Origin of the sequence: Massilia norwichensis (assembly GCF_024753245.1) — a bacterium.
Classification (GTDB): domain Bacteria; phylum Pseudomonadota; class Gammaproteobacteria; order Burkholderiales; family Burkholderiaceae_D; genus Telluria; species Telluria norwichensis.
This window is the reverse complement of the sequence record NZ_JANUGX010000034.1, coordinates 1-55,651: the sequence shown is the minus strand read 5'-3', so window position 1 is coordinate 55,651 and position 55,651 is coordinate 1. Positions and strand designations below refer to the sequence as shown.

Below are 55,651 nucleotides of genomic sequence, written 5' to 3'. Positions count from 1 at the left end.
CGACGATCCTGATCTGGACGGCAGGCCCCTGTCTCGGCCTGCTCGCCGGCGTCTGGCTCGCGCGGCTCAGCGCTTCGGCGGTGGCGTCGGATTGAGCTCCTGCGACCAGATGACGGACGCGATCTTCCAGCCGGCGTCAAGGCGCACCAGCTGCCAGCTTTCCTTGCCCCAGTTGGCGCGGTAGCTCCCTTCCATGAAGATATAGTCGAACCAGACCTGGGCGATATCGCCATCGGTCTCGATGCGCACGTTGGAGAAGACCTCCTCCTGGGGCGTGGGATCCTTGGCGACCGCGTCGATGAACCCGCGCAAGGTGCCGGGGAAGAGCTTCGGCGGACGCTTCATCTCCGGCCTGGGCCGGCTGGCGTAGAGCATCTCGACGGACGCATCGGTCGTCACCCCGATCCAGGTGATATCTTCCTTCGTGAACAAGCGCAGGAACGCCTCTTTATCCTTTTTGATGAGGGTCGCGCGGAAGGCTTCGACCACGGCCTCGATCTCTTTCCTGCCGTGCGCGGCATCGTCGGCGCGCGCCATGTGCGGTGCAGTCAGGAGGAGGCCGACGGCCAGGAACAACGCTGAACATGCTGCTTTCATCACATCTCCTTGGTGGTAACAGATTGGCAAGCCCACGATAGGCATGCGTCCTGCATTTGTCCAAGGAAATGCGCCGAGCCGTGCGCCGATCGCGGCCAGGCGGTTGGATCGTCGGTATTACGCGGTCGCCTCCTGCCGGCTTTCCGCCCGTGCCTCCTTATGGTTGCGGAAAATCGCACGCACGTTCATCGCCGTCAGGCCAAGCTGCAGCGTGATCAGGGCCCAGGCCTCGTCGTGCAGGCCCCAGACGATCCAGAGCACGTTCGAGAGAATGAAGGTGTAAAAGCCGAACACGCGGCGCCGGGCATGCCGTGCGCCTACCAGGAAGGCGGCGGCCAGTGTGACCGCCATCGCGGGCCATTGCAGGAAGTCGATGAAGGTGTCCAGATCCACTCAGGCCGCCTTCCTGCGCCGCGCCGGCGCCTTCTCGGCGGCGCTCGACTTGGCGACGGCCTTCTTTGCAGCCGGCTTGGCGGCCGGCTTCTTCGCCGCCGTCTTGGCCACGGCCTTCTTCGCCGCCGGCTTCTTGGCCGCCGTGGCGCGCGCATGCACCGGGCTGTGCGACGTGCTCTTGCGCGCGCGCGGCGGCGGCGCATCGCCGGCATCGTCGTCTTCGTCGTCGGACGGTTTGCGCGACTTGCGCGGCGGCGGATCGTCGTCGTCGTCATCGTCGTCCGTGCTGGCGCGCGCCGGCTTCTTGCCCAGGCTGGCCTGCAGCAGCGAGACCAGGTCGATGACGTTGGATTTTTTCGGTTTGTCCTCTTCCTCCGGATCCGGCATCGTGATGGTCTTGGTCTGCTTGGCTGCGATCTTCTTCTTCACCATCGCCATCACGTCTTCGCGGTAGGTGTCGTGGTACTGGTTCGGCTTCCAGCGCTCGCTCATGCCTTCGACCAGCGCCCTGGCCATCTGCAGTTCCTTGGGCGTGACCTGGGCCGCCTTCGAATTCTCGTCGGGGATCTTCAGCTCGTCGGTCGGACGGATCTCGTCCGGGTAGCGCAGGGTGATCAGGACGATGGTGTCGCCCACGCACACCAGCGCCGCCAGGTGCTGCTTGACGCGGATGACGACGTTGGCGATCCCGATCTTGCCGACGTCGCGCAGGGTCTCGCGCAGCAGCGCGTAGACCTTGTCGCCGCCCTTGCCGGGCGCCAGGTAGTAGGGCTGCTCGTAGTAGATCAGCGGTACCTGGCCGGCGTCGACGAAGGCCAGGATGTCGATGGTCTGGGTGGCTTCCGGATTCGCGCGCCGCAGGTCTTCGTCGGACAGCACGACGTATTCATCGGTCGCGTATTCGTAGCCCTTGATGATGTCGTCCCAGGAGACTTCCTTGCCGGTGTTCTTGTTGTAGCGCTTGAAACCGATCGGTGCGAAATCGCGACGGTCGAGCATGTGCAGGTCCAGGCTGTGGTCGCTGGTTGCGGGGTAGAGTTCGACCGGGATGTGGACCAGTCCGAAACTGATCGCGCCCTTCCACATGCTTCGAGCCATCGCTAACTCCTTAATGGTGATTATTCGCCGACCGAACCCGTGATCGGCAGGACGACGCCGGTCACATAACCCGAGCACACGCTCGAAGCCAGATACACATACGCCGGCGACAGCTCTTCCGGCTGGGCCGGGCGGCCGTAGGTGGTGGCCTGGCCGAACTTGGCGATGTCTTCCGGCGACTGGTCGGCCGGGTTCAGCGGGGTCCACACCGGTCCCGGGGCGACGCAGTTGACGCGGATGCCCTTGTCCAGCAGGTTGGCCGCCAGCGACATCGTGAAGGCGTGGATCGCGCCCTTGGTGGTCGAGTAGTCGAGCAGCTTCTTCGAGCCCTTCAGGCCGGTCACGGAACCGGTGTTCACGATCGCCGCACCGCGCTTCATGTAGGGCAGGCAGGCCTTGGCCATGTGGAAGTAGCCGTAGATGTTGGTGCGCATGGTCTCGTCGAAGCGGTCTTCGGTCAGGTCGAGCAGCGACTCGGCGTGCTCCTGGAAGGCGGCGTTGTTGACCAGGACGTCCAGTCGGCCGAACTTGGCGACGATCTGGTCGACGGCCTGCTGGCAGAACTCCATGTCCTTGACGTCGCCGGCCACGGTCACGCAGCGCTGGCCTTCGGCCTCGATGTAGCGCTGGGTCTCGGCGGCATCCTCGTGTTCGTTCAGGTAGAGGATGGCGACGTCGGCGCCTTCGCGCGCGAACAGGATCGCGACCGCGCGGCCGATGCCGGAGTCGCCGCCGGTGACGATCGCCACCTGGCCGGCCAGCTTGCCGCTGCCCTTGTAGCCCTCGGCCATGAACTTCGGCTTCAGTTCCATCTGGGCTTCCAGCCCCGGCTTGGCCAGGTGCTGGGCCGGGAAGTCGCCGGACGGCTGCTGCACGCCGGTCTGGGCGGCCTGGTCGCCGCCGCTGCTGCTGCCCTGGTCGCCTTTCTGCATGCTGCCGTCGAGCTGGTCCTGGCGGTTCTGGATTGCCTTCTGCTTGTTTGCCACGTCGTCCTGGTTGGCCATGCCGTTCTCCTTAAGCGTTCGGTGATACTGATCCCCCAAGTATTCCCGCCGGGCGGTCTTCGCTACCGTGCGCTTCCACACACAGCGCCGCATTTGCTGGCCGCACCCGGTGCTTTATGGCAAACTTCGACCTGTAGCATGTCATTCCAGGAGCGCAGGATGCAGCAGCAGGACCAGCAGGACGCCGCAAGGACGGGGATTTACGTCAGCCCGATGGCCCAGCGCCGCGCCGACTTCTTCGATGCCTGCGGCCCGCTGTTCGCGCGGCTGGATCTGGCCGACAGCCCGGATACCGCGGCAAGCCTGCTGGCCGCGGCCCCCACCGATCTGCTGGTGATCGACCTCGAACGCTTCGAGCCGGGCATCGACCTGGACGCGCTGGGCGGCCTGCTGGCGCGCCGCGCCGGCGCCCCGGCCCTGCTGCTGTGTCCCTTCGCGAACGCGCGCTGGCTGCCGCTGCTGCAGGCGGCCGGTCCGGCGGCGTATGCGATCACGCCGATCGAACCGGCGCGCCTGCAGGCCGTGGTGCGGCGCGCGCTGGCAGCAGGCGGCCGCGCACCGGTCGCCGGGGTGGACGCCTTGCGCGCACTGCTGGCGCTGCGTGCACGGGTGCAGTCGGCGCTGGACGCGCCGGATGACGAACAGAATCTGGCCGAACGCCTGTGCCAGGCGCTGCTGGCCTGGCCGGGTGTGCTGCACGCCGCCATGTTCCGCCTGCGGCCGGACGGCGACCTGCAGCTCGAAGCGGAACAGGGCAAGGGCGCGGCGGCCGGACTGCGGCTGGCGACGGTCCTGCAGCGCGGCGAGCGCCTGCTGCAGGCGCCGCTGCGCCACGCCTTCCCGGGTCTGCTGGCCGCCGCCACCGGCGAGCTGGTGCTGCTCGACACGCTGGCGCAGGCCGGCGAGCCGGCGCTGGCGGACAGCCTGCGCGCGCACGGCGTGGTGCAGGCGCTCGGGATGCCGGTGCCGGCCGACGGCCCGGGCCAGCCGCGCGGCGCGCTGTCGCTGCTGCTCGACCATGATGCGCCGCTGGCGCCGGAAGCCTTCGATGCGCTGCGCGATTGCGCCGCCATGGCTGCGCTGGGCCTGCGCCTGCTCGACATGAACATCGAGAGCGAACAGCTGCTGGCGCGCCTGACCTATGTCTCGACCACCGATGCGCTGACCGCCGTCGCCAACCGCCGCCACGGCGAGGAACTGCTCGAGCGCGAGGTCAAGCGCGCACGCCGCTACCGCACGCCGCTGGCCCTGCTGTCCTTCGACATCGACCGCTTCAAGGCGATCAACGACACCTACGGCCACCCGGTCGGCGACGTGGCGCTGCGCACCGTGGCCGACTGCGTGCGCGCGCTGCTGCGTTCGAGCGACGTGCTGGTGCGTTCCGGCGGCGAGGAATTCCACGTGATCGCGCCGCACACCAGCGCGATCGATGGCCTCAAGATGGCCGAGAAGATCCGCCACGCGGTCGAGCAGGCCGCGATTCCCGGCTGCGACCATGTCACGGTCAGCCTCGGCGTGGCCCAGCTGGGCGAACAGGAAAGCGCCGATTCGCTGGTGCAGCGGGTCGAAGCCGCGATGGCGCGCGCCAAGCGGGCAGGGCGCAACTGCGTCGAACTGGCGATGCAGTAGAAAGAAAGGCTCGGGAAAGGGATTCATGCTTGTCTGGTTGAAGGGGTACCGCCGCAGTTGGCTGGCGGGTGACCTTGCTGCGGGCGCGGTTGTCGCCATGATGATGGTGCCGCAGGGGATGGCGTATGCGCTGGTGGCGGGACTGCCGCCGGTGGCCGGGATCTACGCCAGCATTTTGCCGCTGCTGCTGTACGCGCTGTTCGGCACCAGCAGCAGCCAGTCGGTGGGGCCGATGGCGATCATCTCGCTGATGACGGCATCGGCGCTGGCGCCGCTGGCCGCACCCGGCAGCAGCCTCTATCTCACGCTGGCCGGGCAACTGGCCCTGATGTCCGGCGCGGTGCTGCTGGCCTGCGGCCTGCTGCGGCTGGGCTTTCTCGCCAATTTCTTCTCAAAGCCGGTCATGAACGGCTTCACGCTCGGTTCCTCGATCCTGATCGCCTGGGACCAGCTGGGCACCCTGCTGGGGGCAGAGCTGCCGCACTGGCACGGTCCGAGTGCCGCGCTCGGCCTGGGCGCACTGGCGCTGCTGGTGCTGGCGCGCCGGCATGGCGCGGCGCTGCTGCGGCGCTGTGGCCTGGCAGCGGGCGCCGCCGACATCGGTGCGCGCCTGGCGCCGATGCTGCTGGTGATCGGTGCCATCGTCGTGGTGTGGGCGCTCGATCTGGACCGGATCGGCGTACGGGTGATCGGCCAGGTGCCGGCCGGCCTGCCGCACCTGAACCTGGCCGTTTCGAACGCGCACTGGCAGCAGCTGCTCAAGCCGGCGCTCCTGATCGGCTTCATGTGCTTCCTGCTGTCGATGTCCGGCGCCCAGGCGCTGGCCGCCAAGAAGGGCGAGAAGCTGCTGACCAATGCCGAGCTGGTGGGCCTGGGAGCGGCAAATATCGGCAGTTTCCTGAGCGGCGCCTTTCCGGTCACCGCCAGCCTGTCGCGCTCGGCCGTGAATTTCTCGGCCGGCGCAAATTCCCAGCTGGCCGGGATCGTGACCGCGCTGCTGCTGGGCGCGGCCCTGGTGCTGCCGACCGGCTGGCTGGCGCCGCTGCCGCTGCCGGTGCTGGCCGCCACCATCATCGTCGCCGTGCTCGGCATGCTGGAGACGGCGACCCTGCGCACCGCCTGGCGCTACGACCGCGCCGATGCGCTGGCACTGCTGGCCACCGCTGGCGGCGTGCTGCTGCTGGGCGTCGAGGCCGGGGTCGTGGCCGGTTTGCTGCTGTCGCTGGGGACCATGATCTGGCGCGAGAGCCGGCCGCACATCGCGGTGCTGGGCCGCATCGCCGGCACCGAACATTTCCGCAACGTCGAGCGCTACGAGACCGAAACCCGCAGCGGCGTCTTGCTGCTGCGCGTCGATGCCGGCCTGTTCTTCGGCAACGTGGAAGCGGTGAATGCCAGCGTCGAGGAAGCGCTGGCGCTGCATCCCGGAACGCGCGATCTGGTGCTGGTGTTGTCTGCGGTGAACGCGATCGACACCTCGGCGCTGTTCGGCCTGCTGGACTTGAACGCGGAGCTGGCCCGGCGCGGCCTGCGCCTGCACCTGGCCGAGGTGAAGGGGCCGGTGATGGACCGGCTCAAGCAATCGGCCCTGCCGGACAAGCTCAGCGGCAAAATCTTCCTCAGCACGGCGAATGCCTGGACGGCATTATCCTATCAGGATGAATAATTGTCTGTTCGAGATCAATGTGGCAATATGATTTCGAACAAATCCTCATGGGGGGAGCATGCTGATTCGAACCGGTGTCGAAGGCATTTTTCTCAAGCGCAGGCGCTGCGGCCTGCATGCCGCCGTCCGGGACGGCTGCCCTTCCTGCTGAGCGGCCATGCGGTCCAGGACATTGCCCGCGCCCGCCGTGCATGCCGGTGTGCTGGGCCTGGTCTTGCTTGCCGCCTTTCCGGTACGGGCTGAGGACGGACTGACGCTGTCCGGCCGCATCGCCTTTGGCGGCGTCATGCGGCTGCAAGCCCCCGACCCCATGCTCCTGACCGCCTCGAACGCGGCGGCGCTGGGCCTGACCGGCTACGGCAACGGCGCGAATGCCGACGACGGCAACCTGAATTATGCGCGCCACGACTGGGTATCGCGTGCCGTGCTGGCCAATTTCGACCTGCGTTACCAGGGCGCCGGCTTCAATGCGCTGGCCCGCGCCAGAGCCTGGTATGACGACGGCCAGCGCCATGACGCCCGGCCCTGGGGCAACTCGATCAACCGCTACGCCGCCGGGCAGCCGCTCGGCGATGCCGGGGCCGAGCGGCTGTCGCGCTTTTCCGGGGTCGCGCTCGGCGAAGCCTGGCTCGAGCGCGAATTCGCACTCGGCGGCAGCGGCGCCAAGCTGCTGGCGCGCGCCGGCCGCCAGACGACGCCGTGGAGCGAACGCGGCGCGGCGCTCGAAGCGATGGGTGCGCGCGACATGCCGGCCGGCCGCCGCGCCGGCTACCTGCCGCAGGAAACCCGCGTCGCCGCACCCATGCTGTTCACCCGCCTGGCGCTGCGGCCGGGGCTGGCGCTGGAAGGCTTCGTGCAGTCCTTCCGGCCCAGTGCGCTCGACGTCTGCGGTACGTTCTGGGCGCTCAACGATTACCAGGCGCCGGGTTGTAACTGGGTCATGTCCGGTCCGCCGCTGGGCCTGAACGACCGCGCGCGGATGGCCAGCGGCGCCGTGATGGGGCGCCTGCCGACGCGCACGCCGGATTCGCCGAACCGCGGCCTGGCCTTGCTGTGGCAGGCCACGGACAGCACCGAACTGGGCTTCTTCCACGCACGCTACGGCTGGCGCCTGCCGATGCCGAACGTACGCCGTTCGACGCGCGTGGGGCCGCCGCAGGTGCCGGGCAATCCCGATGGCCTCGACATGGCTTTTTTCACCAGCCACCCCGGCAATCTCGGCCTGAGCGCGATGACGCTGAACTGGCGCGCCTCGAGCGCCACCACCGTGGGCGCCGAGCTGTCCTGGCGCGACGGCATTCCCTTCATGCTGTCGCCGGCGGACGTGCTGCCGGCCTTTTTCAGTCCGACCGTGCCGTCGCTGCTGCGCGCCGAGGTCGACGCCGTGCCGCCCGGCGGCGAACTGCATGGCTACGACCAGTACGGGATGGCCCAGCTGCAGCTCAATGCGCAGCGCCGCTGGGACGCCTTCGGCATCCCGCTGACCGGCATGGCGGAAGTGCAGCTCAAGCACACGCCGGGCTTGCCCGACCAGACGGTGCGGCGCTACGGCCGCAACGACATCTACGGTGCCGGACCGGTCAACGGCGTCTGCATGGTCAACACCGGCGACGCCGCGCGCCAGTGCAGCCTGCGCGGCTACCAGACCGCGCATGCCTGGAGCTACCGGCTGCGCATGGAAGCGCGCCTGCCCGAGCCGATGCCTGGCCTGGTGCCCAAGCTGAGCGTCAACTTCAGCCACGATGTGAAAGGCTGGTCCGGCGACTTCGCCATCAACGAAGGGCGCAGGATGCTGCAGCTCGGCTGCCAGCTCGAATACAGCAAGCGCTACTTCGTCGAGCTGGCCTATCTGGGCATCTGGGGCGGCGACTACAACCCGACGATCGACCGCGATATGCTCGGGCTGTCGGCCGGCGTGCGCTTTTAAGGCCAGCCGCCCGCACCGCCCTGGTGCAGATGCCCGTTCGGGTGCGCCTGCGAACGCACCCGGCCCCTCGTTTTCGCATGGCACGCATCCTGCTAATCAAGAGGCATGCGCGACTTTCTCCAACCTGCTTCCAGCCTGGCCCCGCCGGCGCCGCCATGGCACGCCAGCCTGCAGCTGCGCTTCGCGGCCGACGCCGACGGCGCCACGACCCGCCTGACCGGCCGCGCGCATGCCGGGCCGCTGCGGGTGCAGAAGGCCCTGTATCCGGAAGGGGCGCGCACCTGCCACGTGATCGTCGTGCACCCGCCCGGCGGCGTGGTGGGCGGCGACCAGCTCGAGATCGGCATGCGGCTCGGCGCCGGCAGCCGGGTGTTCGCCACCACGCCCGGCGCCGCCAAGTGGTACCGCGCCCAGGCCGGCGCCGCGCGCCAGGAAGTGCGCCTGCAGGCCGGAGAGGGCGCCGCGCTCGAATGGCTGCCGCAGGAAAGCATCTTCTACGACGGCGCCCGCGTCGAACTCGGGCACGAGGTCGAACTCGGCGCGCAGGCCTGCTACATCGGCAGCGAGATCCTGTGCTTCGGCCGGCGCGCCATGGGCGAAGCGTTTACGCGCGGGCATGTCGTCCAGCGCACCCGGATCCGCCAGGCCGGACGCCTGGTCTGGCACGAGCAGGGCCGCCTGGACGCCGACGCCATCGCCAGTCCGCTCGGCATGGGCGGACGCAGCGTCTGCGCGACCCTGCTCGCGGTCGGCCGGCCGCTGCCGGCGCCGGCGCTGGCGGCACTGCGCGCGGAGGTCCCCGGACTGGCCCTGAGCCAGGTGAAGTCGGTGCTGGTGGCGCGCCACCTGGGCGACGACAGCGAACGCGCGCGCGGCGCCATGCTGCGCGTGTGGCAGGCGGTGCGTCCCCATCTGCTGGGCGTCGAAGCGCGCCCGCCACGCATCTGGAATACCTAGGAGCCGCCATGGACCTGACACCCCGCGAGAAAGACAAGCTCTTGATCTTCACCGCCGCGCTGCTGGCCGAACGGCGCCGCGCGCGCGGCCTAAAGCTGAACTACCCGGAAGCCGTGGCCCTGATCAGCGCCGCCATCATGGAAGGCGCGCGCGACGGCCGCAGCGTGGCCGAGCTGATGGCCGAGGGCGGCACGATCCTGGCCCGCGCCGATGTGATGGAGGGCGTGCCGGAGATGATCCCCGAGATCCAGGTCGAAGCCACTTTCCCGGACGGCAGCAAGCTGGTCACCGTCCACCAACCCATCGTTTGAACGAGCGAACGGAGAGCGCATGATCCCCGGCGAGTACATTCTGGAACCAGGCGAGATCGTCCTCAACGCCGGCCGCCGCACGCAGACCGTGACGGTGGCGAACGCCGGCGACCGGCCGATCCAGGTCGGCTCGCACTACCACTTCCACGAGGTGAATGCGGCCCTGCAGTTCGACCGCGCGGCGGCACTCGGCATGCGCCTGAACATCGCGGCCGGCACCGCGGTCCGTTTCGAGCCCGGCCAGTGCCGCACGGTGGAACTGGTCGAGCTGGCCGGCGCGCGCGTGGCGGTCGGTTTCCGCGGGCTGGTCGATGGCCCCATTCCGGCGCCGCCGGCGGCCGGGGAGGGCGCGGCATGACCACGATTTCGCGCCAGGCTTATGCCGACATGCTCGGCCCGACCCTCGGCGACCGCATCCGCCTGGCCGATACCGGGCTCGTGATCGAGATCGAGCACGACTACGCCATCTACGGCGAAGAGGTCAAGTTCGGCGGCGGCAAGGTGATCCGCGACGGCATGGGCCAGTCGCAGCTGCCGCACGCGGCGGTGATGGACACCGTGATCACGAATGCCGTGATCGTCGACCACTGGGGCATCGTGAAGGCCGACATCGGCATCAAGGACGGCCTGATCGCCGGCCTCGGCAAGGCCGGCAACCCCGACATCCAGCCCGGCGTCACGCTGCCGATCGGCGGCGCCACCGAGATCATCGCCGGCGAAGGCATGATCGTCACCGCCGGCGGCGTCGACACCCACATCCACTTCATCTGCCCGCAGCAGATCGAGGAAGCGCTGGCGTCCGGCATCACCACCATGCTGGGCGGCGGCACCGGGCCGGCAGTGGGCACCGCGGCCACCACCTGCACGCCCGGTTCCTGGCACATCGCATCGATGCTGGCGGCGGCCGACGCCTTCCCGATGAACCTGGGCTTTTTCGGCAAGGGCAACGTCAGCCGTCCGGGGCCGCTGGAAGAGCAGATCGCGGCCGGCGCGGTCGGCCTGAAACTGCATGAGGACTGGGGCAGCACGCCGGCGGCGATCGACAACTGCCTGGCGGTGGCCGAACGGATGGACGTGCAGGTCGCCCTCCATTCCGACACCCTGAACGAGGCCGGCTTCCTGGAATCGACGCTGGCCGCCTTCAAGGACCGCACGATCCACACCTTCCACACCGAAGGCGCGGGCGGCGGCCACGCACCCGACATCATCGCCGCGGTCGGGCATGCCAACGTGCTGCCCTCGTCGACCAATCCGACCCGCCCCTACACCGTCAACACGCTCGACGAGCACCTCGACATGCTGATGGTCTGCCACCACCTGGACCCGGCCATCGCCGAAGACGTCGCCTTCGCCGAATCGCGCATCCGGCGCGAGACCATCGCCGCCGAGGACATCCTGCACGACCTCGGCGCGATCTCGATGATGTCCTCGGATTCGCAGGCCATGGGCCGGGTCGGCGAGACCATCCTGCGCACCTGGCAGACCGCGCACAAGATGAAGATGCAGCGCGGCCCGCTCGAGGGCGATACGGAGCGCAACGACAACACGCGCGTGAAGCGCTACGTCGCCAAGTACACGATCAATCCCGCCATCACGCACGGCATCGCGCACGCGGTCGGTTCGGTCGAAGCCGGCAAGATCGCCGACCTGGTGCTGTGGCGTCCGGCCTTCTTCGGCGCCAAGCCGTCGATGGTGGTGAAGGGCGGGATGATCGCGGCCAGCCTGATGGGCGACCCGAACGCCTCGATCCCGACGCCGCAGCCGGTGCACTGGCGGCCGATGTTCGGGTCGTTTGCCGGTGGGCTGAAGAAGTCCTTCACCTTCGTCTCGCAGGCGGCCTTCGGCGCCGGCATCGGCGCCCGCCTGGGCCTGGCGAAGACCGTGATCCCGGTGCGCGGCACGCGCGGCCTGCGCAAGCGCGACATGATCCACAACGGCGCCACCCCGCACATGGAGGTGGACCCGGAAACCTATGAAGTGCGGGCGGACGGCCGCCTGCTGGTGTGCGAGCCGGCGGCGGTGCTGCCGCTGGCGCAGCGCTATTTTCTGTTCTGAACAAGGAGCACGCATGTTATCCCTGCATACCAAGGTGGCCCGCGCCGATGCCGTCCCGGGCATGGCCGTCAACGAACTGATGGTGCTGACCTGGGACCAGCGCGAGCGCTGCCGCCAGCGCGCTCGCCTGGCGTCCGGCGAGGAAGTCGCGCTGTTCCTGGCGCGCGGCACCGTCCTGCGCGACGGCGACCTGCTGCGCGGCGAAGGCGGTCGCGTGGTGCGCGTGGTGGCGGCGCCCGAGCCGACCTACCTGGTGCGCTGCGTCGATGCGTCGATGCTGGCGCGCTGCGCCTACCATCTCGGCAACCGCCATACCCAGGCCCAGGTCGGCCCGGGCTGGATCCGCATCCGCGTCGACCCGGTGCTGAAGGAGATGGTGCTGGGGCTGGGCGCGCAAGTGGACGAGGAGCTGGCCAAGTTCGAGCCGGAACCGGGCGCCTACGCGGGCGGCCATGGCCACGCGCATGCGCATGCGGGCGCCGGTCCGCTGGCGCCGGTGCCGGTGCGGCAGAAGATCCACCGTCCCGAGGTGTTGGCGGCGGCTGATGCCCCCGTGCGCGCATGAACGCCGCCGGCCTGCTGCACCTTCTGCAGTTTGCCAGCCCGGCACTGCCGATCGGCGGCTACAGCTATTCGCAGGGACTCGAAGCGGCGCTCGAAGAAGGGGTGGTGCACGACGCGGTCAGCAGCCGCGCCTGGATCGTGCGCTGCCTGCACGAGGTGATGGCGCAGTGGGATGCGCCGCTGTTCTGGCGCCTGCTGAAAGCCTGGGCCGCGCGCGACGATGCCGCCGTGCGCCGCTGGAGCGAATGCTTCCTGGCCTCGCGCGACACCGCCGAGCTGCGCGCGGAGACGATCCAGATGGGCTATTCGCTGGGTCACCTGATCGCCGAGTTGGGCGTGCCGGGCGCCGCCAGGCTGGGCGAGGACGTCTCGCTGCCGGCTGCCTTTGCCTGCGCCGTCGACGGTCTCGGCATCCCGCACGACGAGGCGCTGCTGGCGCTGCTGTTCACCTGGGCCGAGAACCAGGTGCTGGTCTGCGTGAAGTCGGTCCCGCTGGGCCAGGTGGCGGGACAGCGCCTGCTGCTGTCGCTGCGGCCCGAGATCGAAGCGGCGGCAAGCTGGGCGCGCGAACTCGAGGACGGCGCGATGTCGAACTGGGCGCCGGGCCTGTCCATGCTGTCGATGCGGCACGAGGTGCAGCATGGGCGGCTGTACCGTTCATGAAAGAGAGGAAGCTGTGACAACGATGGTATCGAATCCCCTGCGCGTCGGCATCGGCGGGCCGGTCGGCTCCGGCAAGACCGCGCTGTGCGAGATGCTGTGCCGGCATCTGCGCGGCCATTACGACATGGCCGTGATCACCAACGACATCTACACGCGCGAAGACATGGACATCCTGCTGCGCGCCGAAGCGCTGCCGCCCGAGCGCCTGATGGGCGTCGAAACCGGCGGCTGCCCGCATACCGCGATCCGCGAGGATGCGTCCATCAACCTGGAGGCGATCGCGCGCCTGCAGGCCGAGTTCCCGGCGCTGGAACTGGTGCTGGTGGAGTCGGGCGGCGACAACCTGGCCGCCACCTTCAGTCCCGAGCTGTCGGACCTGACCCTGTACGTCATCGACGTCGCCGGCGGCGAGAAGATTCCGCGCAAGGGCGGTCCGGGCATCACCCGCTCGGACCTCCTGATCATCAACAAGACCGACCTCGCGCCGCATGTGGGCGCGAACCTGGGCGTCATGGCGCGCGACGCGCGGCAGCAGCGCGGCAACCGCCCCTTCGTATTCACCAATCTGCGTACCGGCGAAGGCGTCGACGCCGTGGTGCATTTCGTCCGCGAGCAGGGACTGCTCGACAGACAGGAGAGCGCGTAATGAAGAATCTGAAGAAGGCGATGCGCTTTGTGGCGCTGGCCGCGGTGCTCGGCCTGGTGGCGTTGCCGGCGCTGGCCCATCCGGGGCATGGCGGGGACAGCGGCTTCGCTGCCGGCCTGCTGCACCCGCTGACTGGCCTGGACCACCTGTTGGCGCTGCTGGCGGTCGGGCTGTGGGCGCGCGGGCAGCGCCATGGCGCGGTGATGCCGCCGGTGTTCCTGGTGCTGATGGCGCTGGGCGCTTCGTCGGCGGGCCTGCTGCAGGACGGCCAGCTGCCGGCGCTGGAGATCTCGATTGCCGCCACCGTGCTGCTGCTGGGCGCTTTGGCGGCGGCTGCGCTGCGCATGCCGCCGCAACTGGCGGTGGCGCTGGTGGGGGTGTGCGGCTTCCTGCACGGGATCGCGCACGGGCGCGAGCTGGCGGGCATGGCCAGCGGCGCCGGCTTCCTGGCGGCCAGCGCGCTGGTGATGGGATTGGGGATGATCGTGCAGCCCGACCCGCAGCGCCGCCGGATGGCGGGCGCCGCGATCGGCGCCGCCGGTTTATGCCTGCTTGCGGGCCTGGTCTGAACCCGGTTCGGCGAGGCGGATCGGCGCCGCGTCCTTCGGGTATTTCGCCTGCACGCCTTCATAGACTGCGGCGATCGCGGCCATGTCGGCGGCTTCGTCGCCGGTCGGCAGCATGCTGCGGGTGACGTCGATGACTTTGGTGCGGTAGTCGAAGGACACCAGCAGCAGCGGCACCCTGGCCGTCATCGCGATGCGGTAGAAGCCGCTCTTCCAGTAGGGGCGGTAGCCGCGCGTGCCTTCCGGCGTCACCGCCAGCCAGAACCACTTTTCGGCCAGCATGTCTTCGGCCAGACGCGGGATCGCGCCCTGCGGCGCGCTGCGGTCGACGGCCACGCCGCCCCAATAGCGCATGACCACCCCCATCGGGCCGCGGAACAGCGAATCCTTGGCCAGCCAGCGGAACTTCAGGTCGAGCGCCCACTTCGCCAGCAGGCCGACGAAGAAATCGATGTTCGAGGTATGCGGATACACCACCGCAACGCCATGCGGCCCCGGCAGTGGCTTATACAGCACGTTCCAGCCGATCATGTTCAGCAGGCGCAGTGCGGTGCGCTGGCGCCAGCTTGGCAGCGCTGCCGGGCGCAACAGGTGTTCTTGCATTATCAGTCTCTCGGGCGGACGTCTTCATTGCGTCCTGGAAAATAAACCGGGGATTCTATAGCGGGGAAAAATGCGCGACAAGTAAAAAGACTGGAAGCGTTGTAGCGCCGTCGGTATCATCCCTTGCTTGACCGGCAAGACTGCTTTTTGTTCTACAGGGGATTTAACGATGGACATCAAAATTTTTCACAATCCGCGCTGCGGCACCTCGCGCACCACGCTGGGCCTGCTGCGCGATGCCGGCCACGAGCCCGAGGTGATCGACTACCTCGCCAATCCACCCGAACGCGAACAGCTGAAGAAGATGATCGCGGATGCCGGTTTGACGGTGCGCGGGGCGGTGCGCAGCAAGGAGGCGCTGTTCAAGGAACTCGGGCTGGACGCGCCCGACGTCAGCGACGATGCGCTGCTGGATGCCATGCTGGCGCATCCGATCCTGATCAACCGGCCTTTCGTGATCACGCCGAAGGGCGTGCGGCTGTGCCGGCCTTCCGAGCTGGTCAACGAGATCTTATAGCGCGTTCAACAGGGCGCGCTCAGTGTTGGCAGGCGCCGATGTCGACCGCATCGGCCTGCCCGCGCGACTTGCCATAGAAGTCGGGGCCGTCGGCGCCGTGCTCGAGGCCCTTGCCGATCGCCGGTGAATCCGCCGCCAGGCGGAAGTCCGGCGTGCCGCTGCGCGAATAGCTGAGGAAACCCGGCGCGGCGGCAACGGTGCCGACGTGGCGCATGCCCTCGGCCAGCCGCCAGTCCGCCTCCTTGTTGCCGAACACCAGGTTGTTGCGGTAGCTGTTGTGCTTGCCCGTGGCGCCCTGTTCGGAGATCCCGTAGCGGTTGTCGTACACGATGTTATTCAACACGTGGGTATGGTCGTTCGGCCCCTTGGTGTGATAAAAGTCGCCGCCGCCGACCAGGATGCCGGTGTTCGAGGCCGTGATTGTGTTGTTGACGACGATGACCTTGTGCGCGTCGTGCCACAGGTGGATGCCGGCCTCGGCCACCCGGTAGACGATGTTGTTGCGCACCGTGCCGGGCGTGTTCACGTAGATGCCCTGCACGTAGCGGCAGCCGGGCGGACCGATGTCGTGCACGCTGTTGCCGACCACCTCCGAGTACATGCCCTTGTAGTAGCTGTCGACGCCGATTCCGGACCCGCCCTTGCTGGTGCAGGGCAGGGTGGTGGCGATGTGGTGCACGTGGTTGGAGGCGATGCGGTTGTAGGAGCCGCCGCTGTAGATGCCGGTGGTCCAGGGCTGGCCTTCCGAGCGCGCCGCGCCGTCGACTTCGAAGCCCTGGATGTCGACATAGCTGGCGCGGTTGTCCCAGGCCATTTCGCTGTTGGAGACCGGCGGCGGCACCAGCCGCGCCTGCCAGCGCTCCGTCGAGCGGAACACGATGCGGGCATTCGCCAGGCCATTGATGCTGGTGCGGAAGCCGCCCTGGTAGGTGCCGGGCAGGACGTTGACCGTGGTACCGGGCGTCACCAGTTGGGCCGCCCGCGCCAGCGAGCGCAGCGGCGCGGCGCGGGTGCCGGGATTGCTGTCGAGGCCGTCCTGCGCCACCCATAGCTCGGTGGGCACGACCTGGGGCGTGACCGCCACCGGGTGGTTGTCCTTGACGGTACAGCCGGCCGCGGCGAGCAGCAGGGCATTCGAAACGAGGCGTGTCAGTGTCATGGTCGCGAAACATGGGGCAGCTAACCGGGCCAGTGTGCGCCTTGCATGGCCGTGCAAGTCTCTTTGCCTCAATCTCGCTTTTGCGCGCGCGCAAACGGTGTATCGTCGGCTTTTACGCAAAGGAGAGCGCATGACAGATTATTTGTTGCCATCCGGAAGCCGAATCCCCATGCTCGGCCAGGGCACCTGGAACATGGGCGAAGATCCTGCCGCCCGCGCCGCAGAAGTCGCCGCGCTGCGCCTGGGCCTCGATCTCGGCGTGACCCTGATCGACAGCGCCGAGATGTACGGCGAGGGCGGCGCCGAGGAAGTCGTCGGCGAGGCGATCGCGGGGCGTCGCGACGAGGTCTTCCTGGTCAGCAAGGTCTACCCGCACAACGCCGACCGGCGCGGCGTGCAGGCGGCCTGCGAGCGCAGTCTGCGGCGGATGCGGGTCGATTGCATCGACCTCTACCTGCTGCACTGGCGCGGCAATGTGCCGTTGGCGGAAACGCTGGAGGCCTTCGTGCGCCTGCGCGAGCAGGGCAAGATCCGCGACTTCGGGGTCAGCAATTTCGACCTCGACGACATGCTGGAAGCGAGCAAGCTGCCCGGCGGCGAACTGGTGGCCACCGACCAGGTGCTGTACAACCTGGCCCAGCGTGGCATCGAATGGGACTTGCTGCCGTGGTGCCGCGAACGCCGCATTCCGGTGATGGCCTATTCGCCGCTGGAGTCGGACCCGGCATCGCAGGCCGGCCTGCTCGGCAAGCCGCAACTGAAGGCCGTGGCGCGCCGCCATGGCGTGACGCCGGCCCAGGTGGCGCTGGCCTGGCTGCTGCGCCAGGACGGGGTGGTGGTGATTCCGAAGGCGGTGCGGCCGCAGCACGTGCGCGAGAACCGCGCCGCGCTGGACCTGGCGCCGGCCTTGACCGCCGAGGACCTGGCCCAGCTCGACGCAGGCTTCCCGACGCCGCGCCGGAGACAGCCGCTGGCGATGCGCTAGCCTAGGCCGCGATTTGCATCGAGGTGCGCAACCAGTCCAGCAAAGCCGGCGATGTCAGCGGCCGGCTGAACAGGTAGCCCTGGCCCTTGGCACACTGCTGCTCGCGCACGGCAGCCGCCTGCGCTTCGGTCTCGATGCCCTCGGCCACCGTGTTCATGCCCAGGCTCTGGGCGACCTTCACGGTGGCCTCGATCAGCACGCGGTGGTGCTGGCTGGTATCGGCCTGGCAGACGAAGGAGCGGTCGATCTTGACCGTGTCTACCGGCAGTTGGTGCAGGCTGGAGAGCGAGGAATAGCCGGTGCCGAAATCGTCCAGCGCCAGCGTGATGCCGATCGCCTTCAGCTCGTGCAGACGGTCCTGGACTTGCTGGTCCTGGGCCGCCAGGCTTTCCGTCACTTCCAGCTGCAGCTGGGACGGACGCATGCCTTCCGCGGCGAGGATGGCGCGCACCGTCGCCGGCCAGTCGGGCTGGCCCAGCTGGGCGCGCGACAGGTTCACTGCCATCAGGCGCGGCGCCTGATCGCCCAGCTCGCGCTGCCAGGCCATGAAGTCGCGGCAGGCGCGGCGCAGCACGAAGTCGCCGAGCGCGCCGATCAGGCCCGATTCCTCGGCCACCTGGATGAATTCGAAAGGCGGCACCACGCCGCGCACCGGATGCTGCCAGCGCACCAGGGCCTCGACGCCGGCCGAGAGGTCGGTGCCGCCATCCTCGCGCAGGCCGACCACCGGCTGGTAGACCACGAACAGCTGGTCCTCGACCAGGGCCTGGCGCAGATCCGATTCAATGTCCGCCCGGCGCGCCGCGCGCTCGCGCATGGCCGGCTCGAACATGGTGCAGACATTGCCGCCGGCGCGCTTGGCCTCGACCATCGCGATGCTGGCGTCGCGCAGCATCTCGCCGGCCAGGTCGCTCGCATCGGCGGCCCAGACCAGGCCCATCGACAGCTTGCAGGCGAGCTCCTGGCCGCCCGCCAGTTGATACGGGCGCGCCAGCGCTTCGAGCAGACGCGCGGCGATCTTCTCGGCGTCGTCACGGCTGCGCAGGCCGTCCAGCAGCACCGCGAATTCGTCGGCGCCGACACGGGCCGCGAGCTGGCCGCTGCCGGCGTTCGGGGCGATGCGGTCGCTGGGCGGGCGCAGCGTGGCACGGATGCGCTCGCCGATCTGCACCAGCAGGCGGTCGCCGGCGGCCTGGCCGTGGGCGTCGTTGATCTGGCGGAAGCGGTCGCAATTCATGAACAGCAGCGCGAAGCCGTTGCGGCCGCCATTGCCGCCCGTGGTGCGTCCCAGCATCTGCTGCGCCTGTTCCAGCAGCGCCTCGCGGTTCGGCATGCGGGTCAGGGCGTCGGTGCGGGCCGCCGTCTTCAGGCGCCGCGCCAGCCTTTCCTGCTCGCGCTGCACTTCGTGGGTGGCGTCGGTCACCACCGCCATCAGGCGCGTCGGGTCGAGCTTCAGCACCGACAGCGACAGCCATTGCGGCCCATGGCCGGCGGCCTCGCCCAGCTGCAGGCGCAGGCCCTCGCAGACCGCGCCGGAGGGCGCGCTGAAGTTCTCGGTCAGCTCGCGCAGTTGCGGCGCGACGCCGGCCAGCACGGTGAACAGGTTGTCCATGCTGCCGTCGCGCACCAGCGGCATCAGCAGGCTGGAGGACATCGGGTTGAGCATGTCGACGGTGCCGTCCAGGCTGGCCTGCACCAGGCCGATCGGGGCGCGGTACAGGAACTGGATCAGGGCTTCATAGGCGTCGGGCGTGCCCGTCTGGATTTCAGGCTGCATCGTGGTCTCCGCTCCAGCATTCGACGCGATTGCGTCCGTTCGCCTTGGCGGCGTACAGCGCCCGATCGGCGCGCTTGATCAGGGTGTCGAGGTCGAGGTGCTCGCCGGCGTCGACGGCGGCGATGCCGGCGCTGATCGTGACCGATACCGGTACGCCATCGCACATCACCGGCTCGGCCGCGACCAGCTCGCGCAGGCGCTCGGCAACGGTCCGGGCGCCGGCCAGGGTCGAAGAAGGCAGTAGCACGGCGAATTCCTCGCCGCCCACGCGCGCTACCACGTCGACCTGGCGGAAGGTGTTCGAGAGCGCCTTGCCGAGCTGGCACAGCACCTGGTCGCCGGCCGGGTGGCCGTGACGGTCGTTGATCTGCTTGAAGTGGTCGGCGTCGAACAGGATCAGCGCGGTCGGCCGCGGCGTGCGGCGGTTGCGCGTCAGTTCCAGTTCGGCGGCCTCGAAGAAGGCGCGGCGGTTGGCGACGCCGGTCAGATGGTCGGAGAACGCCGATTTGCGGCGCGTGTCGATCAGCTCACGCTGCTCGCTGACGTCGCGCAGCACCAGGCAATAAGCGGTTTCGCCCTCGGCGATGCTGTCCGGATCCAGGTCCGGGATCGGCGAGATCATGGTGCTGCCCAGGAACCGGCTGCCGTCGGCGCGCAGGCGCGGGCCTTCGTCCAGGCTCCAGCCATTGGCGTCGGCTTCGCGCAGGCGGTCCTGCACCTGTTCAAGCGTGGTGGCATCGCCGGGGTAGAACACGGAATACGGCTGGCCGACCACCGCGGGCGTGAAACCGGTGACGCGGCCGATGGTCGCATTCCAGTCGCTGACCCGGCCCTGGCGGTCGAGGCCGACCAGCGCATAGTCGGTGATGCTGGTGAGCAGGGCGTTCAGCCAGGCGTCGCTCTGGCGCAGCTGGCGCTCGCGGCGCACCTGTTCGCTGACGTCCGACAGCACCGCCATCAGGCGCGCGCCGTCCAGCTTCATCAGGCTCAGCGACAGCACATGCGGTGCGCGCGTGCGGGCAGCCGGTGCGCCGCTGTTCAGGTGGATGTGCAGGCCGTCGCAGATCATGCCGTTCGGCCGCGTAAAGTGCGCGCACAGGTGACGCAGCTCGGGGGCCACGTCTTCCAGCGCGGTGAACAGATTGGTGAGGCAGCCGTCGCGCGACAGCGGCATCAGGAGCTGGGCCGAGATCGGATTGATCATCACGATCTCGCCGTCGATACCGGTCTGTACCAGGCCCACCGGGGCCAGGTACAGGAACTGGATCAGCGCTTCGTGCTCGGCCGCCAGCTGGGCGTGGGCGTCGCTGCTCACAGCTTGCGCTGCACCAGCACGTAGCGTTCGCCGGTGCCCGGCGCGGCCAGCAGGCGCAGTTTGACTTTCACCGGACGCATGCGCAAGGTCAGCACGTAGTCGATGGTGTCGTCGAGCGCCGCGCTGTCGTCCTGCGCGTCTTCGAAGCGCTGGGCCACCATGAAGTTGTTCAGGCAGGGCGCGACGTTGGTGAACAGCGGCTGGCCCAGCACGCGCGGCGCGGTCAGGCCGGCGGCATCGGACTCGGTCTGGTTGTATTTGCAGACGTTCGTCTCGCCATCGAAACCGATCACGCCGAAATCGAGGCGGTCGAGTTGCTCCTGGCTCAGTTGCGCGAGTTGGCCGTGCAGGTTGGGCGTGGCGAAGGACAGGTCGGTGGCGGCATTCATGGCGGCGCTCTCTTGTTGATGAGAAGGGAAGTTTGTTGCAGTCAAGAAATGGATGGTGACATGTCAGTTTCCGCATGTCAAATTCAATCGTGTGCGGTGTGACATTGGCCCAAGCCTAGTACGGATTTGACATGCATGCGGCCACGCTGCACCATTTGCGGCGTTTTGAACACACACTTATATAGACAAGTTCCGGATATGAGCGACCTTTTCCCTCCCGTGAGCGGCAATGTCGACTGGTGGCAGAGCCTGCCGGCGGTGCAGCGTGTCGTGAGCGACCTGCTGGCGGCCGAGCTGGCGCAGGCCCGGCCCGGACGCGCGGCGCCGGCGCTGCCGTGGCCGGGCGGGCTCGAGTTCGTCCGCGACCTGGGCGCCGATTCGCTGGAGCTGCTCGGCATGGGCACGGCGCTGGCCGAGGCGCTGCACCTGGACCGGGCCGAGATCGACGCCCGGCTGCTGGCGCGGCCCTGCCTGGACGACTGGGTGGCGGCGGCGCGCGCAGGCCTGTGCGGCGGCGGCATGCCGCTCACTTTCCGCACGTCGGGAAGTTCGGGCAGTCCGAAGCGCTGCACGCACGCGCTGGCGCTGCTGTGGCAGGAAACCGTGGCGCTGGCGGGGCTGCTGCCGGGAAGGCGGCGCATCCTGAGCCTGGTGCCCAGCCACCACATCTACGGGTTCCTGTTCACGGTGCTGGTGCCGCGCGCGCTGGGGATCGAAGACGTGCTGGACCTGCGCAGCGCCACGCCCGCCACCGTCCTGCGCGAGGCGCGCCCCGGCGACCTGATCGTCGCCCACCCGGGCTGGTGGGAACAGGCCGCGCGCCTGGCGCCGCGCTTTGCCGGCGACGTGACCGGCACCAGCTCGACGGCGCCATGTCCGGCGCCGCTGGCGCGCGAACTCGCCGATGCCGGCCTGCGCCTGCTGCAGGTCTACGGCAGTTCGGAGACGGCCGGGGTGGGCTGGCGCTTCGCCGCCGACGATGCCTTCGGCCTGCTGCCTTACTGGTCGCGCACGGACAGCGAGGGCGAGTTGGCGCGCTCGCTGCCGGACGGCGGCACGGTCCGCTATCCGCTGCAGGACAAGCTGGCATGGGAGGATCTGCGCCGCTTCCGTCCGCTCGGGCGCATCGACGGGGCGGTGCAGGTGGGCGGCGTCAACGTGTTCCCGGCGTATGTGGCCGAGGTGCTGTGCATGCACCCGGGCGTGGCGCAAGCTTCGGTGCGCCTGATGCGGCCCGACGAGGGACGGCGCCTGAAGGCTTTCGTGGTCCCGGCGGACGGGAGCGGTGAGGCACAGCATGAAGCGCTGCATGCGGCGCTGCTGGCCTGGTGCGCCGAACGCCTGAGCACGCCCGAACGGCCGGCCGCGATCAGCTTCGGCGAACGCCTGCCGCGGCAAGCCAGCGGTAAACCCGCGGACTGGATCATCGACACATAAAGCGATCTACTTGGTGGCAACGATGGCCGGCATGTAGGCATCGAGAAAAGCCTGCGGCATGCGACGCGGCTTGCCCGCCGCGATGTCGATGCAGACCAGGTCCCAACGGCCGCGCAGCACGGTGGCGCCGTCGCTGTCGCGCACCAGCTGGAAGCGGCGTTCCATCGACAGCTTGCCGTCGCCGCCCACCAGCCAGGTGGCCAGCGTGAGTTTTTCTCCTGCAAAGGTGGGCAGGATGTAATCGTATTCGCCGCGCCGGATCGCCATCGCGCGGTCCAGGCGCCGGTAATCCTCCAGGCTCAGTCCCAGCTGTTCGGAATGTGCCCAGCCGATCTGTTCGCACCAGCGCACGTAGACGGCATTGTTGGTGTGGTTCAGTCCGTCGATGTCGGCGGCCTCGGGCGTGCGCGGCAGCGTGAAGGGGTTCGGATAATCCCAGTTCAAAATGCTTCCTTCCTGGCGGTGGCGATGGTGCTCCAAGCCGGCCATTCTACAGCTCGGCCATGCGACACGCCAGGAAACGGTTTGCGGGAACGGCAAGCTGTCAGTCGAGCTCGAGCAGCAGCGGCTGGTGGTCGGAACCGCAGGCCAGTTGTCCGATGCGCAGTCCACGTACGCGCTGGGCCAGGTTGTTGCTGACGAAGGCGTAGTCGAAGGTGAAGGGCGCGCCGTTCGGATCGTGCAGGCCGACCGTCGGCGCATGCTGCCGGCCTGGGTGGACGAGCTGCCAGGCGTCGCGCCAGGGTGGGGTGGCGTCGCCGAAGGGTTCCAGCAGGGCCCGGTGGGAACGCGAGCCGGGCAGCATGTTGAAGTCGCCCAGCAGCAGCGCCGCGGCAGGCCGCGGGACGAAGGCGAAGGGCGAGTCGGGATCGCCACCCGGACCGGCATCGGCGGGCGGACTGCAGGCATGCGTCCAGGCTTCGCTCTGCAGCCGGCGCAGGGCATCAAGCTGGGCCAGACGCTGGGTCTCGGAAAAGTATTCGAGGTGGACGTTCAGCAGGCGCAGCGGGCCGGACGGCGTGTCCAGCGTCGTCTCGAGCGCGATGCGCGGCATGCTCGGCACCGGCGGTAGGGAGAGGTCGGCCGGCCAGGGCAGCGAGTGGCGCAGCACCTGCAGAATGGGGTGGCGCGAGCACACCATATTGCCGAGCCGGCGCCGGCCGCCGTCGGGGGCCAGGGTGTCGACCGCATAGGCGCTCGCGCAATGCCAGCCGGGCAGGCGCCGCGCCAGGCCGGCGAACTGGTCGCCGCCTGGACTGCCATCGCGGGCCGGAAAGCCGCAGGCGACTTCCTGCAGGCACAGCACGTCGGCGCCGGGCGCAAAGCGTTCGAGGCCGGCGAGCACGGCGTCGAGGTCGGCGCCGCCGGCGGGCGCACGGGCGGACTGGATGTTCCAGCTGAGGATGCTGAGCATGGCGCTTCTCTCAAGACTGTCGAAGCATCCAGACTAAACGCGGACCGGCATGCGGGACTGATCCGGCTCAGGCGTGCGCCGGGGAACATCCCGGCGTATCCGTGGTCGGGTATCAGTCCCTGGTCCAGGCCACGCCGCTCGGGCAGCGGACCTTGTCCGCCGATTCGCCGCCCATCTCCATGCCTTTCATGCCCAGCGGCCCGATGTTGCCGCTGCGCCGGCAGATCACGCTGTTGCCGATCCGCTTGCGGTAATAGATGGTGCCGTCGGGCGAGGTATAGGTATCGAAGTGCACGCTCATCGAACGGTCGACGTGGGCCGCTTCCAGCCCGCGCCGGAAGCGCGCCATCGGCGTGTCGGGCTCGTCCGGCACGCCCGACTTGCCGCCGCGCAGTTCACGGTCGATGCGGCCGGCCTGGCGCCTGGACAGGCTGGCGCCGAAGCCGCCTTCGGCTTCCTTCTGTTCGCGAATGGCGTCCTGGACGTTCATCGGTGCGCGCGCGTTTTCCAGCGGGCTGGCAGACGGCGGCGAGGGGGCGGCAACCGGCGCGGCAGGCGCAACAGCCGGCTCGGACGCTTCGGACGCATCAGGCGCCTCCGGCTTCAAGGGCGCAGGCGGCCCCCTGAAGAAATCCATCGCAGGCGGCAGCGCGCTGCGTCGCGGAAGCGGATAACCGGGCTCGACCGGCGCGGCCGGCTCCGGCCTGGTTTGCGGCAGGGATGGCTGCAACAGGATGGTCACCACCTGCGGCAGGTCCGGCACGCTTGGCAGGGGAGCAGGGCGCTGCCGCATCCAGGCGAACAGCGCCAGCATATGCATGCCGAAAATCAGCGCGAGCGCGACGCGGTTCCTTGGAAGGGGACCTGCCGGGCTGGCGCCGTAGACCATGCGCTTACTTCGCCGTCATGGCTTGCTTGATCGCCACGCAGCGCTGGTCTTCCTCCAGCGTGTCGAGCAGGGCGCGGCGGGTACCGGCCGACAGCTCTTTCATCTGCGCGGAGGCCGCTTCCAGGCGCTTGACGCTGGCCGGGCTGCAGCTGGCCGGAATCATGCTCGGACCGTAGGCACGCATGTAGACCGGGCCGGCGTTCTTGTCCAGCTCCGGCAGCTTGGCCAGGCGCTGCTCGGCGGTCTGCTCGGCCAGGGCGGTCTGCTCGGCCGGGTACAGGGCGCCCATGGCCGTGCGCACCTTCGAGAACGGCAGCTTGGTCTTGGTGTCCTGGATCGTGCCCAGCCATTCGCCCTTCACCGCCGGATCCGGACGGACCACGGTGGCGGCCAGCGCGGCGGATTGGCCGCTGTCCGACTTGTCGCGTTCCTGTTCGGCTTTGACCAGGGCGGCGGCACCCGGGTAGTCGTAGCGGTTCAGGCGCGCAATGATGGACCAGCGCAGGTCCTGGTTGATCTTCAGGCCTTCGAGGGTCTGCTTGCCTTCCAACAGGCTTGCGAGGCGGTCCAGCGCAGGACGCGAGCTGGCAAGACCGAGGTAAGCGCCGAACCAGCGGCGCTGGAAGTCGTCGTTGCCCTTCGCGGCCACGGCGGCGTTCCAGGCCATCTCTTCCAGCTGGCGGCCGGCTTGCACGGCGTAGGCGCTGTTCGGGTCCATCGCGCTCAGGTAGCGCTTGGCGGCGCCCACCTTGCCCAGCACATCGCCGAGCAGGGTATAGTCTTTTTCCTGCGGCGCGTTGTTCAGTGCGGTGCTGATGAAATCGTTCAGCGGCAGCTTGGCATCGCGCACGCCGTCCCACAGGCTTTGCCACAGCATCGCGCGCAGCAGCGGATCGTCGACGCCGGCCAGGCTGGCGCGCGCGGTGTCGAAGGAGCGCTTGTCCAGCTGGACCTTCACGAAGCCCCAGTCCTCGTAGTTCGGGTAGACCAGGTCGGGGCAGGCGGCGCCCACCATGCCCGGCACTGCCGTTTTCGCGCCCTTGTAGATGATGGCGACGTTCTTGTCGAGTTTGAGCTGCTTGCCGTCCATGCGGAAGCTGGCGACCTGCACGCGCTGCTCGCGCAGGGTCGGGAACTGCTTGCTGGCGCTTTGCTCCAGGCTGAACGACTTGATCTTGCCGTTCGCGCAGCTGTAATTGGCGGCGATCGTGTTCACGCCCGGCTGGTACAGCCACTCCTGGGTCCAGCCCTTCAGATCGCGGCCGGCGGCCTGGCCCAGGCTGCCGATGAAGTCGTCCAGCGTGGCATTGCGGAACTGGTATTTGACCAGGTAGTTGTGCACGCCCTTGCGGAACACCTCGGCGCCCAGCAGGTGGCGCAGCTGCATCAGCGTCGACGCGCCCTTCGAGTAGGTGATGGCGTCGATGTTGTCGAAGGCGTTCTGGGTCGAGGGCACCGGCACCTCGATCGGGTGGGTGGTCGACTGCTGGTCCTGCATGTAGGCGCCCTGCTTGCCCTGCGAGTAGAAGGCGCGCCAGGCGTCCTTGAACTCGGTCGCCTCGGCCGTCGCCAGCGTGCCCATGAAGGACGCGAAACTTTCGTTCAGCCACAGGCCGTTCCACCACTTCATGGTGACCAGGTCGCCGAACCACTGGTGCGCCATCTCGTGCATGATCACGCCCGCCAGGCGCGCACGCTGCTCCGAAGTCATGTCGGCCTTGTACATGAAGCCCGCTTCGGCGAAGGTGATCGCGCCGGCGTTTTCCATCGCGCCGTACAGGAAGTCCGGCACCAGGATCTGGTCGTATTTCTCGAACTGGTAGGGGATGCCGAAGTACTCGTCGAAGAAGGCCAGGCCCGACTTGGTGTACTTGAACCACTCCGCCGGCTTGACCTGCGCCGCCACCGACTGGCGCGCGAACAGGCGCATCGGGTACTTGCCGCTGTTGTCTTCCCACTTCTTGTAGGGACCGGCGTGCATCGAGAAGTTATACGGGCTCAGCTTCTTGGTCCTGGGGAAGGTCCAGCGCTTGCCTTCGCCGCCGGCCTCGACCTTGTTCTCGCGCGTGGTCGAGATCACTTCCCAGTCGGCCGGCGCCGTCACGTTGACCTGGTAGGTACCCTTCAGGTCGGGCTGGTCGAACACCGCGAACATCTGGTGCGCGGCGGCCGGTTCGAAGTGCGAATAGGTATAGACGCGGCCGTCGACCGGGTCGACCATGCGGTGCAGGCCTTCGCCATTGGTGCTGTGCGGACGCTCGTAGACGATGGCGACCGTGTTGCGGCCCTTGACCAGGTCTTTCGCCGCCAGCGTGACGAACCAGCCGTTGTACTGCGGCGTGACGCTCTTGCCGTTCACGGTGACGGACTTGACGGTGGCCTTGTCGAGATCGACGGTCAGCGGGCTGGAGGCGTCGTTCAGGTCGAAGCTGAGGGTCGTGGTGCCGCCGAAGCTTTCCTTGCCGGTCAGCGTGAAGTCGAGCACGTAGTCGACGTTCGCCACGCGCGCTGCGCGGGCGGCCGCGTCCTGCTGCGACAGGAAGGCGTTCTCGGCGCGGGGCGCGGAGGCGGTCGCAGCGTGGGCGGCGGGAGCAAAAGCCAGCGCGGCGGCGATGGCGAGCGGCATCAGGCGAAGAGCAGAGGTGTTCACAGTTATCCTTGCGGCGAATGACAGAAATAATTCGCGCAAGAATAGCATGTCGGCAATGTTATTCGTATCGGTATGGGCCCCGGGACGAAGAATTTTTGCTGCTGAAGCGGCCTGATCGGGAAAGAAATCGCCCTTCGACATATGTATGCATACGTCGAAGGGCGGTGGGAAAGGTGTCGAAGCTTAAGCTTGCAGGGCCGGATAATCGATATAGCCTTCCGGACCCGGCGCATAGAACTTCTCCGGGCGGGCCGGGTTCAGCGGCGCGTTCTGCCGCAGGCGTGCCGGCAGGTCCGGGTTCGCGATGAACCACTGGCCCCAGGCAACCGCGTCGGCTTCGCCGCTGTTCAGCAGCTGTTCCGCGCTTTCCTTGGTCAGCTTTTCATTGGCGATGTAGACGCCGCCGAAGGCTTTTTTCAGCGCCGGGCCCAGACGGTCGTCGCCGAGCGCTTCGCGTGCGCAGATGAAGGCGATGCCGCGCTTGCCCAGTTCGCGGGCAACGTAGCCGAAGGTCTCGAGCGGGGTCGAGTCGCCCATGTCGTGCGAGTCGCGGCGCGGTGCCAGGTGCATGCCGACGCGGTCGGCGCCCCAGACGGCGATGCAGGCGTCGGTCACTTCCAGCATCAGGCGCGCACGGTTCTCGATCGAGCCGCCATAGGCGTCGGTGCGCTGGTTGGTCTTGTCCTGCAGGAACTGGTCGAGCAGGTAGCCGTTGGCGCCGTGCACTTCCACGCCGTCGAAGCCGGCTTTTTTCGCGTTCTCGGCGCCCTTGCGGTAGGCGGCGACGATGCCCGGGATTTCTTCCAGGTCCAGCGCGCGCGGGGTCTCGTAGTCCTTGATCGGGCGCACCAGGCTGACGTGGCCGGCCGGCTTGATCGCCGAGGGTGCCACCGGCTTGTCGCCGTTCAGGAAGATCGGATCGGAGATGCGGCCCACGTGCCACAGCTGCAGGAAGATGCGGCCGCCGGCCTTGTGCACGGCGTCCGTCACCAGCTTCCAGCCTTCGACCTGTTCGTCGGACCAGATGCCCGGGGTATCGGCATAGCCCACGCCCATCGGCGTCACCGAGGTCGCTTCCGAGAGGATCAGGCCGGCCGAGGCACGCTGCGCGTAGTATTCGGCCATCATGGCGTTCGGCACCCGGCCGCCGCCTTCGGCGCGCGAGCGGGTCAGCGGCGCCATCACGATACGGTTCGGCAACTCCAGGGCGCCGACTTTCAAGGGGTCAAACAACGTCGTCATGGGTACTCCTGTTCTTGTTGACTGAGAATTCAGTAAGGGCTGGCCATCTTACGCCAGCGCCGGAATTCCTGCCGAGACCGCCCCGATTTACGCGGTGCTATACTGCGGCCCTTTTGCGTGTAGACGAGTGGAGAAGCCGATGAGCTGGGCGTACCTGGTGATTGCCGGACTGCTGGAAGTGGCCTGGGCCGTGGGTCTGAAATACACGGCCGGGTTCACGAAACTGTGGCCGTCCGTGTTCACGCTGACGACGATGGCGGGCAGCGTCGGCATGCTCGGCCTGGCCTTGCGTGCCTTGCCGCTCGGCACCGCCTACGCCATCTGGACCGGCATCGGCACCGTCGGCACCGCGGTGTTCGGCATGATGATGCTGAACGAGCCGGCCGGCGCGCTGCGCCTGCTGTCGATCGGCCTGATCGTGGCCGGCATCGTCGGTCTGAAACTGCTGACGCCGACCTGAGCGGCAGGCGGTTCAGGGCTGCGCCGCCCACTTTGCGTAGATGCGCTCCAGCTCGCCGGTGGCCTTGAGCGTGTCGATGGCGGCGCCGAGCAGCGCGGCGAGTTGCGGGTCGGCCTTGCGGCTGACCCAGAAATGCGAGGGCTGGCCGCTCATGATCGCCGGCAGCACGCGGACGCGTCCGTCCAGCTGTTGCGTACGCAGGTAGCGCTTCAGGGTCAACTCGTTGACATACGCAAAGCGGCCATGTCCTCCCAACATCTTCTGCAGGTTGACACCGTTGTCGTCGGTGGCGTCGTCGACCTGCACCCCGGCCGCCTTGAGCTGGTCCGTGAACACCGAGCGGCGCTGGCTGGTGACCAGCGCACCCATCCTGACGAGGTCGCGCACGTCGCGCACGACGGCTGTGTCGCCGGCACGTGCCGCCAGCAGGTGGCGGCTCAGGTACACGGCTTTGCCGACCGGCATGGCGACCGCCTGGCGGCGCGGCGAGGCGATCAGCGCACAGGCGGCATCCAGGCTGCCGTTTTCCAGGCCGGCCTCGATGGCCGGCAGCGAGCGGCTGCGACGGTAGCCCGTGAAATGCAGACGCGGCTCGACCCGTTCGATCGCGGCCATGAAATCGGGGCAGATCCCGGTCGCGCGCGTAGGCTGCACAATCCACTTCGGCGCGATCGCCTCCTGGGCCGCGATGCGCACCTCCATACCCCATGCGGCGCCGGTCAGCGCCAGGCCCAGGGCCAGCGCGGGCAGGCGCAGCAATGCTGTTCTCCAATTCTTCATCGTGATCGTTCTTGTTTTTTTACAGGCGCAGGATTGTCGCATGAAGCGCGTACAGACTGCGCGTCAATCAATTTCTCCAGCGGATGGCCCATTCCAGCGCGATGCGCGCACGTTTGATCCGTTCGGCATAAGCGCTGCGCCGGCTCCCTAAACTCGGTAGCGAATCGGGGCAAACGGCCCCCACCGAGGAGAGAACCGATGATCCTGTTGACCGGGGTGGCCGGCTTCATCGGCATGCATGTGGCGCGGCGCCTGCTCGCGGACGGGCGTGAAGTGGTCGGTATCGACCATCTCGGCCCCTGCGTCGAGCCCGGCCTGAAAGAGCGGCGCCTGGCCGCGCTGGGGAATGCTGCGGGCCTGCGCTTCCGCCGCCTCGACCTCACCGACGGCGCCGCGCTGGAGGCGCTGTTCGGCGAACATGCTTTCGAACTGGTGATCCATCTGGCGGCCCAGACCGGGGTGCGCTACTCGTCCGAGCATCCGCACGAATCGGTGATGAGCAACGTCGTGGGCCTGACCAACGTGCTGGAATGCTGCCGCCGCCATGGCGTCGGCCACCTCATCTACGCCAGCAGCTCCAGCACCTACGGCGCCAACCGCCGCCTGCCGTTCAACGAGCACGATCCGGCCGACCACCCGGTCAGCGTCTACGCCGCCACCAAGCGCAGCGGCGAGCTGCTGGCGCACAGCTACAGCCACCTCTACGGCTTGCCGACCACCGGGCTGCGCTTCTTCACCGTCTACGGGCCCTGGGGCCGGCCGGACATGGCACCCATGCTGTTCGCCAGGGCCATCGCCGCCGGCCGCCCGATCGAGGTCTACAACGGCGGCCACATGCTGCGCGACTTCACCTATGTCGACGACGTGGTCGAGGCGGTGCTGCGCCTGGCCACGCGGCCGGCTGCACCCAGCCCCGACTTCGATCCGCTGCACCCGGACCCGGCCACCAGCCATGCGCCGTTCCGGATCTACAACGTCGGCAACCAGCAGCCGGTGCAGCTGTCCGAATTCATCGACGCGCTCGAAGGCGAGCTTGGCCGCCGTGCCGAGCGGCTGGCACGTCCGATGCCGGGCGCCGACATGGCCGCCACCTGTGCCGATACTCACGAGTTGCGCCAGGCCATAGGCTGGACCCCGGCCACGCCGCTGCGCACCGGCATCGCCCGCTTCGTGGCGTGGTTCCGGCAGCACGAGGCCTGCCATGCATAGGCTGTCGCTGGTCGTGCCCATGCACGACGAAGAAGACAACGTGCTGCCGCTGACCACCCAGGTGCAGGCGGCAATGGCGGCTTCGCCCTGGCCGTGGCAATTGATCCTGGTCGACGACGGCAGCCGCGACCGCACGGCCGAGCGCATTCGCGAAGCCGTGGCCAGTAGTCCGCGCCACGTGGCCGCGGTGATCCTGCGCCGTAACTTCGGCCAGACCGCGGCCATGCAGGCCGGCATCGACGCCGCCAGCGGCAGCGTGATCGCCACCATGGACGGCGACCTGCAGAACAACCCGCACGACATCGTGCGCATGGTGCGCCGCCTGCTCGACGAAGACCTCGACCTGCTGGTCGGCTGGCGCCGCGACCGCAAGGACGGCTTCTGGCTGCGCCGGCTGCCCTCGATGCTGGCGAACCGCCTGATCGCCGCGGTTACCGGCGTGCGCCTGCACGATTACGGCTGCTCGCTGAAGGTCTACCGGACCTCGGTGCTGCGCGAGGTTCGGCTGTATGGCGAGATGCACCGCTTCATTCCGACCTGGATGGCGACGGTGACGGACCCGGCCCGCATCCGCGAGGAAGAGGTCAGCCATTTCCCGCGCATACATGGACGCTCCAAGTACGGCCTGTCGCGCACCTTCAAGGTCTTGCTCGACCTGCTGGCCATGTATTTTTTTGTGCGTTTCCGCGCCAGCCCCGGCCACTTCTTCGGCCGCATCGGCCTGGCCTGCGGGTTTGCCGGCATGGGTGCGCTGGGCTGGCTGGCCTGGCGCAAGCTGGGGGAGGGCGAGGCCATCGCCAGCCGCCCGCTGTTACTGCTGGGGATACTGCTGGTGGTGATCGGCGTGCAGTTCGTCTGCACGGGCATCGTCACCGAAATGCTGGCCCGCATCTATTTCGAGGCCGGGGCGGCGCGGACCTACCTGGTGCGCGAAACCCTGGGCGGCGTCGGCGATGCCACGCCCGGCGGCAATCCGCTGCCCAGCAGGATGGAGCGGCGATGAGGAGCGGCCCGCTGCGCAGCGCGGCCGTCCAACGCGGCATGGGCTCGCGCGAGCGCCGGCTTGCCCGCCGCGCCGGCCTGCGCGCTGCGGGCAAGCCGCTGCTGCTGGCGACCGCCATCCTGTTCGGGCTGTTCCTGCATCTCGGCACCATGCCCCTGTTCGACGTCGACGAAGGCGCCTTCAGCGAAGCGACGCGCGAGATGCTCGCGCGCGGGGACTATGTTTCCACCTGGCTGAACGGCCAGCCGCGCTTCGACAAGCCCATCCTCATCTACTTGCTGCAGGCGGCCTCCGTGACCGCCTTCGGCCTGAACGAATTCGCGCTGCGCCTGCCGTCCGCGCTGGCCGCCTGCGCCTGGGTCCTGGCGATCCTCGCCTTCACGCGCCGCTTTCTCGACCGCGATACCGGCTATGCGGCCGCCTTCATCGCCGCCAGCACGGTCGGTGTCGGCGTGATCGGGCGCGGTGCGATCGCCGACGCGCTGCTGAACCTGTTCCTCGCGCTGAGCATGTTCGACATCTATCGCCATGCCGCCGATGGCCGCCCGGCCTGGCGGCGCCGCGCCTTTCTGTGGATCGGCCTTGGCCTGCTGACCAAGGGGCCGGTGGCGCTGCTGGTGCCGGGCGCGGCCAGCCTGCTGGCCTTCGCGCTGCAAAAGCGCTTCAAGGACTGGTGGCGGGCGGTAGGCGACCCGGTCGGTTGGGGGATCCTGCTGGCGGTTGCCGCGCCCTGGTATCTGCTGGAATACAGCCGGCGCGGCGATGCCTTCCTGGCCGGCTTCTTCATGCGCCACAATGTCGAGCGCTTCATGTCGCCGCTGCAGGGACACAGCGGCAGCCTGCTGTACTACCTGCTGGCCATCCTGCTGCTCCTGCTGCCCTACACAGGGCTGTTCCTGCGCAGCTTGTCCGGGCTGGGGCGGTTGCGGGCGTCGCCGCTCGACTGCTTCCTGTGGTGCTGGTTCCTGTTCGTCTTCGTGTTCTTTTCGCTGGCCGGCACCAAGCTGCCGCACTATCTGCTGTATGGCGCCACGCCGCTGTTCATCCTGATGGCGCAGCGGCGCGATGCGCTGCGTTCGAAGCTGCTGGCCTTCGTGCCGCCACTCTTCTTTCTGGGGACGGTCGCGGCGCTGCCCTGGCTGCTGCAGCGCTTCGCGCCCGGCATCCGCAACCTCTACGTGCGCGAGGCGCTCGGGCAGGGCGAGGCGTTCGGGCCCGGGTGGCAATTCGGCGCCGCGGTGTTGCTGGGCGCCGCTCTGGTACTGGCTTTGTGGCGCGGCGCGGCACTGTGGCGGCGCCTGGCCGCTTCTGCACTGCTGTGTTCGCTGGCCTTGGGCGGCCTGCTGCTGCCGGCGGCCGCCGCAATCCAGCAGGCGCCGGTCAAGGAAGCCGCGCTGCTGGCGCGCAGCGCCGGCTGGGAGGTGCACAGCTGGCGCATCAACGTGCCGAGTTTCTCGTTCTACCGCGGCGCGTTAACGCCGGCCATGCCGCAGCCACGCCCGGGACAGATCATCCTCACCCGCAGCGATGCGCTGGCCGCGCTCGGTCCTGCCCAAGTACTGTACCGCAAGGGCGGCATCGTGCTGGCCCGCATTTCCGGATAAGAGCCATGGCGCTGGCCACTCGCCCTTCCGTCCGTCCTGCCTATGGCTCGTCCTGGGTGTGGCTACCGCCGGCCGCCGCGCTGGCGCTGCTGGCACTGCTGCTGGCGGCGGGCGGCAACCAGCCCGTGTTTCTGGCCCTGAACCATGCCGGCCATGCGCTGGGCTCACTGTTCTGGCTGCACCTGACGATGTTCGGCGACGGTGCCGTGGCGCTGGCCCTGGTGCTGCCGCTGATCCGGCGCTGGCCGCATTGCTTCTGGGCGGCGCTGGTAGCGGCGGTCTTCGCCGCCCTGTGGACCCAGGTCACCAAGCAGGTCATCGACCTGCCGCGCCCGCTGGCGGCGCTGGCCGCGGACCAGTTCTACCAGGCTGGGCCGGCATACCGGCGTGTGTCCTTTCCGTCCGGGCACGCCGCGGCGGCATTTGCCATGGCCGGCATCTGGGTCATGGGCGTCACCAACAGCGGGCCGCTGCGCGCGCTGGTGCTGGTACTGGGGGCCCTGGTCAGCCTGTCGCGCATCATGCTGGGCGTGCACTGGCCGGCCGACATCCTGTGGGGCATGCTGGGCGGCTGGCTGGGCGCCTGGCTAGGGCTGGCAATCCATGCGCGCTGGGGCTGGCGCACCTCGGGCATCGCGGGCATGCTGGCCGGTCTGCTGCTGGCCGCGGTGGCGGCTGCGCTGCTGGTGAGCGGGCATCTCGGCATCCCGGCGGTGCTGCCTGCGCAGCGTGCGGTCGGCCTGGTTTGTCTGCTGTGGGGCGGGTGGGAAATGGCGCGCATGCTGCCGCGCCTGCAGATCGGAAGGAGGACCGATGGGTGAGGAAGGCTGGTGGCTCCTGGTCGGGTTTGGCGGCCAGGCATTGTTCATGGGGCGCTTTGTGCTGCAATGGTTCGTCAGCGAGCGGGAACGCCGCAGCGTGATCCCGGTCGCTTTCTGGTACCTGAGCATCGCGGGCGCGCTGGTGCTGCTGGTGTACGCGATACACCGGCGCGACCCCGTCTTCGTTGCCGGCCAGGGGCTGGGGGTGGCGATCTATCTGCGCAATCTGCACCTGATCCGTGCCGAACAGGCCCGAACGGAGAGCGCCTGACAAGGCCCCATGGCGGCGTTGGGGCTTACTCGCGACCGAACTGCGGATTCGGACGGGTCAGGTAGTACCACTCGTGGTTCGGCGCGGCATTCGTGTCCGGGAACAGGATGCGGCCCGAGAACTCGGCCGTGACCGGGGTGCCGTCGGCGCGCACGCCGATCTGGTCGCCTTCCTGCACGGGGTCGAAGCTGGCCCAGGTGCGGGTGAAGCGGTCGCCGGCGTCCAGCTTGTCGTGGACGACGACCATCTGCAGCGCTTCCATCTCTTCGAACGGAACCGGTTCCGGTGCCGGGGCGTCGATCAGTTTCAGGTGGGCCAGGGTGTTCATGATGGCGCGGTAGGCGACTTCCGGCGCCTGCGGATCGAGGTGCTGGCCGCATTCGAGGGTCAGCGCGTAACCGCCGGTGCTGCGCATGTATTCGGTGGTGCCCATGCCGTAGCGCAGCACGGTTTCGAGTTCGGCCGCATTGCCGCGAGAACGGCGCTGCACGCCGCCGCCGTAGGCCGCCATCCAGCCGGTCACGAAGCGGCGCACGCCCAGGCGGCGCGCCAGCGCACGCTCCTCGCGCATGTGCTTGAAAGGTTCGAGGGTGCCGTCGTTGTCGAGCGGGCCGACCATCACGAAAGGCTCGCCGTGGGCGGCATTGAAGGAGTGCAGGTCGAGCAGCACGTCGTGCTGGGCCAGCAGCGGGCACAGCCAGTTGGCGACGCGGTCTTCGAAGTCTTGCGGACTTTCCTTCGGCGACAGGTCGCGGTTCAGGTTGCGGTCGCCCGAGCGCGTATTCTTGGCGTAGGCCAGCGGGTTGACGATGGGAACGAAGGTGACGCTGCCGTTCACGATGCGCAGGGCGCCGGCGTCCAGTTCCGCCATCACGCGACCGATGGCCTGGGTGCCGCAGATCTCGTTGCCGTGGGTCGCGCCCATGATGATGACGCGCGGACCCGGACCCTGGCCCGTATAGTTGACGGATTTGAAATGCATCTGGCTTGCGGCGGCGCTCATGCTGAGTGTTCCAAGAAAATATCGATCCGGCATTTTATCGGGAAAGCCTGGCGCGAGGGAGGGCGGCGTGGCATCATCCGGCGTTTTCGTCGACGATCCTCCACATGAGCCGGTCATCACAGCGCGCCTCACTGCGCGCCTCACTTCGTGTCAACGGCCTCGACACCCTGCGCGCGCTCGCCGTTACGCTGGTGGTGCTGCATCATTACGTACTGTTCGTCAGCTTCGATGCCACCTTCGGCTGGGTCGGCGAGATCGGCTGGGTCGGCGTCGACCTGTTCTTCGCGCTGTCCGGCTACCTGATCGGCAACCAGATCTTCCAGGCCATGCGCCGCCCGGAAGGCTTGTCCCTGACGCGTTTCTACGCGCGCCGCTTGCTGCGCACGCTGCCGAACTTCTATGCGGTGCTGGCGCTGTACGCGCTGTGGCCGGCCTTCCGCGGCAGCGCGCCGATGCTGCCGCTATGGCAGTACCTCAGCTTCACCCAGAACATCGGCCTGGAACCGGGCACGGTCTTCTCGCACGCCTGGTCGCTGTGCATCGAGGAGCAGTTCTACATGCTGCTGCCGGCCTGCGCCCTGCTGGCGGTGGCGCTGGGCCGGCGCGGCGCCGGGATCCGCTGGGCCTGGGCCGCCATCGCGCTGGCCTTCGGCGCCGGGATGGCGATCCGCGCCGACACCTGGCTGCAGGGACAGGGGGCAGGGAACTGGCTGCACTTCTATTACAAGCATCTGTATTACGCGAGCCTGTGCCGCTACGACGAGCTGCTGGCAGGCGTGGCGCTGGCCTTGCTGAGGCAGTCCCATGGCGCCCTGTGGGCGCGCCTGATGGGGCAGGGCAAGCTGCTGCTAGGGGCCGGCATCCTGACATCCGGCCTGGCCCTGCGCTGGTTCCTCGTCGATCATTATGGCCTGTGGACGAGCGTGTTCGGCTTTCCGCTGCTGGCCCTGGGCTGCGCGCTGCTGATCCTGGCGGCGCTGGCGCCGGATTCGCCGCTGCACCGCATCCGCGTCCCGGGCGCTTCCAGTCTGGCGCTGTGGTCTTACGCGATCTACCTGATTCACAAGCAGGTCAGCGTCCTGGCGGGGCAGGCGCTGGGCGAGGCCGGCTTCGACCCCGGCCATCCGCTCACCATCGCGGTGGCGCTGGCGGCATCGGCGGCGGCGGGCTGGCTGCTGTTCCGGGTGGTGGAGATGCCTTTCATGTGGCTGCGCGAGCGCTACGTGCCGGGCAATGCCGCGCCGACGCGGCTGCCCGCCACTGTCGGGTGAAGGAGGGCCGGGTTTCAGCCGGCGTCGATGACGTCGAAAGCGGCCGGCATGTCCGCCAGCCAGGCCGCCAGGTGCGCCACCCGCATCGACGGATCGTAGCCGAAGGTAGCGGCGATGGCGGCGCGCAGGCCCGGCACCGCTTCCGGCGTGCGCGGGCTGGCGTAGGCCTCGATCAGCATCGCCAGCAGCTCGTTGGGCGGCGTGCCGCCGCGGCGCAGGCGGCCGTGGATCACGCCGAGCAGGGCGCGCTGCATGCGTGGGGTCGGGTGCGCGATGTAGCCGAACACGCTGGGCGTATTCGTGATGGCCTCGGCGATGGCCTGCTCGATGCGCTCGGGTTTCCAGTCGGAGGGAATGTCGAAATAGGCCTTGTCCCAGCGCGTGTGCGCGTAGCGGTGGCCCGGCGGGAAGGCGTCGGCGGAATCGAACCCGAGTGCGCGGCTGGCGCGCCCGAGCAAGGTGGCAAGTTGGTCTATCAGCGGCATGCCGCTAGTGTAGCGGAAGAAAAGACAGAAGCGCAGGGGGCGAAGGTGCTTCGCCCGCCCGCGCGGTAAAACACAAGAGGACGGTCGGTCAGCCGAAACGCCCGGCGCGGTAGTCCTCGACCGCCTGGAACACCTCGGCATTCGTGTTCATCACGAAGGGGCCGTACTGCGCGATCGGTTCGTTCAGCGGACGCCCGGCGATCAGGATCAGGCGCGTGTCCACGTCCGCCTTGATGCGCACGCCGTCGGCGCCTTGGGCATTGTCGAGGATGGCCATGCGCGCCTGCGGCACCGCCTTGCCATCGACCACCACCTCGCCGCGGTAGACGTAGAAGAAGGCGTTGTGCCCGGCGGGCAGCGGCTGTTCGAATTCCACGCCTTGCGGCAGCTGGATGTCGAGGTACAGCGGCTGGGTCGCTTCGCGCTGCACGGCGCCCTCGACGCCATGCGTGCGGCCAGCGATCACCTGCACCGCGGCGCCCGACGCCAGCGTAAAGCGCGGCACTTCCTCGGCCGGGATGTCGCGGTACCAGGGCGCGCACATCTTGTCCCTGGCCGGCAGGTTGAGCCACACCTGAAAGCCTTCCATCAGGCCTTCGTTCTGCTCCGGCATTTCGGAGTGGGCCACGCCGCGGCCGGCCGTCATCCACTGCACGCCGCCATCGCTGACCAGGCCTTCGTTGCCGGCGCTGTCGCGGTGGCGCATGCGTCCGGCCAGCATGTAGGTGACGGTCTCGAAGCCGCGGTGCGGATGCTCCGGAAAGCCGGCGATGTAGTCGCCGGCCTTGTCGCTGCCGAAGGCGTCCAGCATCAGGAAGGGATCGAGACGGCGCTGCAGCGGCTGGGTGAGGACGCGGTTGATCTTCACGCCCGCGCCATCCATAACGAACTGGCCGCCGAGTACGCGCTCGATGCGGCGGCTGCGTTCCACGCGCTCCGGTGCGACTTCCACTGCCACTTGCTGTTCCATCTCGATCTCCCTAAAACTCAGGCGATGGCAGCGACGACGGCGTCGGCTTCAGCCTGGCCCTTGCTGGCCGCATCCGGACCCATCGACTGACCGTTCGAGTACACGAAGGTCGAGTCGGTCATGCCCAGGAAGTTCAGCAGCATGCGGATGTGCGGCACTTGCGGGTCCGCGTCTTCCGGGTAGATGCCGCCGCGGGCGGTCGCCACGAAGACTTTCTTGCCTTTCAGCAGGCCTTCCGGACCGCTTTCGGTATAGCGGAAGGTGACGCCGGCGCGGGCGATGGCGTCGAACCAGGTCTTCAGCTGGATCGGCATGCCGAAGTTGTACATCGGGGCGCCGATCACGACCACGTCTGCAGCCTGCACTTCGGCGATCAGCGCGTCGTCCAGGGCCACGCGGGCAGCCTGTTCCGGGGTGCGCTGCTCAGCCGGGGTGAACAGGGCGCCCAGGGCGGCTTCGTCCAGGATCGGATGGGCGTTGGCGCCCAGGTCGCGCACGACCACTTTGGCGCCCGGGTTGGCGGCGCTCACCTTGGCGACGATGTTGCCGGCCACGCGGTTCGATTCGGAGCTGGCGCCGCGGACGCTGGAATTGATCTGCAGGATGTTCATGGTTCGTTTCCTTGGGTCGGTTGGTGTATCGATGGAGACACTTTAGCGGTTCCATTCATCGCGCGGAAGACGCTAGAATGGATAACATTATTCAACCGGTGGAACAATCATGCACCTCGAACCGAATGACCTGCTGCTTTTCGCCCGCATCGTCGAGGCCGGCAGTTTCAGCATGGCGGCCCAGCGCCTGGACTTGCCGAAATCGACGGTGTCACGCCGCATCGCCATGCTTGAGGCTTGCCTGGGCGAGCGCCTCCTGCAGCGCACCACGCGTCGGCTGGTGCTGACCGAGTTCGGCGAGAGCCTGCTCGAGCACGCGCGCAAGGTGGCGGAAGAGGTCGATGCGGCCGGCGCGCTGGCCCTGCATCGCCAGGCCGAACCAAGCGGCAAGCTGAGGATCTCGATGCCGGGCGACTTCGCCAACCTCGGCATGACCGAGATGATGTCGCGCTTCCTGGCGCGCTATCCGGCGGTGTCGCTGGAGCTGGATTTGTCGCCGCGCCGGGTCGACCTGGTCGCCGAGGGCTTCGACATCGCGATCCGCATGGGCGACCTGCCCGAGGATTCGACCCTGAACGCGCGCCGCGTCTCGCTGGAGCGTTTCGGCCTGTATGCGGCGCCTTCGTATATCGCGCAGCGCGGCCTGCCCGAGCATCCGGACGACCTCTTGAGCCACGACCTGCTGTGTATCCTGAGCCGCAACGGTGGGGCCGCGCAATGGGTGCTGGAGCGCGGCAAGACGCGCTGGGAGCGCCAGGTGACGGCGCGCCTGACGGCGAATTCGCCGGAGCTGCTGGCGCGCATCGCCTGCGGCGGCGCCGGCATCGCGGCCAGTTCCGACCTGTTCGCGGGACCGATGCTGAAGAAGGGGGAACTGGTGCGCGTGCTGCCGGACTGGGATTTGCCGGCGGCGACCGGCTGGGCGGTGTTCCCGGGACGGCGCCTGATGCCGGCCAAGACCCGCGCCTTCCTGGATATGCTGGATGAGGCCTGTTGTGCGCGGGTGCGGCAGCAGGCGGAGAGCAGGGCGGCCTAGCCGTCATTCCCGCGCAGGCGGGAATCCATACTGAACACCAGAAATCGTGACCTCGGAGCTGCCTTCGTGTCGCCGGCTGACTAGGGCCGGTACCTCAGCATGGGTTCCCGTTTGCACGGGAACGACACTTTAGGCGCCGCCCGTAAAATCGCCCATCAACTCGCCCAGCCGCACCGAACGCTCCGGCGCCCAGTCCGGGTTGAAGGCGATGGTATTCGGCTTGAACAGCATGACGATGGTCGAGCCCAGCAGGAAGCGACCCATCTCTTCGCCTTTCATCAGCACGATGTTCTGGTCCTCATAGCGCCATTCGCTGATCTTCTGCGGACGCTTCGGATTGACCACGCCATGCCACACGGTCGCCATGCTGCCGACGATGGTCGCGCCGACCAGCACCATCACGAAGGGGCCATACTGCTCGGACTCGAACACGCAGACCACGCGTTCGTTGCGCGCGAACAGGTTGGGCACACCGCGCGCGGTGGTCGGATTCACCGAGAACAGGGCACCCGGCACATAGATCATGCGGGTCAGCTTGCCGTCGCAGGGCATGTGCAGCCGGTGGTAATCCTTCGGCGACAGGTAGAGGTTGGCAAAGCTGCCGTGCTGGAACTGCCTGGCCAGTTCGGCGTCGCCGCCCACCAGTTCGGTGGTGGTGAAGCGGTGGCCCTTGGCTTGCAGGATGTGGTGGTCGTCGATCGCGCCGAACTGGCTGATCGCGCCGTCGACCGGGCACACGAAGGCGGCATTCGCCAGCGGCCGCACGCCGGGCTTCAGCGGGCGGGTGAAGAAATCGTTGAAGCTGGTGTAGCTGGCGATGTCCGGATTCTCGGCTTCTTCCATGTTGACGCCGTATTTGCCGACGAACCAGCGGATCAGCCTGGTTGTCATCGAGCCGCCCTTGGCCCCGGCGACGCGGCCGGCGAAGGTCGTCAGGCGCTGCTTGGGCATCAGGTATTGTGGCAGGACTTTAAGGCGATCGGACACGGTAGAACCTCGAATGAAAGATGTCCGATTATAACGGGCAGGCCGGACAAAGGAACAGCGTTGCATTTTGACATCGTTTTTGATATGCATGCATACGCATTCGATGCATGCATATCAAAAATAATTCCGTGTTGGCAATGAAAAGGGGGGGATCTGGCGGACAATGGCCCCCATTTCAACACTGAACAGTTTGACATGCCAGCCGCTTTTCCGTTCCGCTTGAGCCTCCTCGCCGCCGCCGTCGCGGCCGTCATGGCGCCCGTCCACGCCCAGCAGGCGCCGGTTTCGACCGAAACCAGGCCGCAGGACGCACCCCAAAAAATCCAGCAGGTCGAGGTGAAGGGCGCCGCGTCCTCCTACGATCCGCGCCGCGACGACACCGCCAGCAAGATCGTCGTCAGCAACGAGGAAATCCTCAAATACGGCGATACCAACGTGCTCGACGTGCTCAAACGCGTGCCGGGCGTGACCGTTAGTGGCAACGGCCGCGGCGGCGAGATCCGGATGCGCGGCCTCGGCAGCGGCTATACCCAGGTCTTGATCAACGGCGAGCGCGCCCCGCAGGGCTTTGACATCAGTTCGCTGTCGCCGGACGTGATCGAACGCATCGAAGTACTGCGCGCCGCCAGCGCAGAGTTTTCGACCCAGTCGATCGCCGGCACCGTCAACATCGTGCTGAAGAAGGCGGTCAAGGCGGCGCAGCGCGAACTGAAGCTCGGTTTCGGCAACGGTCACGCGATCAAGAGCCCGACCCTGAACCTGCAGCTGTCGGACAAGCTCGGCAAGTTGTCCTACTCGTTTGCCGCGAATGCCTTCCAGAGCCGTTTCACCAGCGACCCGGAGACGGTCGAAACCTTCGTCGACGCGACGGGCGGCCTGACCGGCCTGCGCCAGAGCACGACGCCGCAGGATGCCAGGTTCAGCGCCGTCAACCTGACGCCGCGCCTGAACTACACCTTCGAGAACGGCGACACGCTGACCGCGCAAACTTTTGCCAACTGGGCAAACTTCATGCAGGCCGAGATGGGCAGCGTCGACACCCTGGTCGGGCCGCTGCCGGCCTACCCGCGGCTCGAGCAGCGCATGACCAACCACAACCACGTGTTCCGCCAGGAGCTGAACTGGGTCCACAAGTTCGAATCCGGCGCCAAGCTGGACGCCAAGCTGACCGGCACCTACGTCGGCGCCGACAATGCCATGTACCGCTTCGGCAGCGGCAATGCGGCAGCCGGCCCGCTGCGCGCCTTCATCAAGTCGGACGTCCTCGTGCGCGGCCTGGCCTCGACCGGCAAGTACACCAGTGGCCGCTTCGAAGGCCATGCGCTGGCCTTCGGCTGGGACGGCGGCTACCAGGGCGGCGACGATGCGCGCCGCGAGCGTGACGCTGCTGCCCCGAACACGCCGCTGCCGGGCGGCGACGAGTTCTACGCATCGAAGGTCACGCGCCTGGCCTTGTATGGCCAGGACGAGTGGAACGTGACGCGGCCTGGTCGGTGTACCTGGGCGCGCGCTGGGAAGGCATCCGCACCTCGACCTCCGGCAACACCTACGCCGAGATCAAGAACAACTCGTCGGTCCTGAGCCCGGTGGCGCAGACGCTGTACAAGCTGCCCGGTACCAAGGGGGACCAGCTGCGCCTGGCCGTGACCCGCACCTACAAGGCGCCGGGCCAGCAGCAGATCATCCCGCACCGCTTCACCTCGGTGAACAACAGCCAGACCGAACCGGATACGATCGGCAACCCGAACCTCAAGCCCGAACTGGCGCTGGGCGTCGACGCCTCCTACGAGCATTACTGGGCCGAAGGCGCGCTGCTGTCGGCCAGCGTGTCGACGCGCCGCATTACGGACTACACGCGCAACCTGGTGAGTGAGATAGCCCCCTGATCCACCAGACACAGTCGATGCAGTATCCTTAGGGATAGGAATACGACTGTGAATATGACTAGGAACAACCAAACCATCGAAGTAGTGACGGTGTCGGAGGAGAGGCGCCGTCGCTGGTCAGTGCAGGAAAAGGCTGCGCTGGTCAAGGAAACGTACGAGCCGGGGATGAGCGTATCGCTGGTCGCGCGCAAACACGGGATCAGTGCCAGCCAGCTGTTCAATTGGCGCAAGCTCGAGCGCGAAGGGGCTCTGGTGGCAGTACAGTCCGGCGAATCGGTGGTGCCGGCAAGCGAACTGGCTGCCGCGCGCGCCCAGATCGCACAACTGCAGCGCATGCTCGGCAAGAAGACGATGGAAGCGGAAATCCTGCGCGAAGCGGTCGAGGTGGCCCGCGAAAAAAAGTGGATTGCGCGCTCACCCTTATTGGACAAGGACGGCCAGTGAAGCCGGTCTGTGCTGTCCTTGGTGTAGCGCGCTCGAACGTGATTGATCGCCTTGCGCGTCCTGCAGACTGGATCGACGGTCGTACGTTGGCTAGGCTTGATCCGGTTGCTGACGCAATGATTGCCGACGCCGTACGCGCCGAGATCACGGCATTGCCGACTTACGGCTATCGCCGCGCCGGCGCCCTGGTGAACCGCACGCGCAGCCTGATGGGCCTTCGGCCTGTCAATCACAAGCGCATGTATCGCGTGATGAAGTCGGAGGGTTTGCTGTTGCCGAAGTCGCCCAAGCGCCGGGACAGTGGCCGTGCTCATGATGGCAAGGTAGCGGTCGAGGAATCGAACCAGCGCTGGTGCTCGGACGGCTTCGAGATCGCCTGCGACAACGGCGACGTCGTGACGGGCGTATTCATGAAGGACTGCTGTGACCGCGAGATCATCGCCTGGCGTGCCTGGATCGGCCGTGGCCTGCCTGGCGAACCGGTGCGCGACATGATGATCGAGGCGGTAGAGGCACGCTTTGGCAGCACGGACGAGCGGGCGATTACGCTTGAATTCTTGAGCGACAATGGCGGCGCTTTCCGGGCCACTGAAACGCACGCCCTGGCGCATCAACTGGGCATCAAGCCGGTGCATACGCCTGTCAACAGCCCACAATCGAATGGCATGGCTGAGAGCTTCGTGAACACGTTTAAACGCGATTACGTCGGCGGCATGGACCGCAGCGACGGCGTCGTCGTGCTGGCCCAGCTGCCTGACGCCTTCAGGCATTTTAACGAGGTGCATCCTCACTCCGCGCTGGGGTATAAATCGCCGCGCATGTTTAGAAAAGAGCGACCGCGTCAGGCTCTGGAAACTGACGCTAACTAAGCATCAGACTGTGTCTGGGAATAGCGGGGCAAGATCAGTGAGCTTCGACGGCGCGCGCTGGATCTCGTCGCCGACCAATAGCGGCGATGCGCGCACCTACGGTCTCGAACTGGAAGCCAAGTTCCCGCTGAAAGCCGTGATGCAGACCAGTACCAACCTCGACCTGCGTGCGAGCGTGTCGCGCAACTGGTCGACGGTGAGCTCGGTGCCGGGTCCGGACAACCGCCTGGACGGCCAGACCCCGCTGTCGGCCACCGTCGGCGCGGACTACCGGAACGGCCCGCTGACCCTGGGCGGCAGCTACGTCTTCAAGAACGGCGGTTTCGTGCGGGTGTCGGGTAACCAGATCAGCTACCAATCGGTGCGACGCGACCTCGATCTGTACGCGCTGTGGAAGTTCAACCCGAAGCTGCAGCTGCGCGTGGCGACCGCCAACCTGCTGGCCCAGGACACGATCAGCGAGAGCAGCTACACGACGCCGGGTGTCGGCACCCAGACCAGCCGCACCCTGAATCCGCTGCACCGCAGCGTGCGGGCGACGCTGGAAATGAAGTTTTAGTAATCCACGACATATCAAGGATCTCATTCATTAAGTCATTGATATGTCGCTTTAAAGGAGGAAGGCCGGAAAGGAGGGTTTATTGAGGACGTGAATCGCGCGGGATCTAAGTTTCGATCGGCGCCCAAGTTGGGACGTGGCAATTCGGGGCAATCTTATTGGGCACGATTAGCGCTACGCTATATTTTGCTCTGGTAAGCGCGACGTAAAACTTGTTGCGAGACTCATCTGTTTTACCTTGCGAAAACGCCCTATTGTTATCCTGTAGAAACTGTAAATGCGCTTGAGTTGGAATAATGGCCGTCCGAGGGAAGCCTAATCCTTTAGATTTGCCAAAAGTTATACAGCGCAGCCCCAAGTCGTTATACTTTGTGCCGGCGGCAACGCTTTGACGTAGTATTACGGGTTGGTAAAGAGTAAGGTAAGTGCGTGCGTCACTCTCCTTTACCACAAAGACACCTTGATGGTCGCGATACTCCTCTGGCGGTACTACGTTGGACTTTAACGGCGGATAATCTTCCTGGGTGTGAAGTTTGCTTGCGTAATTACAGATTTCGGGAACAGAACGCCGCGATTCGTTCATTTCTTCTTGTGCAAATTTAAGCTTCTTTAGGTGTGCAACTTTCTCATTGCTTGTGCCTGGCTTCTTTGAAGTTATAGCAGTTTCGTAGATAGTTTGCCTAAAATCTCCCACGCAGGTGATTGAAATCTTCTTGCTTTTTGCTATTAAGGAGAGAACCTCAAAGTCCCATCCGACCATATCCTGACACTCATCGAAATATAAGCTGTCATAAATTGCTTCTAGACGTTGAATGGGAGCGTTATTTGTCTTTTTGATGATAGTGTAGGCAAATTTCGCGAGTAAGGCCGAATGAGCTTGCGTCTGACACGAAGTCAAATAATACAAAGGGTTATATTTGCCGTTGGTCAGTATCTCTTTTCGGCCAGGGATGTTATACCCATTTTTCTTGTGGGGGTCTGCGTCATTGAGGATAAATCCCTCGATTCGTTTCGAAAAAAATTCTCGCTGGTATGGGCGTATTATTTCTTCCAAATAGAAAGTGAGAAGCCCTTTGACCCTAAAGTCGTCGTGGATGCCTCGATGCTTCACAAGAAATCTTTCCAATACTTCTTTTTGATTGTTTTGTGTATAAGTGAGGACAAGAACCCGCTTAGATTCATGTACTAGACGAATGGATTCGTCTACGATACGCTCTGTCTTGCCGGTGCCAGCGCCAGCGAATATGAAAGTATTAGGCAAAATCGAAAGCTCCTACAAGATACGCTGGGTAGTTAATGGTCGTATCGCTTTCAAAAATACGCATTGCAGAATCGACTTTTTTCTTGCCATTGCCGGTGTCGCCGCCAAACCAATTTTTTAAGAAGGAGGTCTTTGCGGTGAGGTCCGGTTCTTTTTCGTATAAATTGTAGGTCTTAGTCGACAAAATCAGTTTTGCGAAGGCGTCTAGAGCGACTGCAGTATTGTTATGTTCCGCAATGAGTGCAGGTTCCAGCGAATTTAAGGAATTATTCGAAGGGGCAAAGAACTTAATATTCGGATAGACTTTATATTTGTCTTGTAGAGCCTCGACATTCGTTTTGAAGTCGCCATCGTTATCCTTGAGTACATGAGTAGTCGTTCCAATGTCCTTGACAATCTCTAAGTACGTTTCAAACCCCAGGCCGCGTACAACAAGAATTTCGATTCCATCCTCTTCCGGTAGTTTTCCATGTTTGGAGCAATATAGCTTTTTCAAAATTAGTTCGTCTGAGGGGCCCTCTACTAATATTACTTTGTTGGCCAATACGGCACGTAACGTGTCGTAGCCAGGTAGCCGTTTAATTTTGGTTGAGATCGTGGGGTCTATGTTTTTAAGACGGATGTAGTTATGTGCGACCAGGCAAAGCTTGGCGATATTTAATTTGTTGAGGACATACGAACTGTGAGTGCAAATAAATACTTGCAGGCCGCTGCTATGCTCCTCTATGTACTTAACTAATCGCGTTAAGTTCATGTGAGATAGATGGTTTTCTGGCTCTTCGAGCAGAATAAAATCGACGGACTTTGCTTTGTTTTGGATGGCAAGTTTAATTTGAATTTGGCTTTGCTCACCTTTGCCGACTAAAGGGAAGGATACTTCGTCCACCGCTAGTTGAAGTGATGCTTCGATGCCACGATTGGCAGCTATATCGGCAACAATCTTCAGTGTTCCATTGGTGATCGTCTTGTCTGTATCAAGGCTTTTATTGATGAGTGAGACGTGCTGCTGTTCATCAAATATATTTTTAAGTTGTCTAAAGTCGAGGTTTAAGTGCGCTAATTCGTCCTTTGTCAGTGCAGATGCAAGTAGAGTAGTAATATATTGATTTTTTCCGTATGTCGGATGCAGGCGAGACGGATCAATTAGCAGAGATTTGGCTTTTCTGGTTATTGACTTGATTTGGTTTCCAGCGAAATCCATCCATTCCGTTTTGAAGAATTCAATGGGAACTGTCCGCACATTGCTTGGGGTTTTGGTCAGCTCGTCATACTTTCCTAACAAGTCCAGATCAAATGCGATCCTGAGCGTGATGCCTTGCGCATCCTCCGAAAGTGTATTGTGCGTTCCCCTGTATTCAGGAATGCCATCTACAAACAACTCTATAACAATTTCCGGGAGCGCAGTGTAGTTCAAATCACTAATAAGGTAGGCCGCGGCTGCTTTTCTATTCATAAGCTCAAGCGCTGTTTCCGATGTCAAGGTTTTTCCTCGGAAGCAGCAGTTTGTAGCTAGTTCGATCGCTTCTAAAATCGAACTCTTACCCATCGTGTTATCGCCAACTAAAATATTCACATCTTCATTAAATTCGAAGGTTCTATTAGTGAATTTCTTGAAGTTTTTAGTTATAAGTTTTTTAATGATCATGGAATTTCCAAATAAGAAGTTTCTAGAAGAATATCGTATTTGACGTTGAGAAATTCTCACTAAATGTCACGATGGCGGCCCTTGTCAAGCCAGATACGGCGAACGTCGGACTTGGTTATCGAGCCACGGCTATGCAGTAAGCGAACAGTTGACAGAGTTCTTACGTCGTAGTCGCGTCCCGTAATTTGTCGAGAGAAGTACTGGTCTGCCAACTGAAGAATTTCGCTTGCCTCTAAAATGCTTTAGGCCTAAAGTATTTGTCAGCAGCATGCCGCCGATACTTTCTCCGGAGCGCTTTTATGACGAGCTTTTCCGCTGCAGAATCAAACGCCTCGGCCCACGTCGATACCTTCGCGCGGGACCATCTTCCGCCGCCAGAGCAGTGGCCGGACCTCGTCTTCGACCTTCCCGAACTCCAGTACCCGCCGCGCCTGAACTGCGTGGCCGAACTGGTGGATGCGCACGTGTCCGCCGGCCGCGGCGCACGCACGGCGGTGATCGGCGAGCATCTGGGCGAGCAGATGCGATGGACCTACGCCGAGCTGCAGCAGCAGGTCGACCGCATCGCCCACGTCCTGCGCACCGACCTCGGTCTGGTGCCCGGCAATCGCGTGCTGCTGCGCGGGGCCAACTGCCCGACGATGGCGGCCAGCATCCTGGCGGTGCTGAAGGCCGGACTGGTCGCGGTGCCCACCATGCCGTTGCTGCGTGCGCGCGAACTGGGCGTCATCCTCGACAAGGCCAACGTGAACGCGGTGCTGTGTGCGGGCGCGCTGAGCGGCGAGCTGGAACAGGTGGCAGGGCAGGCGCCCGTGATCCGGTTCGACATGCCGGGCCATGCCGACAGCCTGGAGGCGCGCATGGCAAAGCACACGCAGCCCTTCGCCCCGGTCGACACCGCCGCCGACGACGTCTGCCTGATCAGCTTCACCTCGGGCACGACCGGCATCCCCAAGGGCACGATGCACTTCCATCGCGACATCCTGGCGATCTGCGACTGCTTCCCGCGCTACACGCTCAAGGCCGGCGCAGACGACATCTTCATCGGCACGCCGCCGCTGGCCTTTACCTTCGGCCTGGGCGGACTGCTGCTGTTCCCGCTGCGCTTCGGCGCGGCCGGCGTGCTGCTGGAAAAGCTGACGCCGGAGGGGCTGCTGGCAGCGATCGAACGCTACCGGGCCACGGTCTGCTTCACGGCGCCGACCTTCTACCGGCAGATGACGCCGCTGGTCCCCAGCTACGATCTGCGCTCGCTGCAGAAATGCGTATCGGCCGGCGAGGCGCTGCCGCTGGCCACGCGCGAGGCCTGGAAGCGCGCCACCGGCATCGCCATGATCGACGGCATCGGCGCCACCGAGATCCTGCATATCTTCATCTCCGCCAGCGGCGACGCCATCCGCCCCGGCGCCACCGGCAAGCCGGTGCCCGGCTATGCGGCCTGCATACTCGACGATGATGGCCAGCCGGTCGGGCCGGGCGTCATCGGGCGCCTGGCCGTCAAGGGCCCGACCGGCTGCCGCTACCTGGCCGACGAACGCCAGCGCAACTACGTGCTGAACGGCTGGAACATCACCGGCGACGCCTACGAGATGGACCAGGACGGTTACTTCTACTACCGCTCGCGCACCGACGACATGATCATCTCGGCCGGCTACAACATCGCGGGCGCCGAGGTCGAGGACGTGCTGCTGCGCCATCCGGCGGTGGCGGAGTGCGGCGTGGTCGGCCGCGCCGACGAGGAGCGCGGCCAGATCGTCGAAGCCCATGTGGTGCTCAAGCCGGGCTTCGAGGCATCGCCCGACATGGTGCGCACGCTGCAAGCCTTCGCCAAGGACAACATCGCGCCCTACAAATACCCGCGCGCCGTGCGCTTTACCGACAAGCTGCCGCGCACCGAGACCGGCAAGCTGCAGCGCTTCAAGTTGAGAGCTCAGTGACTATCTTATGAACATCGTTTGCATAGGCGGCGGACCGGCCGGCCTGTATTTCGCGCTGCTGATGAAGAAGCAGAATCCGGCGCATCGCCTCGTGGTGGTCGAGCGCAACCGGCCCTACGACACCTTCGGCTGGGGCGTGGTGTTCTCGGACCAGACCCTGGGCAAGCTGGTGGACAGCGACGAGCCGACCGCGCGCGCCATCCTGCAGGCCTTCAACCACTGGGACGACATCGACGTCTTCTACAAGGGCAGCCGCGTCACCTCCAGCGGGCATGGCTTCTGCGGCATCGCCCGCAAGCGCCTGCTCAACATCCTGCAGCATCGCTGCGAGGAGCTGGGGGTCGAGCTGGTGTTCGAGACCGTCGTCGATGACGATCAGCTTGTGGCCGCCCGCTACGATGCCGATCTGGTGATCGCCGCCGATGGCCTGAACAGCCGCATCCGCACCCGCTATGCGCAAGACTACCGGCCGACGGTCGAAACGCGCCGCTGCCGCTTCGTCTGGCTGGGCACGAAGAAGACGTTCGACGCCTTCACCTTCGTGTTCAAGGAGACGGAGGTCGGCTGGTTCCAGGCCCACATCTACCAGTTCGACGGCGATACCTCGACCTTCATCGTCGAAACGCCAGAAGAGGTATGGCGCAAGGCCGGCCTGGCCGACATGCCGCAGGAAGAGGGGATCGCCTTCTGCGAGCGCCTGTTCGCCGAGCACCTCGACGGCCACGCGCTGATGTCGAATGCCGCGCACCTGCGTGGCTCCGCGATCTGGATCGCTTTCCCGCGCATCGTCTGCGAGCAGTGGGTCCACTGGAACGGCGATGTCCCTGTGGTGCTGATGGGCGATGCGGCACACACCGCGCACTTCTCGATCGGCTCCGGCACCAAGCTGGCGCTGGAAGACGCGATCGAGCTGGCGCGCTGCTGCGGCGCGCATGCCGGCGACCTGCGTGCCGCGCTGGATGCCTATCAGGCCAGCCGCTCGGTCGAGGTGTTGAAGATCCAGTCGGCGGCGCGCAATTCGATGGAATGGTTCGAGAACGTCGAGCGCTACAGCGCGCTGGAAGCCCCGCAGTTCGCGTATGCGATGCTGACGCGCAGCCAGCGCATCTCGCACGAAAACCTGCGCCTGCGCGACCCCGGCTATGTGGCCGGCTTCGAGGACTGGTTCGCCGCGCGCGCCTGCGCCCAGGCCGGCTTGCCCCTGCCAGCCGGGACGCATATCCCGCCGATGCTGACGCCTTACCGCGTGCGCGACGTGGTGCTGAAGAACCGCATCCTGGTCTCGCCGATGGCGCAATATTCGGCGGTCGACGGCGTGCCCGGCGACTGGCACCTGGTGCACCTGGGCGCGCGTGCGCTGGGCGGCGCGGCGATGGTCTTCGCCGAGATGACCTGCGTCTCGGCCGACGCGCGCATCACGCCGAGCTGCCCCGGCATGTATGCCCCCGAGCACACGGCGGCGTGGAAGCGCATCGTCGACTTCGTGCATGGGCAAAGCGATGCGAAGATCGCCCTGCAGCTGGGTCACGCCGGACCGAAGGGCTCGACGCGCGCGATGTGGGAGGGGATCGACCAGCCGCTGCCGGACGGGAACTGGCCGCTGATCGCGGCGTCCGCGCAGCAGTACCTGCCGGGCGTCTCGCAGATGGCCCGCGAGGCGATCGACGCCGACCTGGACCGGGTCGAAGCCGACTTCGTGCGCGCCACGCTGGCGGCCGAGGAAGCAGGCTTCGACTGGCTGGAGCTGCACTGCGCGCACGGCTATCTGCTCTCGTCCTTCATCTCGCCGCTGACCAACCGCCGCAGCGATCGATACGGCGGCAGTCTTGAAAACCGCTGCCGCTACCCGCTGCGCGTGTTCCGCGCGATGCGCGCCGTGTGGCCGGCGGCTAAACCCATGAGCGTGCGGATCTCGGCCCACGACTGGGTCGAAGGCGGCATCACGCCGGAAGACGCGGTCGCCATCGCGCGCCTGTTCAAGGAGGCCGGGGCCGACATGATCGATTGCTCGTCGGGCCAGGTCAGCAAGCAGGAAAAGCCGGTGTTCGGCCGCATGTACCAGACCCCATTCGCGGACCGCATCCGCAACGAGGCCGGCATCCCGACCATCGCGGTGGGCTCGATCTTCGAAGCCGACCACGCCAACAGCATCATCGCCGCCGGCCGCGCCGACCTGTGCGCGGTCGGCCGGCCGCACCTGGCCGATCCGGCCTGGACCCTGCACGAAGCGGCGAAGATCGGCTACACGGCCATCGCCTGGCCCAGGCAGTACCTGGCCGGCAAGGCGCAGCTGGAACGCAACCTGGAGCGCGAGCGCCAGCTGGCGGCGGCAAACACAGGCCTGTCGCCGCAGCAGGTCGCGGCCAGGCTGCTGGAGGGTTGATGGACGCACTCGCTGGAAAACACGCGGTGGTGACGGGTGCCAGCCGTGGCATCGGGCTGGCGATCGCACGCAGCCTGCTGGCGCAGGGGGCGCGCGTGAGCTTGATGGCGCGCGACGCCGCCGGGCTGGACGCCGCGGCGCGTGAACTCGGCGGCGGCGTCGCCTGGCAGACGGTGGACGTGACCGATCCGGCCAGCGTGGCGCAGGCCTTCGCGCTGGCGGGCGTGGTCGACATCCTGGTCAACAATGCCGGCCAGGCCGCGTCGAGCCCTTTCATGCGTACCGATGCGGCGACCTGGCAGCGCATGCTGGACGTGAACCTGACCGGCGCCTACCACTGCATCCAGGCCGCGCTGCCGTCCATGCTGGAGGCGGGTTGGGGGCGCATCGTCAATGTCGCCTCGACGGCCGGGCTCACCGGCTACCGCTACGTCGCCGCCTACTGCGCCGCCAAGCACGGCCTGGTCGGCCTCACACGCGCACTGGCGCTCGAGCTGGCATCGAAGGGCATCACCGTGAACGCCGTCTGCCCCGGCTATACCGAGACCGACATCGTTCAGGAGGCCGTCGCCAACATCGTGCGCAAGACCGGCCGCACCGAGGACGAAGCGCGCGCCGAGCTGGCATCGAACAATCCGCAGGGGCGCCTGGTGCAGCCGGACGAGGTGGCGCATGCGGTGACGATGCTGTGCATGCCGGCGGCCGGTGCCATGAACGGCCAGGCCATCGCCGTGGCCGGCGGGGAGGTGATGTGAAACCCGACGACCAGACACCGCTCGACTTCATCCTCGACCAAACTTCGCGCCTGACCGCCGAGCACCACCAGGCGCTCAAGCTGTGGCTGCGCATGCTGTCCTGCACGGTGCGCGTCGAGGACGAGATCCGCAGCCGCCTGCGCACCAGCTTCGGTATCACGCTGCCGCGCTTCGACCTGATGGCGCAGCTCGAACGCCACCCGGAAGGCCTGCGCATGGGCGAACTCTCGAAACGCATGATGGTCACCGGCGGCAATGTCACCGGCATCGTCGACCAGCTGGAGAAGGAAGGCCTGGTGGAGCGGGTCGCCGACCCGCAGGACAAGCGCGCCTTCGTGGTCAGGCTCACGAAGGCGGGACGGCGTGCGTTTGCCGAGATGGCCGCCGTGCACGAAGGCTGGGTGGCCGAGCTGTTCGCCGGCATTCCGGCCACCGACAAGGCGACGATGATTGCGCTGTTGGACACGATGAAGCAGCACCTGAACGACAACAAGGAGTAAGACCATGCGACATCTAGCCGGCGAAGCGCATTCGCTGCCGCGCAACCGCAACAACCTGGCCGGCTACCGCGCCGAACACTTCCTGTACGAGGCCGTCGACGGCGTTGCCACCATCACGCTGAACCGCCCGGAACGCAAGAATCCGCTGACCTTCGACTCGTATGCGGAGCTGCGCGACCTGTTCCGCGCGCTCGCCTACGCCGACGACGTCAAGGCCGTGGTGCTCGCCGGCGCCGGCGGTAATTTCTGCTCGGGCGGCGACGTCCACGAGATCATCGGCCCGCTGACGAAGCTCGACATGCCCGGCCTGCTGGCCTTCACCCGCATGACCGGCGATGCGGTCAAGGCGATGCGCGCCTGTCCGCAGCCGATCGTCGCGGCGGTCGACGGCATCTGCGCCGGCGCCGGTGCGATCCTGGCGATGGCCTCCGACCTGCGCCTGGCCAGCACGCGCGCGAAGACCGCCTTCCTGTTCGCGCGCGTCGGCCTGGCCGGCTGCGACATGGGCGCCTGTTCCATCCTGCCGCGCCTGATCGGCCAGGGCCGGGCGGCGGAGCTGCTGTACACGGGCCGTTCGATGTCGGCCGAGGAGGGCGAGCGCTGGGGCTTCTTCAACCGCCTGTGCGCGCCGGAGGAGCTGCTGGCCGAAGCGCAGGCCCTCGCGCGCAGCCTGGCCGAGGGACCGACGTTCGCCCACGGCATGACCAAGAAGATGCTGCAGCAGGAGTGGAACATGGGCGTGGACGAAGCGATCGAAGCCGAAGCCCAGGCCCAGGCGATCTGCATGGCGACCAACGATTTCCACCGCGCTTATCACGCCTTCGTGGCGAAGCAGAAGCCGGTATTCGAAGGAGACTGAGATGGCCGATAAATCCTATCTGCGCTGGCCCTTTTTCGACGGCCGCCATGCCGACCTCGAAGCGGCGCTCGACCGCTGGGCCTTCGATCACGTACGGGGCCTGCACAGCCAGGACGTCGACGCCGATTGCCGCCAGCTGGTGCGCCTGCTGGGCGAGGGCGGCTGGCTGCGGCATGCCATCGCAGCAGACGGGCAGGCGATCGATACCCGCGCCATCTGCCTGATCCGCGAGACGCTGGCGCGCCACAATGGCCTGGCCGACTTCGCCTTCGCCATGCAGGGCCTGGGTTCGGGCGCGATCAGCCTGTTCGGCACCGACGCGCAGCGCGAACGCTACCTGCCGCGTGTCGCGCGCGGCGAGGCGATTGCCGCTTTCGCGCTGTCCGAGCCGGACGCCGGCTCCGACGTCGCCGCGATGGCATGCGCGGCGCGGCGCGAAGGCGATGAATACGTGCTGGACGGCGAGAAGACCTGGATCTCGAACGGCGGCATCGCCGACTTTTACGTGGTCTTCGCGCGCACCGGCGAGGCGCCGGGTGCGCGCGGCATCAGCGCCTTCATCGTCGATGCCGGCACGCCGGGCTTCAGCATCGCCGGGCGCATCGAGGTGATCGCGCCGCATCCGCTGGCGCGCCTGCGCTTCGACGGCTGCAGGGTGCCGGCCGCGCAGCGCATCGGCGAAGCCGGTCAAGGCTTCAAGGTGGCGATGGCGACGCTGGACGTGTTCCGCACTTCGGTCGCGGCCGCCGCACTGGGCTTCGCGCGCCGCGCCATGGACGAAGCGCTGGCGCATGCGACTTCGCGCCGGATGTTCGGCGGCGTGCTGTCGGACTTCCAGCTCACGCAGGCCAGGCTGGCCGAAATGGCCACGCAGATCGACGCCAGCGCCTTGCTGACCTACCGCGCCGCCTGGCAGCGCGACCGCGGCGGTAAGGTGACCAAGGAAGCGGCGATGGCCAAGATGACGGCCACCGAATCGGCCCAGCAAGTCATTGACGCCGCGGTGCAGATGTTCGGCGGCCTGGGCGTGACCAGCGGCCACCCGGCCGAGCAGCTCTACCGCGAAATCCGCGCGCTGCGCATCTACGAAGGCGCCACCGAGGTGCAGCAATTGATCATTGCGCGCGAACTGCTGCGCGAAGCGAAGGAAACGGCATGATGGACATCCTCCAACCCCCAGGCTGGCCGCGTCCGCGCGGCTATTCGAACGGCGTCGCAGCGAGCGGCCGCCAGGTCTTCGTCAGCGGGATGATAGGCTGGAACGCCGAGGGCCGCTTCGAGAGCGAGGACTTCGCCCTGCAGGCGCGCCAGGCCCTGCTGAACGTGGTCGAAGTGCTGCGCGAAGCCGGTGCGCGGCCCGAGCACATCGTCCGCATGACCTGGTATGTGGTCGACAAGCGCGAGTACCTGGCCGCTGCCGAAGCGCTGGGCGCGGCGTATCGCGAGATCATCGGCAAGCATTATCCGGCCATGACGGCGGTGCAGGTCAGCGCCCTGATCGAGGATAGGGCGCGGTTGGAGATAGAGGTGACGGCGGTGGTGCCGGAGAACTGCGTAATCAACTCTTGACTTCCACATGGAAAGGGCTT

54 protein-coding genes and 1 pseudogene are annotated in these 55,651 nt (G+C 66.5%); 33 read left to right on the top strand and 22 right to left on the bottom strand.

All coding sequences use genetic code 11. From position 1 onward, the window contains the following. Positions 1-66: 66 nt before the first annotated feature. From NX782_RS22690 to NX782_RS22675, 4 genes are all read right to left on the bottom strand, one after another. Positions 67-597, bottom strand: coding sequence for a nuclear transport factor 2 family protein (locus NX782_RS22690; protein ID WP_258847761.1), 531 nt, complete (start codon positions 595-597; stop codon positions 67-69). A 117-nt stretch (positions 598-714) separates the two neighbouring features. Next, positions 715-990, bottom strand: coding sequence for a hypothetical protein (locus tag NX782_RS22685; protein WP_370661824.1), 276 nt, complete (start codon positions 988-990; stop codon positions 715-717). Continuing rightward, on the bottom strand, positions 991-2,088 hold the full coding sequence (gene ku / locus NX782_RS22680; protein WP_258847760.1) for a non-homologous end joining protein Ku: 1,098 nt from the start codon (positions 2,086-2,088) through the stop codon (positions 991-993). Between the two features lie 20 nt (positions 2,089-2,108). Then, the gene (locus tag NX782_RS22675; protein ID WP_258847759.1) at positions 2,109-3,092 is read right to left on the bottom strand and encodes an SDR family oxidoreductase; all 984 of its coding nucleotides are present in this window, start codon (positions 3,090-3,092) and stop codon (positions 2,109-2,111) included. Positions 3,093-3,251: 159 nt separating this feature from the next. Between NX782_RS22675 and NX782_RS22670 the strand changes: the two genes are divergently transcribed. The 11 genes from NX782_RS22670 (at position 3,252) to NX782_RS22620 (ending at position 14,079) form a co-directional block, all read left to right on the top strand. Beyond that, complete coding sequence (locus NX782_RS22670; RefSeq protein ID WP_258847758.1) at positions 3,252-4,721, top strand: GGDEF domain-containing response regulator; 1,470 nt, start codon at positions 3,252-3,254, stop codon at positions 4,719-4,721. Positions 4,722-4,746: 25 nt separating this feature from the next. Further along, on the top strand, positions 4,747-6,387 hold the full coding sequence (locus tag NX782_RS22665; RefSeq protein ID WP_258847757.1) for a SulP family inorganic anion transporter: 1,641 nt from the start codon (positions 4,747-4,749) through the stop codon (positions 6,385-6,387). A gap of 157 nt (positions 6,388-6,544) precedes the next feature. Then, positions 6,545-8,314, top strand: coding sequence for a DUF1302 domain-containing protein (locus NX782_RS22660; RefSeq protein WP_258847756.1), 1,770 nt, complete (start codon positions 6,545-6,547; stop codon positions 8,312-8,314). Between the two features lie 105 nt (positions 8,315-8,419). Then, positions 8,420-9,271 carry an urease accessory protein UreD gene (locus tag NX782_RS22655; protein ID WP_258847755.1) on the top strand — a complete coding sequence of 284 codons (852 nt, stop codon included), beginning with the start codon at positions 8,420-8,422 and terminating at the stop codon, positions 9,269-9,271. A gap of 8 nt (positions 9,272-9,279) precedes the next feature. Beyond that, a complete protein-coding gene (locus tag NX782_RS22650) occupies positions 9,280-9,582 on the top strand; it encodes an urease subunit gamma (protein WP_258847754.1) in 303 nt (100 codons plus the stop codon). 19 nt (positions 9,583-9,601) lie between these two features. Further along, positions 9,602-9,940, top strand: coding sequence for an urease subunit beta (locus tag NX782_RS22645; RefSeq protein WP_258847753.1), 339 nt, complete (start codon positions 9,602-9,604; stop codon positions 9,938-9,940). Then, positions 9,937-11,637 carry an urease subunit alpha gene (ureC, locus tag NX782_RS22640; RefSeq protein ID WP_258847752.1) on the top strand — a complete coding sequence of 567 codons (1,701 nt, stop codon included), beginning with the start codon at positions 9,937-9,939 and terminating at the stop codon, positions 11,635-11,637. Before NX782_RS22645 ends, ureC begins: the two co-directional genes overlap by 4 nt. Positions 11,638-11,650: 13 nt before the next feature. Next, positions 11,651-12,202, top strand: a complete 552-nt coding sequence (gene ureE / locus NX782_RS22635; protein ID WP_258847751.1) for an urease accessory protein UreE — start codon at positions 11,651-11,653, stop codon at positions 12,200-12,202. Continuing rightward, positions 12,199-12,864, top strand: a complete 666-nt coding sequence (locus NX782_RS22630; RefSeq protein ID WP_258847750.1) for an urease accessory protein UreF — start codon at positions 12,199-12,201, stop codon at positions 12,862-12,864. The genes ureE and NX782_RS22630 overlap by 4 nt, the downstream gene beginning before the upstream one ends. 22 nt (positions 12,865-12,886) lie before the next feature. Continuing rightward, entirely contained in the window at positions 12,887-13,510 is a 624-nt protein-coding gene (gene ureG, locus NX782_RS22625; protein WP_308633079.1) for an urease accessory protein UreG, read from the top strand. Next, positions 13,510-14,079, top strand: a complete 570-nt coding sequence (locus tag NX782_RS22620; protein WP_258847748.1) for a HupE/UreJ family protein — start codon at positions 13,510-13,512, stop codon at positions 14,077-14,079. The genes ureG and NX782_RS22620 overlap by 1 nt, the downstream gene beginning before the upstream one ends. On the opposite strand, the gene NX782_RS22615 is transcribed toward NX782_RS22620, so the two are convergent. Beyond that, positions 14,053-14,679 (bottom strand): 1-acyl-sn-glycerol-3-phosphate acyltransferase, encoded by a 627-nt coding sequence (locus NX782_RS22615; RefSeq protein ID WP_258847747.1) that lies wholly within the window; start codon positions 14,677-14,679, stop codon positions 14,053-14,055. The genes NX782_RS22620 and NX782_RS22615 overlap by 27 nt on opposite strands. Positions 14,680-14,848: 169 nt before the next feature. On the opposite strand from NX782_RS22615, the pseudogene arsC reads away from it, so the two are divergent. Further along, positions 14,849-15,193 (top strand): annotated as a pseudogene (gene arsC / locus NX782_RS22610) (arsenate reductase (glutaredoxin)); the annotation flags it as partial. A gap of 22 nt (positions 15,194-15,215) precedes the next feature. Here the strand turns inward: arsC and NX782_RS22605 are convergent. Beyond that, a complete protein-coding gene (locus NX782_RS22605; RefSeq protein WP_258847746.1) occupies positions 15,216-16,355 on the bottom strand; it encodes a DUF1565 domain-containing protein in 1,140 nt (379 codons plus the stop codon). Positions 16,356-16,485: 130 nt separating this feature from the next. Here NX782_RS22605 and NX782_RS22600 point away from each other — a divergent pair, with 130 nt between their 5' ends. After that, a complete protein-coding gene (locus NX782_RS22600) occupies positions 16,486-17,340 on the top strand; it encodes an aldo/keto reductase (RefSeq protein ID WP_258847745.1) in 855 nt (284 codons plus the stop codon). Between the two features lies 1 nt (position 17,341). On the opposite strand, the gene NX782_RS22595 is transcribed toward NX782_RS22600, so the two are convergent. Genes NX782_RS22595 through NX782_RS22585 form a run of 3 tightly spaced genes read right to left on the bottom strand, consistent with a single transcriptional unit; the run spans position 17,342 to position 20,821 of the window. Beyond that, entirely contained in the window at positions 17,342-19,117 is a 1,776-nt protein-coding gene (locus NX782_RS22595) for a putative bifunctional diguanylate cyclase/phosphodiesterase (protein ID WP_258847744.1), read from the bottom strand. Further along, positions 19,107-20,432 (bottom strand): sensor domain-containing diguanylate cyclase, encoded by a 1,326-nt coding sequence (locus tag NX782_RS22590; RefSeq protein ID WP_258847743.1) that lies wholly within the window; start codon positions 20,430-20,432, stop codon positions 19,107-19,109. Before NX782_RS22590 ends, NX782_RS22595 begins: the two co-directional genes overlap by 11 nt. Continuing rightward, a complete protein-coding gene (locus tag NX782_RS22585; protein WP_258847742.1) occupies positions 20,429-20,821 on the bottom strand; it encodes a phosphonate transporter in 393 nt (130 codons plus the stop codon). Before NX782_RS22585 ends, NX782_RS22590 begins: the two co-directional genes overlap by 4 nt. Before the next feature lie 198 nt (positions 20,822-21,019). Between NX782_RS22585 and NX782_RS22580 the strand changes: the two genes are divergently transcribed. Beyond that, on the top strand, positions 21,020-22,258 hold the full coding sequence (locus NX782_RS22580; RefSeq protein ID WP_258847741.1) for an AMP-binding enzyme: 1,239 nt from the start codon (positions 21,020-21,022) through the stop codon (positions 22,256-22,258). 6 nt (positions 22,259-22,264) lie between these two features. On the opposite strand, the gene NX782_RS22575 is transcribed toward NX782_RS22580, so the two are convergent. The 5 genes from NX782_RS22575 to NX782_RS22555 all read right to left on the bottom strand — a co-directional run bounded on the left by NX782_RS22575 (position 22,265) and on the right by NX782_RS22555 (position 28,453). After that, complete coding sequence (locus NX782_RS22575) at positions 22,265-22,702, bottom strand: acyl-CoA thioesterase (RefSeq protein WP_258847740.1); 438 nt, start codon at positions 22,700-22,702, stop codon at positions 22,265-22,267. 100 nt (positions 22,703-22,802) lie between these two features. Further along, positions 22,803-23,672: an endonuclease/exonuclease/phosphatase family protein gene (locus tag NX782_RS22570; RefSeq protein ID WP_258847739.1), complete on the bottom strand. Its 870-nt coding sequence runs from the start codon at positions 23,670-23,672 to the stop codon at positions 22,803-22,805. A 112-nt stretch (positions 23,673-23,784) separates the two neighbouring features. After that, positions 23,785-24,492, bottom strand: a complete 708-nt coding sequence (locus NX782_RS22565; protein WP_258847738.1) for a hypothetical protein — start codon at positions 24,490-24,492, stop codon at positions 23,785-23,787. A 73-nt stretch (positions 24,493-24,565) separates the two neighbouring features. Beyond that, positions 24,566-27,211 carry an aminopeptidase N gene (gene pepN / locus NX782_RS22560; protein WP_258847737.1) on the bottom strand — a complete coding sequence of 882 codons (2,646 nt, stop codon included), beginning with the start codon at positions 27,209-27,211 and terminating at the stop codon, positions 24,566-24,568. Between the two features lie 183 nt (positions 27,212-27,394). Continuing rightward, entirely contained in the window at positions 27,395-28,453 is a 1,059-nt protein-coding gene (locus NX782_RS22555; RefSeq protein WP_258847736.1) for an alkene reductase, read from the bottom strand. Between the two features lie 139 nt (positions 28,454-28,592). Here NX782_RS22555 and sugE point away from each other — a divergent pair, with 139 nt between their 5' ends. Beyond that, positions 28,593-28,913, top strand: a complete 321-nt coding sequence (gene sugE / locus NX782_RS22550) for a quaternary ammonium compound efflux SMR transporter SugE (protein WP_258847735.1) — start codon at positions 28,593-28,595, stop codon at positions 28,911-28,913. A gap of 12 nt (positions 28,914-28,925) precedes the next feature. On the opposite strand, the gene NX782_RS22545 is transcribed toward sugE, so the two are convergent. Further along, positions 28,926-29,672, bottom strand: a complete 747-nt coding sequence (locus tag NX782_RS22545) for a substrate-binding periplasmic protein (protein ID WP_258847734.1) — start codon at positions 29,670-29,672, stop codon at positions 28,926-28,928. Positions 29,673-29,891: 219 nt separating this feature from the next. Between NX782_RS22545 and NX782_RS22540 the strand changes: the two genes are divergently transcribed. The 5 genes from NX782_RS22540 to NX782_RS22520 are packed head-to-tail and all read left to right on the top strand — an operon-like array spanning position 29,892 to position 34,601. Continuing rightward, positions 29,892-30,902, top strand: coding sequence for an NAD-dependent epimerase/dehydratase family protein (locus NX782_RS22540; RefSeq protein ID WP_258847733.1), 1,011 nt, complete (start codon positions 29,892-29,894; stop codon positions 30,900-30,902). After that, positions 30,895-31,905 (top strand): glycosyltransferase family 2 protein, encoded by a 1,011-nt coding sequence (locus NX782_RS22535; RefSeq protein WP_258847732.1) that lies wholly within the window; start codon positions 30,895-30,897, stop codon positions 31,903-31,905. The genes NX782_RS22540 and NX782_RS22535 overlap by 8 nt, the downstream gene beginning before the upstream one ends. Continuing rightward, positions 31,902-33,509, top strand: a complete 1,608-nt coding sequence (locus NX782_RS22530) for an ArnT family glycosyltransferase (RefSeq protein ID WP_258847731.1) — start codon at positions 31,902-31,904, stop codon at positions 33,507-33,509. Before NX782_RS22535 ends, NX782_RS22530 begins: the two co-directional genes overlap by 4 nt. A 5-nt stretch (positions 33,510-33,514) precedes the next feature. Next, positions 33,515-34,330 carry a phosphatase PAP2 family protein gene (locus NX782_RS22525; protein ID WP_258847730.1) on the top strand — a complete coding sequence of 272 codons (816 nt, stop codon included), beginning with the start codon at positions 33,515-33,517 and terminating at the stop codon, positions 34,328-34,330. After that, positions 34,323-34,601: a lipid-A-disaccharide synthase N-terminal domain-containing protein gene (locus NX782_RS22520; RefSeq protein ID WP_258847729.1), complete on the top strand. Its 279-nt coding sequence runs from the start codon at positions 34,323-34,325 to the stop codon at positions 34,599-34,601. The genes NX782_RS22525 and NX782_RS22520 overlap by 8 nt, the downstream gene beginning before the upstream one ends. 25 nt (positions 34,602-34,626) lie before the next feature. Here the strand turns inward: NX782_RS22520 and NX782_RS22515 are convergent, their stop codons facing one another. Continuing rightward, the gene (locus tag NX782_RS22515; RefSeq protein ID WP_258847728.1) at positions 34,627-35,604 is read right to left on the bottom strand and encodes a succinylglutamate desuccinylase/aspartoacylase family protein; all 978 of its coding nucleotides are present in this window, start codon (positions 35,602-35,604) and stop codon (positions 34,627-34,629) included. A gap of 104 nt (positions 35,605-35,708) precedes the next feature. Between NX782_RS22515 and NX782_RS22510 the strand changes: the two genes are divergently transcribed. Next, entirely contained in the window at positions 35,709-36,875 is a 1,167-nt protein-coding gene (locus NX782_RS22510; RefSeq protein WP_258847727.1) for an acyltransferase family protein, read from the top strand. A 14-nt stretch (positions 36,876-36,889) separates the two neighbouring features. On the opposite strand, the gene NX782_RS22505 is transcribed toward NX782_RS22510, so the two are convergent. From NX782_RS22505 to NX782_RS22495, 3 genes are all read right to left on the bottom strand, one after another. Further along, the gene (locus NX782_RS22505; protein WP_258847726.1) at positions 36,890-37,360 is read right to left on the bottom strand and encodes a hypothetical protein; all 471 of its coding nucleotides are present in this window, start codon (positions 37,358-37,360) and stop codon (positions 36,890-36,892) included. Positions 37,361-37,448: 88 nt separating this feature from the next. Then, positions 37,449-38,330 (bottom strand): pirin family protein, encoded by an 882-nt coding sequence (locus NX782_RS22500; protein ID WP_308633078.1) that lies wholly within the window; start codon positions 38,328-38,330, stop codon positions 37,449-37,451. A gap of 17 nt (positions 38,331-38,347) precedes the next feature. Then, entirely contained in the window at positions 38,348-38,941 is a 594-nt protein-coding gene (locus NX782_RS22495; protein ID WP_258847725.1) for an FMN-dependent NADH-azoreductase, read from the bottom strand. A 109-nt stretch (positions 38,942-39,050) separates the two neighbouring features. On the opposite strand from NX782_RS22495, the gene NX782_RS22490 reads away from it, so the two are divergent. Next, positions 39,051-39,977 carry a LysR family transcriptional regulator gene (locus tag NX782_RS22490; RefSeq protein ID WP_258847724.1) on the top strand — a complete coding sequence of 309 codons (927 nt, stop codon included), beginning with the start codon at positions 39,051-39,053 and terminating at the stop codon, positions 39,975-39,977. 129 nt (positions 39,978-40,106) lie between these two features. Here NX782_RS22490 and asd read toward each other — a convergent pair whose 3' ends face one another. Then, positions 40,107-40,964 carry an archaetidylserine decarboxylase gene (gene asd / locus NX782_RS22485; RefSeq protein ID WP_258847723.1) on the bottom strand — a complete coding sequence of 286 codons (858 nt, stop codon included), beginning with the start codon at positions 40,962-40,964 and terminating at the stop codon, positions 40,107-40,109. A 195-nt stretch (positions 40,965-41,159) separates the two neighbouring features. Between asd and NX782_RS22480 the strand changes: the two genes are divergently transcribed. The 4 genes from NX782_RS22480 (at position 41,160) to NX782_RS22465 (ending at position 44,722) form a co-directional block, all read left to right on the top strand. Then, positions 41,160-42,545 carry a TonB-dependent receptor plug domain-containing protein gene (locus tag NX782_RS22480; RefSeq protein WP_258847722.1) on the top strand — a complete coding sequence of 462 codons (1,386 nt, stop codon included), beginning with the start codon at positions 41,160-41,162 and terminating at the stop codon, positions 42,543-42,545. Further along, entirely contained in the window at positions 42,434-42,850 is a 417-nt protein-coding gene (locus NX782_RS22475) for a TonB-dependent receptor domain-containing protein (protein ID WP_258847721.1), read from the top strand. The genes NX782_RS22480 and NX782_RS22475 overlap by 112 nt, the downstream gene beginning before the upstream one ends. 54 nt (positions 42,851-42,904) lie before the next feature. Continuing rightward, a protein-coding gene (locus NX782_RS22470) for an IS3 family transposase (RefSeq protein ID WP_370661823.1) occupies positions 42,905-44,163 on the top strand; the annotation gives its coding sequence in 2 pieces (ribosomal slippage) (positions 42,905-43,244 and positions 43,244-44,163; 1,260 coding nt in all). Between the two features lie 37 nt (positions 44,164-44,200). Beyond that, on the top strand, positions 44,201-44,722 hold the full coding sequence (locus NX782_RS22465; RefSeq protein ID WP_258847719.1) for a TonB-dependent receptor domain-containing protein: 522 nt from the start codon (positions 44,201-44,203) through the stop codon (positions 44,720-44,722). Positions 44,723-44,828: 106 nt separating this feature from the next. Here the strand turns inward: NX782_RS22465 and NX782_RS22460 are convergent, their stop codons facing one another. Then, positions 44,829-45,983, bottom strand: coding sequence for a UvrD-helicase domain-containing protein (locus NX782_RS22460; RefSeq protein ID WP_258847718.1), 1,155 nt, complete (start codon positions 45,981-45,983; stop codon positions 44,829-44,831). Beyond that, positions 45,976-47,628, bottom strand: coding sequence for an ATP-dependent nuclease (locus NX782_RS22455; protein ID WP_258847717.1), 1,653 nt, complete (start codon positions 47,626-47,628; stop codon positions 45,976-45,978). Before NX782_RS22455 ends, NX782_RS22460 begins: the two co-directional genes overlap by 8 nt. A 299-nt stretch (positions 47,629-47,927) precedes the next feature. On the opposite strand from NX782_RS22455, the gene NX782_RS22450 reads away from it, so the two are divergent. The 7 genes from NX782_RS22450 to NX782_RS22420 are packed head-to-tail and all read left to right on the top strand — an operon-like array spanning position 47,928 to position 55,631. After that, on the top strand, positions 47,928-49,565 hold the full coding sequence (locus tag NX782_RS22450) for an AMP-binding protein (protein WP_258847716.1): 1,638 nt from the start codon (positions 47,928-47,930) through the stop codon (positions 49,563-49,565). Between the two features lie 7 nt (positions 49,566-49,572). Continuing rightward, positions 49,573-51,948 (top strand): bifunctional salicylyl-CoA 5-hydroxylase/oxidoreductase, encoded by a 2,376-nt coding sequence (locus tag NX782_RS22445; RefSeq protein WP_258847715.1) that lies wholly within the window; start codon positions 49,573-49,575, stop codon positions 51,946-51,948. Next, positions 51,948-52,703 carry an SDR family NAD(P)-dependent oxidoreductase gene (locus NX782_RS22440; RefSeq protein WP_258847714.1) on the top strand — a complete coding sequence of 252 codons (756 nt, stop codon included), beginning with the start codon at positions 51,948-51,950 and terminating at the stop codon, positions 52,701-52,703. Before NX782_RS22445 ends, NX782_RS22440 begins: the two co-directional genes overlap by 1 nt. Beyond that, entirely contained in the window at positions 52,700-53,203 is a 504-nt protein-coding gene (locus NX782_RS22435) for a MarR family winged helix-turn-helix transcriptional regulator (RefSeq protein ID WP_258847713.1), read from the top strand. Before NX782_RS22440 ends, NX782_RS22435 begins: the two co-directional genes overlap by 4 nt. 4 nt (positions 53,204-53,207) lie before the next feature. Continuing rightward, entirely contained in the window at positions 53,208-54,062 is an 855-nt protein-coding gene (locus NX782_RS22430; protein ID WP_258847712.1) for an enoyl-CoA hydratase family protein, read from the top strand. A gap of 1 nt (position 54,063) precedes the next feature. Continuing rightward, positions 54,064-55,221 carry an acyl-CoA dehydrogenase family protein gene (locus tag NX782_RS22425; RefSeq protein WP_258847711.1) on the top strand — a complete coding sequence of 386 codons (1,158 nt, stop codon included), beginning with the start codon at positions 54,064-54,066 and terminating at the stop codon, positions 55,219-55,221. Continuing rightward, the gene (locus NX782_RS22420) at positions 55,221-55,631 is read left to right on the top strand and encodes a RidA family protein (protein WP_258847770.1); all 411 of its coding nucleotides are present in this window, start codon (positions 55,221-55,223) and stop codon (positions 55,629-55,631) included. Before NX782_RS22425 ends, NX782_RS22420 begins: the two co-directional genes overlap by 1 nt. The last annotated feature ends 20 nt before the right edge of the window (positions 55,632-55,651 follow it).

Excerpts from the sequence above, each read along its gene's own strand:
- NX782_RS22690 (WP_258847761.1), bottom strand. The coding sequence starts at position 597 with ATGAAAGCAGCATGTTCAGCGTTGTTCCTGGCCGTCGGCCTCCTCCTG.
- ku (WP_258847760.1), bottom strand. The coding sequence starts at position 2,088 with ATGGCTCGAAGCATGTGGAAGGGCGCGATCAGTTTCGGACTGGTCCAC.
- NX782_RS22675 (WP_258847759.1), bottom strand. The coding sequence starts at position 3,092 with ATGGCCAACCAGGACGACGTGGCAAACAAGCAGAAGGCAATCCAGAAC.
- NX782_RS22670 (WP_258847758.1), top strand. The coding sequence starts at position 3,252 with ATGCAGCAGCAGGACCAGCAGGACGCCGCAAGGACGGGGATTTACGTC.
- NX782_RS22665 (WP_258847757.1), top strand. The coding sequence starts at position 4,747 with ATGCTTGTCTGGTTGAAGGGGTACCGCCGCAGTTGGCTGGCGGGTGAC.
- NX782_RS22660 (WP_258847756.1), top strand. The coding sequence starts at position 6,545 with ATGCGGTCCAGGACATTGCCCGCGCCCGCCGTGCATGCCGGTGTGCTG.
- NX782_RS22655 (WP_258847755.1), top strand. The coding sequence starts at position 8,420 with ATGCGCGACTTTCTCCAACCTGCTTCCAGCCTGGCCCCGCCGGCGCCG.
- NX782_RS22650 (WP_258847754.1), top strand. The coding sequence starts at position 9,280 with ATGGACCTGACACCCCGCGAGAAAGACAAGCTCTTGATCTTCACCGCC.
- NX782_RS22645 (WP_258847753.1), top strand. The coding sequence starts at position 9,602 with ATGATCCCCGGCGAGTACATTCTGGAACCAGGCGAGATCGTCCTCAAC.
- ureC (WP_258847752.1), top strand. The coding sequence starts at position 9,937 with ATGACCACGATTTCGCGCCAGGCTTATGCCGACATGCTCGGCCCGACC.
- ureE (WP_258847751.1), top strand. The coding sequence starts at position 11,651 with ATGTTATCCCTGCATACCAAGGTGGCCCGCGCCGATGCCGTCCCGGGC.
- NX782_RS22630 (WP_258847750.1), top strand. The coding sequence starts at position 12,199 with ATGAACGCCGCCGGCCTGCTGCACCTTCTGCAGTTTGCCAGCCCGGCA.
- ureG (WP_308633079.1), top strand. The coding sequence starts at position 12,887 with ATGGTATCGAATCCCCTGCGCGTCGGCATCGGCGGGCCGGTCGGCTCC.
- NX782_RS22620 (WP_258847748.1), top strand. The coding sequence starts at position 13,510 with ATGAAGAATCTGAAGAAGGCGATGCGCTTTGTGGCGCTGGCCGCGGTG.
- NX782_RS22615 (WP_258847747.1), bottom strand. The coding sequence starts at position 14,679 with ATGCAAGAACACCTGTTGCGCCCGGCAGCGCTGCCAAGCTGGCGCCAG.
- NX782_RS22605 (WP_258847746.1), bottom strand. The coding sequence starts at position 16,355 with ATGACACTGACACGCCTCGTTTCGAATGCCCTGCTGCTCGCCGCGGCC.
- NX782_RS22600 (WP_258847745.1), top strand. The coding sequence starts at position 16,486 with ATGACAGATTATTTGTTGCCATCCGGAAGCCGAATCCCCATGCTCGGC.
- NX782_RS22595 (WP_258847744.1), bottom strand. The coding sequence starts at position 19,117 with ATGCAGCCTGAAATCCAGACGGGCACGCCCGACGCCTATGAAGCCCTG.
- NX782_RS22585 (WP_258847742.1), bottom strand. The coding sequence starts at position 20,821 with ATGAATGCCGCCACCGACCTGTCCTTCGCCACGCCCAACCTGCACGGC.
- NX782_RS22580 (WP_258847741.1), top strand. The coding sequence starts at position 21,020 with ATGAGCGACCTTTTCCCTCCCGTGAGCGGCAATGTCGACTGGTGGCAG.
- NX782_RS22570 (WP_258847739.1), bottom strand. The coding sequence starts at position 23,672 with ATGCTCAGCATCCTCAGCTGGAACATCCAGTCCGCCCGTGCGCCCGCC.
- NX782_RS22565 (WP_258847738.1), bottom strand. The coding sequence starts at position 24,492 with ATGCATATGCTGGCGCTGTTCGCCTGGATGCGGCAGCGCCCTGCTCCC.
- NX782_RS22555 (WP_258847736.1), bottom strand. The coding sequence starts at position 28,453 with ATGACGACGTTGTTTGACCCCTTGAAAGTCGGCGCCCTGGAGTTGCCG.
- sugE (WP_258847735.1), top strand. The coding sequence starts at position 28,593 with ATGAGCTGGGCGTACCTGGTGATTGCCGGACTGCTGGAAGTGGCCTGG.
- NX782_RS22540 (WP_258847733.1), top strand. The coding sequence starts at position 29,892 with ATGATCCTGTTGACCGGGGTGGCCGGCTTCATCGGCATGCATGTGGCG.
- NX782_RS22535 (WP_258847732.1), top strand. The coding sequence starts at position 30,895 with ATGCATAGGCTGTCGCTGGTCGTGCCCATGCACGACGAAGAAGACAAC.
- NX782_RS22530 (WP_258847731.1), top strand. The coding sequence starts at position 31,902 with ATGAGGAGCGGCCCGCTGCGCAGCGCGGCCGTCCAACGCGGCATGGGC.
- NX782_RS22525 (WP_258847730.1), top strand. The coding sequence starts at position 33,515 with ATGGCGCTGGCCACTCGCCCTTCCGTCCGTCCTGCCTATGGCTCGTCC.
- NX782_RS22520 (WP_258847729.1), top strand. The coding sequence starts at position 34,323 with ATGGGTGAGGAAGGCTGGTGGCTCCTGGTCGGGTTTGGCGGCCAGGCA.
- NX782_RS22515 (WP_258847728.1), bottom strand. The coding sequence starts at position 35,604 with ATGAGCGCCGCCGCAAGCCAGATGCATTTCAAATCCGTCAACTATACG.
- NX782_RS22510 (WP_258847727.1), top strand. The coding sequence starts at position 35,709 with ATGAGCCGGTCATCACAGCGCGCCTCACTGCGCGCCTCACTTCGTGTC.
- NX782_RS22505 (WP_258847726.1), bottom strand. The coding sequence starts at position 37,360 with ATGCCGCTGATAGACCAACTTGCCACCTTGCTCGGGCGCGCCAGCCGC.
- NX782_RS22500 (WP_308633078.1), bottom strand. The coding sequence starts at position 38,330 with ATGGAACAGCAAGTGGCAGTGGAAGTCGCACCGGAGCGCGTGGAACGC.
- NX782_RS22495 (WP_258847725.1), bottom strand. The coding sequence starts at position 38,941 with ATGAACATCCTGCAGATCAATTCCAGCGTCCGCGGCGCCAGCTCCGAA.
- NX782_RS22490 (WP_258847724.1), top strand. The coding sequence starts at position 39,051 with ATGCACCTCGAACCGAATGACCTGCTGCTTTTCGCCCGCATCGTCGAG.
- NX782_RS22480 (WP_258847722.1), top strand. The coding sequence starts at position 41,160 with ATGCCAGCCGCTTTTCCGTTCCGCTTGAGCCTCCTCGCCGCCGCCGTC.
- NX782_RS22455 (WP_258847717.1), bottom strand. The coding sequence starts at position 47,628 with ATGATCATTAAAAAACTTATAACTAAAAACTTCAAGAAATTCACTAAT.
- NX782_RS22450 (WP_258847716.1), top strand. The coding sequence starts at position 47,928 with ATGACGAGCTTTTCCGCTGCAGAATCAAACGCCTCGGCCCACGTCGAT.
- NX782_RS22445 (WP_258847715.1), top strand. The coding sequence starts at position 49,573 with ATGAACATCGTTTGCATAGGCGGCGGACCGGCCGGCCTGTATTTCGCG.
- NX782_RS22440 (WP_258847714.1), top strand. The coding sequence starts at position 51,948 with ATGGACGCACTCGCTGGAAAACACGCGGTGGTGACGGGTGCCAGCCGT.
- NX782_RS22430 (WP_258847712.1), top strand. The coding sequence starts at position 53,208 with ATGCGACATCTAGCCGGCGAAGCGCATTCGCTGCCGCGCAACCGCAAC.
- NX782_RS22425 (WP_258847711.1), top strand. The coding sequence starts at position 54,064 with ATGGCCGATAAATCCTATCTGCGCTGGCCCTTTTTCGACGGCCGCCAT.
- NX782_RS22420 (WP_258847770.1), top strand. The coding sequence starts at position 55,221 with ATGGACATCCTCCAACCCCCAGGCTGGCCGCGTCCGCGCGGCTATTCG.